This is a genomic window from Philodulcilactobacillus myokonensis, from assembly GCF_027923585.1.
GTDB classification, from domain to species: Bacteria; Bacillota; Bacilli; order Lactobacillales; family Lactobacillaceae; genus Philodulcilactobacillus; species Philodulcilactobacillus myokonensis.
Genome location: NZ_BRPL01000002.1, coordinates 403291 through 460961 on the forward strand (window position 1 = coordinate 403291; position 57671 = coordinate 460961).

General features: G+C 34.0%; 63 protein-coding genes (1 of these 63 running past the window's edge). 49 read left to right on the plus strand and 14 right to left on the minus strand.

The window, feature by feature from the left end; genetic code table 11:
• From WR164_RS02090 to WR164_RS02105, 4 genes are all read right to left on the minus strand, one after another.
• Positions 1-430, minus strand: the 5' portion of a protein-coding gene (locus WR164_RS02090) for an NAD(P)H-binding protein (RefSeq protein ID WP_286135903.1). The gene continues 212 nt to the left of window position 1, outside the view; only the first 430 of its 642 coding nucleotides appear in the window; it begins with the start codon at positions 428-430; its stop codon lies off the left edge, out of view.
• Positions 431-526: 96 nt separating this feature from the next.
• A complete protein-coding gene (locus WR164_RS02095) occupies positions 527-1279 on the minus strand; it encodes a hypothetical protein (protein ID WP_286135904.1) in 753 nt (250 codons plus the stop codon).
• Positions 1280-1328: 49 nt separating this feature from the next.
• On the minus strand, positions 1329-2093 hold the full coding sequence (locus tag WR164_RS02100; protein ID WP_286135905.1) for an ABC transporter permease: 765 nt from the start codon (positions 2091-2093) through the stop codon (positions 1329-1331).
• A gap of 1 nt (position 2094) precedes the next feature.
• A complete protein-coding gene (locus WR164_RS02105; RefSeq protein WP_286135906.1) occupies positions 2095-3003 on the minus strand; it encodes an ABC transporter ATP-binding protein in 909 nt (302 codons plus the stop codon).
• A 195-nt stretch (positions 3004-3198) separates the two neighbouring features.
• Here WR164_RS02105 and WR164_RS02110 point away from each other — a divergent pair, with 195 nt between their 5' ends.
• The 3 genes from WR164_RS02110 (at position 3199) to trhA (ending at position 6203) form a co-directional block, all read left to right on the plus strand.
• Positions 3199-3615, plus strand: coding sequence for an aggregation-promoting factor C-terminal-like domain-containing protein (locus WR164_RS02110; protein WP_286135907.1), 417 nt, complete (start codon positions 3199-3201; stop codon positions 3613-3615).
• A 175-nt stretch (positions 3616-3790) separates the two neighbouring features.
• Positions 3791-5464, plus strand: a complete 1674-nt coding sequence (locus WR164_RS02115; RefSeq protein ID WP_286135909.1) for a glycoside hydrolase family 13 protein — start codon at positions 3791-3793, stop codon at positions 5462-5464.
• A 103-nt stretch (positions 5465-5567) separates the two neighbouring features.
• Entirely contained in the window at positions 5568-6203 is a 636-nt protein-coding gene (trhA, locus tag WR164_RS02120) for a PAQR family membrane homeostasis protein TrhA (RefSeq protein WP_286135910.1), read from the plus strand.
• Positions 6204-6238: 35 nt separating this feature from the next.
• On the opposite strand, the gene WR164_RS02125 is transcribed toward trhA, so the two are convergent.
• Positions 6239-6484 carry a hypothetical protein gene (locus WR164_RS02125; RefSeq protein ID WP_286135911.1) on the minus strand — a complete coding sequence of 82 codons (246 nt, stop codon included), beginning with the start codon at positions 6482-6484 and terminating at the stop codon, positions 6239-6241.
• Positions 6485-6623: 139 nt separating this feature from the next.
• Between WR164_RS02125 and WR164_RS02130 the strand changes: the two genes are divergently transcribed.
• Both WR164_RS02130 and WR164_RS02135 read left to right on the plus strand, forming a co-directional pair.
• Positions 6624-7784 (plus strand): glycerate kinase family protein, encoded by a 1161-nt coding sequence (locus WR164_RS02130; RefSeq protein ID WP_286135912.1) that lies wholly within the window; start codon positions 6624-6626, stop codon positions 7782-7784.
• Between the two features lie 45 nt (positions 7785-7829).
• On the plus strand, positions 7830-8432 hold the full coding sequence (locus tag WR164_RS02135) for a nitroreductase family protein (protein WP_286135913.1): 603 nt from the start codon (positions 7830-7832) through the stop codon (positions 8430-8432).
• A gap of 61 nt (positions 8433-8493) precedes the next feature.
• On the opposite strand, the gene WR164_RS02140 is transcribed toward WR164_RS02135, so the two are convergent.
• Positions 8494-9747, minus strand: a complete 1254-nt coding sequence (locus tag WR164_RS02140; RefSeq protein ID WP_286135914.1) for a DUF3290 family protein — start codon at positions 9745-9747, stop codon at positions 8494-8496.
• Between the two features lie 215 nt (positions 9748-9962).
• Between WR164_RS02140 and WR164_RS02145 the strand changes: the two genes are divergently transcribed.
• A complete protein-coding gene (locus tag WR164_RS02145; protein ID WP_286135915.1) occupies positions 9963-10454 on the plus strand; it encodes a C40 family peptidase in 492 nt (163 codons plus the stop codon).
• Positions 10455-10553: 99 nt separating this feature from the next.
• Positions 10554-11072, plus strand: a complete 519-nt coding sequence (locus WR164_RS02150; protein ID WP_286135916.1) for a methylated-DNA--[protein]-cysteine S-methyltransferase — start codon at positions 10554-10556, stop codon at positions 11070-11072.
• Here the strand turns inward: WR164_RS02150 and WR164_RS02155 are convergent.
• The gene (locus WR164_RS02155; protein ID WP_286135917.1) at positions 11069-11374 is read right to left on the minus strand and encodes a hypothetical protein; all 306 of its coding nucleotides are present in this window, start codon (positions 11372-11374) and stop codon (positions 11069-11071) included. The genes WR164_RS02150 and WR164_RS02155 overlap by 4 nt on opposite strands.
• Positions 11375-11534: 160 nt before the next feature.
• On the opposite strand from WR164_RS02155, the gene WR164_RS02160 reads away from it, so the two are divergent.
• Positions 11535-12188: an SDR family oxidoreductase gene (locus tag WR164_RS02160; RefSeq protein ID WP_286135918.1), complete on the plus strand. Its 654-nt coding sequence runs from the start codon at positions 11535-11537 to the stop codon at positions 12186-12188.
• A 70-nt stretch (positions 12189-12258) separates the two neighbouring features.
• Here WR164_RS02160 and WR164_RS02165 read toward each other — a convergent pair whose 3' ends face one another.
• Positions 12259-13485 (minus strand): DUF2075 domain-containing protein, encoded by a 1227-nt coding sequence (locus WR164_RS02165; RefSeq protein WP_286135919.1) that lies wholly within the window; start codon positions 13483-13485, stop codon positions 12259-12261.
• Positions 13486-13569: 84 nt separating this feature from the next.
• The gene (locus WR164_RS02170) at positions 13570-15312 is read right to left on the minus strand and encodes a phospho-sugar mutase (RefSeq protein ID WP_286135920.1); all 1743 of its coding nucleotides are present in this window, start codon (positions 15310-15312) and stop codon (positions 13570-13572) included.
• A gap of 348 nt (positions 15313-15660) precedes the next feature.
• Here WR164_RS02170 and WR164_RS02175 point away from each other — a divergent pair, with 348 nt between their 5' ends.
• The 31 genes from WR164_RS02175 to WR164_RS02325 all read left to right on the plus strand — a co-directional run bounded on the left by WR164_RS02175 (position 15661) and on the right by WR164_RS02325 (position 44238).
• A complete protein-coding gene (locus WR164_RS02175) occupies positions 15661-16488 on the plus strand; it encodes an ABC transporter permease (protein ID WP_286135921.1) in 828 nt (275 codons plus the stop codon).
• Entirely contained in the window at positions 16475-17263 is a 789-nt protein-coding gene (locus WR164_RS02180) for an ABC transporter permease (protein WP_373876892.1), read from the plus strand. Before WR164_RS02175 ends, WR164_RS02180 begins: the two co-directional genes overlap by 14 nt.
• A gap of 26 nt (positions 17264-17289) precedes the next feature.
• Positions 17290-18333 carry an ABC transporter ATP-binding protein gene (locus WR164_RS02185; RefSeq protein WP_286135923.1) on the plus strand — a complete coding sequence of 348 codons (1044 nt, stop codon included), beginning with the start codon at positions 17290-17292 and terminating at the stop codon, positions 18331-18333.
• A 23-nt stretch (positions 18334-18356) separates the two neighbouring features.
• On the plus strand, positions 18357-19400 hold the full coding sequence (locus WR164_RS02190) for an ABC transporter substrate-binding protein (protein ID WP_286135924.1): 1044 nt from the start codon (positions 18357-18359) through the stop codon (positions 19398-19400).
• Positions 19401-19553: 153 nt separating this feature from the next.
• On the plus strand, positions 19554-20942 hold the full coding sequence (locus tag WR164_RS02195) for an aspartate ammonia-lyase (protein ID WP_286135926.1): 1389 nt from the start codon (positions 19554-19556) through the stop codon (positions 20940-20942).
• A gap of 76 nt (positions 20943-21018) precedes the next feature.
• Complete coding sequence (locus WR164_RS02200) at positions 21019-22056, plus strand: zinc-dependent alcohol dehydrogenase family protein (RefSeq protein WP_286135927.1); 1038 nt, start codon at positions 21019-21021, stop codon at positions 22054-22056.
• Positions 22057-22157: 101 nt separating this feature from the next.
• A complete protein-coding gene (locus WR164_RS02205; RefSeq protein ID WP_286135928.1) occupies positions 22158-22808 on the plus strand; it encodes a CPBP family intramembrane glutamic endopeptidase in 651 nt (216 codons plus the stop codon).
• Between the two features lie 117 nt (positions 22809-22925).
• Positions 22926-23813, plus strand: coding sequence for an ABC transporter ATP-binding protein (locus tag WR164_RS02210; protein ID WP_286135930.1), 888 nt, complete (start codon positions 22926-22928; stop codon positions 23811-23813).
• Entirely contained in the window at positions 23813-24676 is an 864-nt protein-coding gene (locus tag WR164_RS02215) for an ABC transporter permease (RefSeq protein ID WP_286135931.1), read from the plus strand. Before WR164_RS02210 ends, WR164_RS02215 begins: the two co-directional genes overlap by 1 nt.
• A 22-nt stretch (positions 24677-24698) precedes the next feature.
• Positions 24699-25151 (plus strand): LytTR family DNA-binding domain-containing protein, encoded by a 453-nt coding sequence (locus tag WR164_RS02220; RefSeq protein ID WP_286135932.1) that lies wholly within the window; start codon positions 24699-24701, stop codon positions 25149-25151.
• 10 nt (positions 25152-25161) lie between these two features.
• Positions 25162-25590 (plus strand): DUF3021 family protein, encoded by a 429-nt coding sequence (locus tag WR164_RS02225; RefSeq protein WP_286135933.1) that lies wholly within the window; start codon positions 25162-25164, stop codon positions 25588-25590.
• A gap of 228 nt (positions 25591-25818) precedes the next feature.
• A complete protein-coding gene (locus WR164_RS02230; RefSeq protein WP_286135934.1) occupies positions 25819-26793 on the plus strand; it encodes a beta-ketoacyl-ACP synthase III in 975 nt (324 codons plus the stop codon).
• A 20-nt stretch (positions 26794-26813) separates the two neighbouring features.
• Positions 26814-27062, plus strand: a complete 249-nt coding sequence (locus WR164_RS02235) for an acyl carrier protein (protein WP_286135935.1) — start codon at positions 26814-26816, stop codon at positions 27060-27062.
• A gap of 25 nt (positions 27063-27087) precedes the next feature.
• Positions 27088-28008, plus strand: a complete 921-nt coding sequence (locus tag WR164_RS02240; RefSeq protein WP_286135937.1) for an ACP S-malonyltransferase — start codon at positions 27088-27090, stop codon at positions 28006-28008.
• Positions 27995-28735: a 3-oxoacyl-ACP reductase FabG gene (fabG, locus tag WR164_RS02245; protein WP_286135940.1), complete on the plus strand. Its 741-nt coding sequence runs from the start codon at positions 27995-27997 to the stop codon at positions 28733-28735. The genes WR164_RS02240 and fabG overlap by 14 nt, the downstream gene beginning before the upstream one ends.
• A 38-nt stretch (positions 28736-28773) precedes the next feature.
• On the plus strand, positions 28774-29241 hold the full coding sequence (locus tag WR164_RS02250; RefSeq protein ID WP_286135941.1) for an acetyl-CoA carboxylase biotin carboxyl carrier protein: 468 nt from the start codon (positions 28774-28776) through the stop codon (positions 29239-29241).
• 2 nt (positions 29242-29243) lie between these two features.
• Complete coding sequence (locus WR164_RS02255; RefSeq protein ID WP_286135942.1) at positions 29244-29654, plus strand: 3-hydroxyacyl-ACP dehydratase FabZ family protein; 411 nt, start codon at positions 29244-29246, stop codon at positions 29652-29654.
• Positions 29655-29665: 11 nt separating this feature from the next.
• Positions 29666-31030, plus strand: a complete 1365-nt coding sequence (locus WR164_RS02260; RefSeq protein WP_286135943.1) for an acetyl-CoA carboxylase biotin carboxylase subunit — start codon at positions 29666-29668, stop codon at positions 31028-31030.
• Positions 31031-31067: 37 nt separating this feature from the next.
• A complete protein-coding gene (locus tag WR164_RS02265; RefSeq protein WP_286136883.1) occupies positions 31068-31838 on the plus strand; it encodes an acetyl-CoA carboxylase carboxyltransferase subunit beta in 771 nt (256 codons plus the stop codon).
• A gap of 13 nt (positions 31839-31851) precedes the next feature.
• On the plus strand, positions 31852-32628 hold the full coding sequence (gene accA, locus WR164_RS02270; protein WP_286135944.1) for an acetyl-CoA carboxylase carboxyltransferase subunit alpha: 777 nt from the start codon (positions 31852-31854) through the stop codon (positions 32626-32628).
• A 34-nt stretch (positions 32629-32662) separates the two neighbouring features.
• A complete protein-coding gene (gene fabI, locus WR164_RS02275) occupies positions 32663-33424 on the plus strand; it encodes an enoyl-ACP reductase FabI (protein ID WP_286135945.1) in 762 nt (253 codons plus the stop codon).
• Positions 33417-34007, plus strand: coding sequence for a 4'-phosphopantetheinyl transferase family protein (locus WR164_RS02280; RefSeq protein WP_286135947.1), 591 nt, complete (start codon positions 33417-33419; stop codon positions 34005-34007). Before fabI ends, WR164_RS02280 begins: the two co-directional genes overlap by 8 nt.
• Positions 34008-34787, plus strand: a complete 780-nt coding sequence (locus WR164_RS02285) for a biotin--[acetyl-CoA-carboxylase] ligase (RefSeq protein ID WP_286135948.1) — start codon at positions 34008-34010, stop codon at positions 34785-34787.
• A gap of 21 nt (positions 34788-34808) precedes the next feature.
• Positions 34809-35255, plus strand: a complete 447-nt coding sequence (gene fabZ / locus WR164_RS02290) for a 3-hydroxyacyl-ACP dehydratase FabZ (RefSeq protein WP_286135949.1) — start codon at positions 34809-34811, stop codon at positions 35253-35255.
• Positions 35256-35267: 12 nt separating this feature from the next.
• Complete coding sequence (gene fabF / locus WR164_RS02295; RefSeq protein ID WP_286135950.1) at positions 35268-36503, plus strand: beta-ketoacyl-ACP synthase II; 1236 nt, start codon at positions 35268-35270, stop codon at positions 36501-36503.
• Between the two features lie 178 nt (positions 36504-36681).
• Complete coding sequence (galE, locus tag WR164_RS02300) at positions 36682-37689, plus strand: UDP-glucose 4-epimerase GalE (protein WP_286135952.1); 1008 nt, start codon at positions 36682-36684, stop codon at positions 37687-37689.
• 73 nt (positions 37690-37762) lie between these two features.
• Entirely contained in the window at positions 37763-38668 is a 906-nt protein-coding gene (locus tag WR164_RS02305) for an aldo/keto reductase (RefSeq protein ID WP_286135955.1), read from the plus strand.
• A 129-nt stretch (positions 38669-38797) separates the two neighbouring features.
• Positions 38798-39694, plus strand: a complete 897-nt coding sequence (locus WR164_RS02310; protein ID WP_286135957.1) for a DMT family transporter — start codon at positions 38798-38800, stop codon at positions 39692-39694.
• A gap of 251 nt (positions 39695-39945) precedes the next feature.
• Complete coding sequence (locus tag WR164_RS02315) at positions 39946-41337, plus strand: APC family permease (RefSeq protein WP_286135958.1); 1392 nt, start codon at positions 39946-39948, stop codon at positions 41335-41337.
• Between the two features lie 181 nt (positions 41338-41518).
• Positions 41519-42442 carry a DMT family transporter gene (locus WR164_RS02320; protein WP_286136884.1) on the plus strand — a complete coding sequence of 308 codons (924 nt, stop codon included), beginning with the start codon at positions 41519-41521 and terminating at the stop codon, positions 42440-42442.
• Positions 42443-42483: 41 nt separating this feature from the next.
• Positions 42484-44238: a putative glycosyltransferase family protein gene (locus tag WR164_RS02325; protein ID WP_286135959.1), complete on the plus strand. Its 1755-nt coding sequence runs from the start codon at positions 42484-42486 to the stop codon at positions 44236-44238.
• Between the two features lie 21 nt (positions 44239-44259).
• Here WR164_RS02325 and WR164_RS02330 read toward each other — a convergent pair whose 3' ends face one another.
• Positions 44260-44952 carry a DUF6198 family protein gene (locus WR164_RS02330; protein WP_507763356.1) on the minus strand — a complete coding sequence of 231 codons (693 nt, stop codon included), beginning with the start codon at positions 44950-44952 and terminating at the stop codon, positions 44260-44262.
• Positions 44953-45010: 58 nt separating this feature from the next.
• Here WR164_RS02330 and WR164_RS02335 point away from each other — a divergent pair, with 58 nt between their 5' ends.
• Positions 45011-45334: a DUF7671 family protein gene (locus WR164_RS02335; protein ID WP_286135960.1), complete on the plus strand. Its 324-nt coding sequence runs from the start codon at positions 45011-45013 to the stop codon at positions 45332-45334.
• A gap of 29 nt (positions 45335-45363) precedes the next feature.
• Here WR164_RS02335 and WR164_RS02340 read toward each other — a convergent pair whose 3' ends face one another.
• The gene (locus WR164_RS02340) at positions 45364-45606 is read right to left on the minus strand and encodes a P8 family protein (RefSeq protein WP_286135961.1); all 243 of its coding nucleotides are present in this window, start codon (positions 45604-45606) and stop codon (positions 45364-45366) included.
• 176 nt (positions 45607-45782) lie between these two features.
• On the opposite strand from WR164_RS02340, the gene WR164_RS02345 reads away from it, so the two are divergent.
• Positions 45783-46307, plus strand: coding sequence for a TetR/AcrR family transcriptional regulator (locus WR164_RS02345; RefSeq protein ID WP_286135962.1), 525 nt, complete (start codon positions 45783-45785; stop codon positions 46305-46307).
• A 59-nt stretch (positions 46308-46366) separates the two neighbouring features.
• On the opposite strand, the gene WR164_RS02350 is transcribed toward WR164_RS02345, so the two are convergent.
• Positions 46367-46570, minus strand: coding sequence for a cold-shock protein (locus tag WR164_RS02350; RefSeq protein WP_286135963.1), 204 nt, complete (start codon positions 46568-46570; stop codon positions 46367-46369).
• A 350-nt stretch (positions 46571-46920) separates the two neighbouring features.
• Here WR164_RS02350 and WR164_RS02355 point away from each other — a divergent pair, with 350 nt between their 5' ends.
• The 8 genes from WR164_RS02355 (at position 46921) to WR164_RS02390 (ending at position 55739) form a co-directional block, all read left to right on the plus strand.
• Positions 46921-47934: an ABC transporter ATP-binding protein gene (locus tag WR164_RS02355; RefSeq protein ID WP_286135964.1), complete on the plus strand. Its 1014-nt coding sequence runs from the start codon at positions 46921-46923 to the stop codon at positions 47932-47934.
• Positions 47927-48907: an ABC transporter ATP-binding protein gene (locus WR164_RS02360; protein ID WP_286135965.1), complete on the plus strand. Its 981-nt coding sequence runs from the start codon at positions 47927-47929 to the stop codon at positions 48905-48907. The genes WR164_RS02355 and WR164_RS02360 overlap by 8 nt, the downstream gene beginning before the upstream one ends.
• Positions 48907-49866 carry an ABC transporter permease gene (locus tag WR164_RS02365; RefSeq protein WP_286135966.1) on the plus strand — a complete coding sequence of 320 codons (960 nt, stop codon included), beginning with the start codon at positions 48907-48909 and terminating at the stop codon, positions 49864-49866. The genes WR164_RS02360 and WR164_RS02365 overlap by 1 nt, the downstream gene beginning before the upstream one ends.
• 13 nt (positions 49867-49879) lie before the next feature.
• Positions 49880-50827 carry an ABC transporter permease gene (locus WR164_RS02370; RefSeq protein WP_286135967.1) on the plus strand — a complete coding sequence of 316 codons (948 nt, stop codon included), beginning with the start codon at positions 49880-49882 and terminating at the stop codon, positions 50825-50827.
• 99 nt (positions 50828-50926) lie between these two features.
• Entirely contained in the window at positions 50927-52720 is a 1794-nt protein-coding gene (locus WR164_RS02375) for an ABC transporter substrate-binding protein (protein WP_286135968.1), read from the plus strand.
• Between the two features lie 243 nt (positions 52721-52963).
• Positions 52964-54766 (plus strand): ABC transporter substrate-binding protein, encoded by a 1803-nt coding sequence (locus WR164_RS02380; protein WP_286135969.1) that lies wholly within the window; start codon positions 52964-52966, stop codon positions 54764-54766.
• Positions 54767-54851: 85 nt separating this feature from the next.
• Positions 54852-55556: an NAD(P)H-dependent oxidoreductase gene (locus WR164_RS02385; protein WP_286135970.1), complete on the plus strand. Its 705-nt coding sequence runs from the start codon at positions 54852-54854 to the stop codon at positions 55554-55556.
• Entirely contained in the window at positions 55557-55739 is a 183-nt protein-coding gene (locus WR164_RS02390; protein ID WP_286135971.1) for a hypothetical protein, read from the plus strand.
• Between the two features lie 47 nt (positions 55740-55786).
• On the opposite strand, the gene WR164_RS02395 is transcribed toward WR164_RS02390, so the two are convergent.
• Entirely contained in the window at positions 55787-56995 is a 1209-nt protein-coding gene (locus WR164_RS02395) for an MFS transporter (RefSeq protein WP_286135972.1), read from the minus strand.
• Positions 56970-57392, minus strand: coding sequence for a ThiF family adenylyltransferase (locus tag WR164_RS08415; RefSeq protein ID WP_373876917.1), 423 nt, complete (start codon positions 57390-57392; stop codon positions 56970-56972). Before WR164_RS08415 ends, WR164_RS02395 begins: the two co-directional genes overlap by 26 nt.
• Positions 57393-57671 lie beyond the last annotated feature (279 nt).

Consider the following 57671-nt stretch of genomic DNA (forward strand, 5'->3'; position numbering starts at 1 on the left):
TGGTGTAATTTAAATCAGAATTTTGAACAACCTTAGCAGTGCCAGCGTGTTTTTGAATCGAACCATCCAGCATCGCTTGATTCCATTGACCAAACTTGCCGGGAACTTCGTTACAAATTCCCAAAATATTTACACAGATAATTCTTTTAACACTGGATGCATCCATTGCTTTAACAATTGTTTGAGTAGCTGATTTAGAACTCATATTATCAACTAAAACATAATCAACGCCGCTCATGGCTTGTTTTAATGAATTAAAATCATTGAAATCACCGTCAAAAACAGTTTCTCTAGCATTATCACTAACGTTGATTCTTTGCTTCCCATTTCTTGCTAATAAATTCAATTGAACATCACTATGATTTAATAATTGGTCAGTGACCATGCCAGCAATTTGGCCAGCCGCACCTAAAATTAATACCTTTGTCATTTGAATTCACTTCTTTCGTCTTTTCATTCATTATAAAATGAAAAAATGCAAAATAAAAAGAAAGGCCTCAAATAATAAGGCCTTTCCTAATTAATATTAACGGTTAAATTTTCTCACTTTGAAAACGAACCAGTCAATCAAGAATATAATGATTGAATAGGTAATCGTTCCCTTAATCATACCTGGTAGATACGTTCTGGTCATCATATGGGTAACCGGATTGGTGAATACTTCTTGAATCATTAAGAAATTGAATGGGCTAAATCTTAAGAAACGGTAGAAGTAAAGGAGGAACATTAAAATTGCACATACCAAGTAAAAGAGGTACATAATAGCAATACTTCCGGAAATTGAAGACCATTTATTCTTAAATAAATTACTAATTAAAATAATAATTAATGAAGTGTAGAGGCAAAATAGAATGCTACCCACAACGGTTGCCATGATTTTTTCAACCGATGCACTATCAACATGCACCGAACGCATCAATAACTTATGGACAATAAATGTTGATACAAGTGCGGTTAAAAGTAAATAAATGTATAGAAGTGCTAATCCAAAAATCCGTGCAATGAAAACTTGGCTCTTGGAATGGTGCTCTAATGATTTAGTGATTAATGATCGATTCTCATTAGCACCAAACCAAATACTAGCGGCAATAAACATAATCATTGAAATGACATTGCCAGCACCACCCAGCGTTTGGACGAATTGGAGTGGCATTAAAATATGGGTTGCGTCACTAGCAATCCCAATAATAATAACGTATAGAGCTAAAAGCGGGATGATAATTTTAGTTGCCTTATATCCAGACACCGTTTTAAACTCTTGTTTTAATAATGAAAGCAATTTGAAATCTCCTTAGATGTTTTGATAATTAATCACATTATATCATAGATTAGATGTTTTTATGGTTAAAAATTAAAACGGATAGCCATAGAAAAATAATTCCGTAGACAACGGCAGCAATGGATAGTTCTAAGTTACTTAGTTGGGTTAAATTTGAAAAGTTGCCGGCACTAATTTGAAAGTTGATCATCAAAATATTGAATGGATTCCATTTAGCCCAATCCATCACGTTCCACTTAACAAATGCACCATCAGAAATCAATGCAATCAATTTTGAAAGATACATGGTGATGACACCGATGGTAACGGCTAAATTAGGCCCCTTGGCAATCATACTGATTAAAAGAACGGCTGGCAAAAGGATGATTAAGTATAAAATATTACTAAGCATTAAAGTGCCGATGGAATGCCACATAAATGATGTAATTTGAAAATTACCAAAGCCAATTAGGCAGATAATGGTGGTAACAATCCAGCTAACTAAGTTAAAAACAATATAAATGAAAATTAGATTAATTACTTTGCTAAAGAATACTTTAGTTCTTGAGAACTGTCTTGATAACAGTAATTTAATTGTGCCAGTAGAATATTCCTTTGTAATTGTCGATGCGGTGATAATTACCATAATCAAACTAATAATGTTAAATGGGGATTGGGTAAATCCTTCGTTAGCAATTAGGTCGGCACCAGTCAAGCCACTTTTTTTAGCAATTAGGGCACAAATGATCACCCAAACGATGATAAATAAATTCCAACCGATAAAACTTTTACGGTGACTCTCTTTAAAAATCTCTTGTCTTATTAGTGAAAACATTTTATTGCTCCTTTTGATTAGAATTTTTAGTGATTAAATTCAGCAATGATTCTTCAAGGTTTGCATGGGATTCCTGAACACTTAAAATTTTAATTTTGTTCTTAACAAGAATTGTCATGATTTGATTTAAAATATCATCATGATCCTTAATTTGAATCGTTTTATCTTCCATTTTAGCTTGAATATCATTCTTTTGGAGTGTATGGATAGCCATCAGATTGTTTTCAGTTTTAACATTGATGAAAGTTCCTTGTGATGACAAGAAATTATGGGCAGAGGCTTGTTCTTCAATCTGACCATGGTTAATCACAACGTAATAATCAGCAATTCGTTCTAATTCGTCTAGCAGGTGGCTAGAAATTAAAATACTAATTCCACGTTTAGCAAAGTTCAAAAGCAATTGCCGTAAATCACGGGTTGCTTCTGGATCTAATCCATTCATGGGTTCATCAAGAATTAAAAGTTTGGGATGATTTAAAAGGGTCAATGCAATTCCCATCCTTTGTTTCATTCCTAATGAGTATTTTTTAACCTTTTGATCAACAAAATTTTCAATTTGGGTATCATGAATAATTTCATGAATAGTTCGCTTGCTTGTTTTGGAATCCTTAAACAGTTGAAGGTGTTGTCTGCCCGTTAGATTAGGGTAAAAAGCAGGGGTTTCAATCATGCTACCAACATCTTTTAAACCATCACGGTGGTGGTTAGTTAATTGATAGTCATTAATTTTGATTAATCCTGATGAGTAGTTGATTAAACCAACAATTGATTTCATAATGGTTGATTTACCAGCACCATTGGGACCGATGAGTCCAACAATACTTCCCGGTTTAATATTAAAACTAATATTATGTAGGATTTGTTTTCTTCCATAATATTGATTTAAATTTTTAATTTCTAGTATATTCATGGTGGTTATTATAAATCTCCTTAATATATGATTTATTTATATCATAACTAAAACTAAAAAGCGTGGCAAATTTAGTTTTTATTTTGAAATCTTTTTTAACATTTTTGTAACATTCTGATAATCGCCATGTAAGATTTAAGGAGTAATATTAATAATATAATATGGATTGAAATTAATCGGAGGGTAATTATTTTTATGAAATTAAGAAAAGCATTTGTGATGACATTTGGAATTATATTGGCATTGGGGATTGGAATGATTGCTAATAACCATGTTCAAGCAAGTGCAAGCACTAAAAATATTACCATTAAACATTCTAGACATTTCGTTATTAATAAAAAGAATAAACACTTCTTACATAGTCATGATGCTGATGCTTCATTATCTAAGAATGATCGTTCAGCTAAGAAATGGATTGCATGGAACGAATCAAAAGATCACTATCGTGCCCATAATGGGATTTATTACGGTAAGTATCAATTAGGAATCAGTTTACTACATGGTGATTATTCTCCTGATAACCAAGAAGCATGTGCTAATAAATACGTTAAATCACGTTATGGCACTTGGAGTAATGCCAAACGTCATTGGTTAAGATATAATTGGTATTAAATTTTAAATTACAAAAAAGCCCTGGATTTTATGATCCAGGGCTTTTTGATTAAATCTTTGTAATCTGTTTATGGTTGTGCTAACTTAAAATTGATAAGTTGATTTATATGCCAATTGAGGCATTCTAATTGCTTCTTGATAAGCAATTAATTCAATCGTAAACGAGGCGTGTTTAATGAATAAACAATGGTTTAAAGACGTTGTTGTCTATCAAGTTTATCCCATGAGTTTTCAAGATAGTAATAATGATGGTATTGGTGATTTAAATGGAATTAAAGAACGCTTACCATACTTACAAAAATTAGGCGTTGATGTGATTTGGTTAAACCCAATCTATGAATCACCCAATCAAGATAATGGTTACGATATTTCTAATTATGAAAAAATCCAACCTGTTTTTGGAACCATGGATGATTTCAATGATTTATTGGATGCCATTCATAAGCATGGCATGAAACTTTTGATGGATTTAGTTGTCAATCATACTTCCGATCAACACCGTTGGTTTAAAGAAAGCAAAAAATCACGTCATAATAAATATGCTGATTTTTATATTTGGCGTGATCCAGTTGATGGACATGAACCTAATAATTGGGGTTCTAACTTTAGCGGATCGGCATGGACATACGTACCAGAAAGAAAGCAGTATTACCTTCATTCCTTTGCATCTGGTCAACCAGATTTAAACTGGGATAATCCTGAAGTCCGCAAAAATGTTTATCAAATGATGCGTTTTTGGTTAGATAAGGGTGTTGATGGTTTCCGAATGGATGTTATCAATTACATTTCTAAACCCAAGGATCTATCAAGTGCGCCTGCTCCAAACGGTTCTAAATATGCACCCATTGAACCGATTGTAACCAATGGTCCCCATTTGAATGATTATATTCATGAAATGAACCGTGAAGTTTTATCAAAGTATAATGTGATGACGGTTGGTGAAATGCCAAATACTAAGCCAGAAGATGCGGTTAAGTACGCTAATCTTGACGGAAAAGGATTGAACATGATTTTTCAATTTGAACATGTTAAGTTATCGGCTAATTCTAATAAACGTCTTGGTAAGTGGAGTGATAAAAAGATTCGCTTAACTGAATTGAAAAAGGCACTATCACGATGGCAAAATGGATTAGATGGCAGAAGTTGGAATAGTTTATACTGGAACAATCATGATCAACCAAGGGCCGTTTCAAGATTTGCGACCGATGATCCCAAGTACCGGATCCTAGCTGCTAAAATGTTGGGGACAACACTTCACATGATGCAAGGAACACCGTATGTTTATGAAGGTGAAGAACTTGGGATGACTAACAATCATTACCATGATATTCATCAGTATGAAGACGTTGAATCAATCAATGCTTACCATCAATTTAGCGATAAAGAAAAAATTGTTAAACCGAATACAATGCTTAACTATTTAGCAGACCGTTCAAGAGACAATTCTAGAACACCAATGCAATGGAATAATGATCAGAATGCTGGATTTTCTAAAGTCAAACCATGGTATCCAGTCAATCCTAATTATAAGTATATTAATGTGGATGTTGAAAAGGCTAATCCGTATTCAATTCTTCATTATTATCAACGATTGATCAGGATTAGACATCACTTGGATTTAATTCGGTATGGGAACTACGAAGAATTAGATCCGGATGACGACCAAGCATTTTCTTACAAACGTCATTATGGCAAACAGACTTTGCTAGTTATTAGTAACTTTACTGATAAAGTCATTGAACGTGACTATAAACAGGACCGTGCCAATGAATTATTAATCAGTAATTATCCTGATGATAAGGGTCGGACCATTCGTCCGTATGAAACTAAGGTATATCTCTTCATTTAATTTTTAAAATTAAAAGAAAAATAAAGCGGTGGCTAATCATTTAGTCATCGCTTTTTGGGTGTAAAATATTAATCATACATTAATATAATTTAGGAGAATTTTTATGATTTCCAAAAGAACTTATCAAATTTTAGATGAAATTTTTAGTGCCATCACGCATGGACTAGGTGCGTTTGCCGCCATTTTAGGCGCCATTTTTCTAATCGTTCATGGTGTTCATGAAGGTGGCTTTAGTCGAATTATCAGTTATTCAATCTATAGTGTAATTCTAGTGTTGTTTTATTTTGCTTCAACTTTATTTCACAGTCTATATTTCACGCCGGCTGAAAAAGTATTTCAAATTTTTGACCATTCATTTATTTATCTTTTGATTGCCGCAACTTATACCCCATACTGTTTAGTAACCATTAAAGGAACCCTTGGGATTACCATCCTATCGGTTATTTGGATCATGGCAATTTTAGGGGTGATTTATAAATGTCTTTGGATGGGTAAATTCAAGACATTATCAACCATTATTTACGTTGTCATGGGGTGGATGTGTGTATTAGGATTAAAGCCATTGATTGTAGGATTAACTTGGCATGGATTTCTTTTACTATTGATCGGTGGCATTATTTTTACCGTTGGAGCTGTGATTTATAGTTTTAAACAAATTTGGTTCGGTCACGTCATTTGGCACATCTTTGTTCTTGCTGGAACCATTTTAATGTACTTCTCAATCTATTTTTATGTATAAAAAAAGAATCTGTTTTTATTCAGATTCTTTTTAAGTTAATTTAATTTTAAATGATGATTGATTTTGTGGTTTATTTTTAATTTAGCTTGAATTTCTTTTAGAAAAGCATGGTTGAACCACCTGATTGGTAGATAAGTAAGCAAAAATAATAAAATAATCACGGCCAAACTACCTGCTTGACCCGGGATTAACTTAGAAATATACGCAAGTAACGTTGCCCCTAAACTAATCCAAACAATATACAATAGCCCCATTGAAAAATTCTTCATCATACTAATCATGTGGTTCATCTCCTGTAAAATTTAATCTGACTTCATTCTGGCACCCCCAAAATAAAAAGTCAATCTAAATTTGAAAATAATTATTAAATGTTCTATATAACATAATGAAATAATATATCAAGTGTGAAGGGATGATATAGTGAAAATTGTTTTAGCACCGGATTCATTTAAGCAGAGTATGACTTCTAAACAGGCAATTGATGCAATGGTTAGTGGAATTTCATCAATCCTGCCAAAAGCAAATATAATTGGTGTTCCAATGGCGGATGGTGGTGAAGGAACCGTTGATTCTTTAGTTCATGCTACCCATGGTTATTTTGTTTCAACCACGGTTTTGAATCCATTTAAGCAACCGGTGGACGCGCGTTATGGAATTTTGGGTGATTCAAATACCGCCGTGATCGAAATGTCAGCGGCAAGTGGAATTCAATATACCTCTAAACATCACATGGCGCCAATGACTGGGACATCGTATGGAACTGGTCAATTAGTAGTTGATGCCTTGAACCGCCATGTTAAACAAATTATGATCGGATTAGGCGGTAGTGCCACGACTGATGGTGGTGAAGGATTAGCAAGTGCTTTAGGCGTTCGGTTTTATGATTCAAATCATCATTTGATTAAAGCAGAGGGTGGTAAGGGGCTATCTCAAATTGAACAGATTGATTTGAGCCATCTTGATCAGCGTTTGAAAACAACTAAAATACTAATGGCTTCCGATGTTTCGAATCCATTGGTTGGTCCGAAGGGAGCTGCCCATGTTTTTGCACCTCAAAAGGGTGCTAATCATGAAATGGTGATCCAATTAGACCAGAATTTAAAACACTATGGACAGATAATTCAAAAGGATTTAGGCAAAAATATTCTTGATGTTCATGGAGCCGGAGCTGCTGGCGGATTAGGTGCAGGATTGCTGGCGTTTACCAATGCTAAAATACATCATGGAATTCAACTAGTAATCGCAACGACCCATTTAAAAGCAAAATTAAAAAATGCAGATATTGTGATTACCGGGGAAGGTAGTATTGATGACCAAACGCAATACGGAAAGACGCCAATCGGGGTTGCTAAAACAGCTAAAGAAGTCGCACCCAATGCACTGGTAATTGCACTTGGCGGAAGGGTTAAGCTAAGTGATGATCATTTATATCAACTAGGGATCGATGCCATTTTGCCAATTGTTCCAGGTGCCATTAATTTGTCGGATGCAATGAAATCTGGACCACAAAACATTAAACTGGTAGCCAATAATATTGCCAGAATCATAAAGCATAATCATTTACTATTTAATAGTAAGTAAGTATAATAAAATGTGTCGAATTAATTAAAAGAGGGATGATAGAATATGAAGAAAACATTATTAGATTTAGAAAAAAGGCGTCGTACTATTTATGGATTAGGCCGTCATCTTAATGTTGACCAAAACCAATTAGCACAATTTATTTTTGACAGCATTAAATGGACACCATCACCATTTAATAACCAAACTACCAGAGCAGTCGTTTTATTTAACAAACAACACGAAAAATTATGGGATATTGTTGCTGATGTTCTTAAGAATAAAATCGGTGATGAACGATTTGAAAAGGGCACGAAAGCCAAAATTGATTCATTTAGAAATGCTTATGGCAGTGTTCTATTCTTCACTGATACTAGTATCGTTGATGATTTCAAAAAGAAATTCCCATCATTTGCTGGTAACTTCAGAGACTGGTCAGAACAAGCTCAAGGAAATGCTCAGTATGCAGTTTGGACTGGCTTAGCTGAAAATGGAATTGGTGCTAACTTACAACATTATAATCCAATCATTGATGACAAAGTTGCTAAGGCTTTTGATATTCCAAGTAATTGGAATTTACGTGGTCAAATGAACTTTGGTTCCATTGAACAACCAGCTGGTGATAAATCATTTATGGATGATAGTAAACGCTTTAAAGTCCTAAAATAAATTATATTTTAAATCAAAAAGGTTCATGGAATTTAATTTCCATGAACCTTTTTGATTCGAATTATTTTTGATTCTGATGATTCTCTTTATTCTGTTGCCTTTGATTATGTCTTCGTCGTCTTCTGACGTTATTTCTGGCTTTGTATTTAAGGTATCGAGTCCTGATTTTAATGATTTCATTGTGATAACGTTCTGCCAGCCGCTTGGGTTTTTCAGGATAATTAATAATGTATAGTTTGCCATTAAGAAATTGCCCTAAATAAATTGATGCTAGTTCTGTATGATGCTGTTTAATCATATCTAGTAGCCATTCCTTGGGCTTTTTCATTCTAATTAATACGTCTGAATTGATATTACCATCAGTAATCACCGGATAACTAATTGATTCCGTATTGTACTTTGTAATCGTTAATTGACCATTCTGTTCTAAAACGGCATTTTTGATTTCTTGATAACTACCAACATGTGACATCCTTAGTTTGAATGTTAAATCACTGGCGGACAATCCGTTCCTTAATGCGGTACTGACGTTGATTCGACCGTTATTGATGATTTGCTGTGGACTTCCAGTTAGTATTCGTTTAAACAGCGGATACTGATGAACTAATACCCGACTGCCAAAGATAATTAATGACCAGATTAATAGTACGATGAAGAACATTAGGATTGTAATGTCCTGATTGTAAATCATTCCACCAATAATTCCACCAAGAACGTAGTTTTGAAGTTGATCAATGGCATTCGACGGCGCCAAGTTTCCCTTTCCGGAGAGATTGATTTGAAAAATCAACATAATAAAACCAATTAGTAATTTCAGACCAATTGCCCAGTATTCGTTCGATCCATTAAGAATGTTAAGGTCAAAACTATGTTGGTTGACATAATTTACATTCGGATTGACCGGATTAGTCTTGCTCAAAGAATAATTATTCAAAGTACTGCTTAGATTAACCCGGTAGTATGTGCTTTTAACTTTGATTGTCATTCCATCGGTCAGTGAAGTACTATCACTGTAAATTTGAGACGTTGGAACATGCCGATCCTTCGAAATTTGCTGAATAATTCTCGCCGTTTGAATGTTTTGACCATCGTTAGTCCGCTGACTCAGAATTTTATTGAATTGAACACTAATGATTAAAACTGCCAGCATTGTTAAAATAATAAAAATATCCCTGAATTTTAAATTATTTCGATCACGCATGTATTTGAAACCATAGACTAGAATGGTTACACCGATAATAATGCCAATTATTAAACCGGTGTAACTTAGAATTCCATTATTTCCTGTTAAGTATGAATAAGAGTATAAAGTCATTTCAAAACCACCATTATTTAGATTTAATATGTACATTTAATATTATAAATCATATTTGAAAATTAATATAACAAAAATAAGTGAAATTGTATTAGATTTTAACTGAATTGAAACATTCCTGTATTCGAATAGTAGCATTCTTTCGCTATAATTGTTTTTGTTCAATTGATTACGAAATAAAAAATTAAAAATAATAAAAACAAATCAAGGAGAGAATGCTTATTTTAATTTCAAAGAAAACAACTAAAAAGATGATTTTACTTATTGCAGTGGCGTTAATGGCATTCGTACCATTTATTGCTAACACCCATGCGGCTAAAGCAAGTCAAAACAATGACCAAAGTGAAAAATTAATCCAAGTTGGTAAAAAAGAATTAGGAAAGCCATACCGCTGGGGTGCAACTGGTCCCCATTCATTTGATTGCTCTGGTTTTACTAAATTTGTATATAAACATTCAATTTCTAAAAACTTACCAAGAACCGCTCAAGCTCAATACAATAATTCTAAAAAGGTATCTTCAAATGATTTACAAAAGGGTGATTTAGTTTACTTTGGATCAAGTAAACATAGTATTTCACACGTTGGAATGTATATTGGGCATGGAAAAATGATTGATGCTCAAAACCGTGGCGTTGTAACTGAAAAAGTTCATGCACCATGGTGGCATTTAGTTTCTTGCTCCCGTCCAGCTAATTTAAATCATTAATTTAAAATTAAAGCAAATTAAAGATCGACAACTTAAAAATGTCGATCTTTTTTTGTGTTAAAATTAAAATCATGAACTAATAATTGAGTGGGAAGATATATGATAAAAAAACTTTACTGGAATTTTGTTACTTATGATAATCAAAAAATCTTTTTTACCGTTTCAAACCATGGAATTAACTTTGTTGCTAGTCCCAAGGGACAAATTTCTGAAATTTATGATTTATATCCAAAGTGCAAATTCCAATTTGAATATAAAAAAGATCGCACCAATCAGTATGAAGAAGAATTAGAAGAATATCTTAATACGGAGCGGACTAATTTCAATTTATCCATGGATTTATCAGATGCGGGTGACTCATTTCAACACCTTGTCTGGCAAAAAATTATGCAAATCCCTTATGGCGAGGTCAGAACCTACCATGACCTTGAAATGCAATTGGGAATTAATGATCGAAAAAGATTGGTTAAAGCGATTAATGCTAATCCACTATTGATTGTCATTCCAGACCACCGGGTGATTGAAACAAAGGATCAACTTGGTGATTATCGTGGTGGGTTAGCGATGAAGAGCCAACTGCTGGAAATGGAAGCTATCAATGGAATCAATAATATCTAATAGCTGCTATTGTTCTTTTTAGGTTTAACCCAAATAAAAAGAAATAGTAGAACAACAATAATTAACCAGATCACAATGATCATCAATAGGAAATGAAATAAAGATGAGAAGTTAGTGATCATATTTTTAACGTATTTGATGGTACTAACTGCTTCTTTACGTTCATATGCCCATTGAAATGGTATTTCAGCCAAATTAAAAATGATGGCCACCGCCATCCAATAGGAAGCATCAAAGAAGGATAATTTAATATAATAAACTAGTCTTTTCCTGGTAAGTTTAATTCGTTTTTTGTTTGCCAAATTATCCCCCTCTTTAAAATAACAGTTTAATTTTATTTTAACACCTTATATTGCATGTTCGAAAATCCTCGGACCATTTTGTTTTCAAATCATGTTTTAAGTGTGTTAGTATTTTTAAATAGATTAGTGAAAAAATATGATTAGAAAAGGAGTTAAATCTATGAAAGTATTTGTCATTGGAGCTCATGGACACGTTGGCCAAATTTTAGTGAATAAATTAGTTTCAAATGGGGATGAAGTCGTTGCTGGCTTAAGAACCAAAGATGAATTTGCTCCATATAAAAAAATGGAGCATGTTCAACCAGCTTTATTTGACCTTAAAGAAGATAAAAGCAAAATGATGCAAACATTTAAAGACAGTGATGCCGATGCCATTATCTTCTCTGCTGGTTCTGGCGGTAAGACTGACGATGCACAAACTGTATATATCGATTTAGACGGTGCAATCAAGAGTATGGATGCTGCTAAAATTGCCAACGTTAATCGATACGTAATGGTTAGTGCCATTGGCAGTGATGACCGTAGCTTTTGGAATCAGATGTCACAATTAATGCACGTTTACTACATTGCAAAGCACTATGCTGATGTTTACTTAAAAGATTCCGGATTAGATTACACCATTATTCGACCAACTATTTTAACAAATGATAAGGGAACTGAAAAAATTGAATTAAATCCAACCAATGTTGGTAAAGCTAAAATTCCACGTGAAGATGTTGCTAATGTCTTGGTAAATGTATTACATGATGATCATACCATTTGCCGTGATTATAATATTAGCGGTGGCGATACTAAAATTAGTGATTTATTTTAATAATTAATTAAAAAGATAAAAGCACTGAAATTTTGAATTGATCAAAATTTTCAGTGCTTTTTTTAATCCGCTAATTAATTTCTTGATAATATTGTATGAGCTTATTCCTTAATTTTTTATCATGGGCAAAAAGATACAATCCTTTGACACCGCGTTTCATTAAAACATTGACTGAATTTAAAATTAATTGATCCTTGATGCGTTTAAATTGCTTTGGATCTTGAAGGTCTTTTCTTTTCTTGAGTGACTCTGTATCGGTATATTTACTTAAATCAATTTTAACTTGGTTGGTTTTGGAATCTAAGTAGATGGGTGGACCTAAAATGACGCCAACATAATTTAAATCAAAACCTTGGCATGTAAACATAGATCCAACTTCATTGATGGTTTCCGGCAATTCAGCCCATGGGGTAGCGGTGTAATTGTATTGATCCCATGGCATTTTAAAATTACCCTCGTGAATATAATGCTTGCCGCCATCTAAAGTAGAAGGGTAACCAGATGTAGAAACAATTCTGGAAGTGCCATATTTTTGATTCCTTTTTACGATCGCTTGTCGCATCTTTTCAGCATCATCGAATACCCTGAAGTCATATTTTGAGCCAACATTTTTTGGAAAATGAGTAAGGTGTTCGTCGGTGAAATGATTAATCCATTGAATTAAATCGTCACTGGCTGCCATTCTAAATTGATGGGTTAGATGATATTCACCATTAGTATATGGTTTGATGATTTGATGAAGCCGATCAGTATTCCAAAAACTTTTGGTTCTTAACGTTTGTCTTGGATCAAAGACTAAAATGGTGATTTGTGATAAGTTAATAATTTCTTGAAGTTGATTATGCTGATAAAAATTATTGTAGTGATCACCTTCAGAAAGGAGTAGGTGGGCTTCATCAATGACGGTAATATCAGAATGGGTATGGTTTTTATGCGACTGGTTAATAAAGGATGTTGGCCGGTTGAAATTTTTCTTTAAAACGTGTTGTTCACCGCCAGCAATTTTTTTGTAGACCTTTAAAATTTCCGGATGGTTAACTAAAAAATTATTTTGAGTTTTAAACAGGGGACTTTTAGAATCGGCGGCCATTTGCTGTAGATCGTAAAATAATTGACTTAGCACAACACTTTTACCGGTTCCAGCATCACCATAGATTGTGAAAACAGCGTGTTGATTATCTTGTAAGTGTTGAATTGCAAACTGCTTAATTTGCTTTAATAGTCGTTGCTGTGCTTTTGTTAATTGATGTACGGGAGCTAATTTTTCAAAGGTTGAATTGGAATCCAACTTAATCATCCTTTCAAATGATGCAAAATTTTCAATAAAAAAACTCCGGAATTGAGATTTTCAATTTGGGAGTTTTTCTGATTTTGATTTTAATTATTTAGTAACTTTTTGAATCAAGTTTTGAACTGCTTGTTCATATAACTTCAAGTGAAGGCTTGCTTCTTCGTTTGTTTTGGCGTTGATACCAATGTAGAACTTAACTTTAGGTTCAGTTCCTGATGGACGAACGGTTAACCACGTTCCATCTTCCAACCAGAATTTCATCACGTTTGATTTTGGTAAATCAATCTTACTAGTTGATCCGTCAGCGTTCGTTTTGGTTGAACTTAAGAAGTCTTCAACGGCGTTAATCTTATGACCGCCAAATTCAGTTAAATGATCATTTCTTAAATTATCCATGACGTGAGCCATTTCTTTGTGAGCGTTAATTCCATGGAACATTTTAGAAACGGTATTTTCTTTAAAGTAGCCATATTTTTTATAAATTGCCTGTAATCCATCATATAATGTCATGTTCTGTTGCTTATAGTAGGCGGCAACTTCTGCTAATAACATGGTTGATTGAATGGCATCTTTATCGCGAACAAATGGTTTGATTAAATATCCATAACTTTCTTCGAAACCAAATAAGAAGTGGTGGTCATGATTGGTTTCAAAATTCTTAATTTGCTGAGCAATGAATTTGAAGCCAGTCAAAACATTTTTAACGTGAATGCCATAGTTAGCAGCAATCTTGGTTGCCAATTCAGTTGAGACGATTGACTTAACAACGACGCCATCACTTGGTAAATCATTAGCATCCTGCTTGGCTTTTAAAATATAGTTTAAAAGAACACTTGCAATTTGGTTACCGGTCATTAATTGATAATCACCATTGGGTTGTCTAACGGCAGCGCCAAGACGATCAGCATCAGGATCAGTTGCAATTAAAACATCGGCGCCTACTTTTTTGCCTAGTTTTTTGGCTAGATCAAAAGTTTGTGGGTACTCAGGGTTAGGGAACGGTGTGGTTGGAAATTCTGGATCGGCAACCGCTTGTTCAGGAACGATGTCATAGTTCATAAAACCAGCATCTTCCAATGCTCTTCTTGCAAGAACCTTACCAGTCCCATGAAGTGGTGTGTAAACAAATTTAAGATCCTTGCCAACCTTTTTAATTAAGTCGTGATTAACATTTACTGATTTGGCATCTGCTAGGTAAGCTTCATCAACTTCTTCACCAATGATACTTAATAACTTCCTTTTTCTTAAGGTTTTGATTGGTGTCGTTGGAATTTCGAATAAGTGATCAGCTTTTCTAACGTATGAAGTAATTAAATCTGAAGCCTTTGGTGGCATTTGACCGCCATCTTGACCATAAATTTTATATCCATTATATTGCTTTGGATTATGACTAGCTGTAATCATAATTCCGGCGAAAGTATGAAGATGTCTAACGGTAAATGATAATTGTGGTGTGGGTCTGATGTCATCAAAAACGTAACTAGGAATTTTGTGACTACCTAATACCATGGCAGCTTGATATGCAAAATCCTTGGAGTTGTAACGGGAATCAAAACTAATGGCAACCCCGCGACCCTTATCCTTTGGATCTAAAGTATCCATATAGTTAGCTAAACCTTCAGTTGCTTGTCTGACGGTATAGATATTCATTCGATTGGTACCAGCACCCATGGTACCTCGCATTCCAGCAGTTCCAAATGATAGGAAACCGCCGAAAGCATCTTTAATTTCGTCTTCCCTGTTATACATTCCCGCTAATTCGCTTTTTAATGTTACGGGAAGGTCTTCTTGTTGGACCCAGTTTTGGTACTCTTTTTTTGCATCAATGCTCATTTGTATATCTAACCTCTCAAACTATGAATATTGTACCTATATTATAGGTACGCTTTTATTCAAATAAATTGGCAGTATGAAACTCGATTACTGTTGTTGTGCACTTTTACATGCTTTGATAATTCAACATCATTATATCATATTATGAAAATGAACCAAGATTCATTTAAAAAAACAATTGAATTAAATGAATGATTTTTTATTCGGAAATTAAGGTAAATATGATTAATACTACAAATATAAATTATAAATTTCATTAAATTAGGAACTATTTTTAAATCATTCCTTTAATTGTTCGCTTATTCATGATACAATTTATTCATATTCAAATATATGGGGGTGTGATTCATGAAAAAACGAATGATTCTTTTGACTTTTCCAGGAATATTAGCATTATTACTTTTTGTTGTCTTTCCGATGGTTCAAATTATTATACCAACTTTATCAGGTCAGGGTAGCTTTGGTTCACTTTATTTGAACTTCTTAAAAGATACATATAATCAACGCATCATTTTGAGAACATTATGGATATCATTATTAACAACTATCATTGTGTTAATTATTGGGGTTCCGTTATCGCTATGGATTGCCAGGATGCATCATCGAATTAAGAAAATCTTAATTTTAGTAATTCTTTTTCCAATGTTAACTAATCAAATTGTTTTAAATTTTGCTTGGATTATTTTACTTGGCAAGAATGGAATCATTAATCATGTTTTACTTTCAATTCATCTTATTTCTAGACCGTTATCGCTCCTTTACAATAATACATCGATTGTAATTGGTTCTGTTTACCTGTTTATCCCAATTATGGTTGTATCGCTGTTAGGAAGTTTGTCCCATTTAAACATTGAAGTTGAAGAAGCAGCGACTGTTCTTGGTGCCCATCCATCAACAACGTTTTTTAAAATTATTCTTCCACAGATTTCAACCGATATTTTAACTGGTGTAATCTGGGTATTTTCATGGACGATGACTTCATATACTACGCCACAATTGTTGGGTGGCAATGATGATTTGGTAATGTCGACTTTGATTTATCAACAAGCAATGACAGTTCAGAATTGGACGTTAGCTAGCGTAATTTCAATCGTTTTAATTATTATTTCAGTTGGTTGCATTCTAATTATAAGAAGTCTGATTAAATTATTAGATCGGAGGGTTGCCCATGCATAGCCACAAAGTTTTAAATGTGATTGGAACTGTAGCTATTCTATTCTTAGTTTTCCCATTAATTTTTATTATTATCACTTCATTCGGGACTGGTTCAACCATTGAATTTCCAATCAAGGGATTTACTTTTAATTGGTATTTACATATTTTAGATCAACCCGATATGATTAGTGGATTAGAAACTAGCCTATTAGTCTCATTCATTGCGAGTGCATTTGGACTATTAATTGGCATTCCTGCTGTTTATGCAATGTTTAGAGGAGGTATTCATCATACAGCATGGTTTCAAATGTTATTTTTAAGCCCAACGTTTTTACCTGAAGTTGTGATTGGTTTTTCACTTTATCAGGGACTGATTATCACATTACATTGGCCGATGATGATTAGTTTAATTGTCGGATATTTTTTACTTGGCTTCCCATTTGTAATTCGTTTGGTTGGTGCCGGCTTGAATATGATGGATCCACATATGGAAGAAGCTGCTTGGATATCAGGATGTTCCAGATTAAAAGGCTTTTTTAAAATCGTTTTACCAAATATTAAATCAAGCATTGCGGCAGCTTTTATTTTTTCATTTATTAATTCGTTTAACAGTATCCCAGTTACACTGTTTTTAAGTGGCCCTGGATTTAACATGTTGCCAACATCAATTTTAAATTACATGCAAGAAAATTATGATCCGACAATTTCCGCAATTTCAGTTATTTTAATGTTGATCACGACGTTAATTATGATGCTAATTAATCATTTTATGGGACTTAACCGTTTATTAAAATAATCAATATGAAAACGAGGTAATCTATATTGGCTGAAGTAACGATCAAAAATTTGGAATTATCGTATGATAAAAAACATGATGTATTATCTGATTTATCAATGAAAGTAAAAAATGGGGAGTTAGTCAGTATTTTAGGCCCTAGTGGTTGTGGTAAAACAACCACTTTGAGAATTATTGCAGGCTTATTGAAACCTGATCACGGGAATATTTTAGTTGATAATCACGATATCGGTAGAACACCAGTCTATAAACGTGATTTTGGGATGGTTTTTCAAAGCTATGCGTTATTTCCACATTTAACTGTTTTTAGCAACGTTGCATTTGGACTGAAAATGCGTCATTTAAGCCGCCATGAAATTCAAAATAAGGTTAAACAAGTTTTAGAAATAACCAACTTAACTAATTTGGCCAAAAGATTTCCAAGTGAATTGTCAGGTGGCCAGCAGCAGCGAGTTTCACTAGCACGTGCCATTGTTGTCAATCCACGGGTTCTCTTAATGGATGAACCATTAAGTAATCTTGATGCTAAATTAAGGGTTGAAATGCGTGAAGACATTCGTAGTATTCAACAAAAATTACATATTACAACGATTTTTGTTACCCATGATCAACAGGAATGTTTTGCAATTTCTGATCACGTTGCCGTAATGAATCATGGCAAATTTGAACAAATTGGCACGCCCCAAGATATTTATTATCATCCGCAAACTTTATTTGTTGCTCATTTTGTTGGTTATGAAAATTTCTTTAAAGTTGAAAAACAAATTGAAAATAATGAATATCAAGTTAATCATCAGGTCATCCATACTGATTTTGATCATTCATATGAACCTAAATATTTAACGATTCGTCCGAATGAAATTGATCTTCATCAGCATAAAAACAATCAAATGAATGAATTTAATGGAAAGGTGGTGAACTTTAGTTTCTTGGGAGGTTCTTATCGTTACATGATTCAAACTGATTTAGGTTTACTTCAGGTTGATCAAAATGATAAAGACAAATTTGATGTTAATGATTCAGTCTATGTGTCATTAAATTCTCAATTAGTAATACCATTATTAAAATAATTAGGATAGGAGTTTCAAACGCAATGAAAAAAATCAAAGGTTTAGTTATTGCTGGTGCTTCATTATTGTTAGCTGTCATTTTAGTTGGCTGTGGTTCACAGAGTGGTAAATCACTTGTTGTTTCTACTTTTGGTAGTAGTACTCCTCAAAGAACGAGTGATATTTTTAATCCGTTTCATCAAAAATCCGGGATTAAAATTAATCCACAATTCAGTAATGATCCCTCTCGATTTACTCAAATGGAAAAGAATCCTGACAGTAATGTTGACGTTGCAGAATTATCAGAAAGTAATTCTGTCATTGGAATGCAGCATAATGTTTTTAAGAAATTGAATTTATCAAAAATTAAAAACTTTAAAGAACTATCGCCTGCTGCTCAAAGCGTTGCTAAAAAGACAGATAGTGTTCCATTTTCAGTTAATAGCATTGGAATTATGTATAATCCTAAGAAAGTCGGCAAAATTACTTCATTTAAGCAATTATGGTCTAGTAAATTAAGAAAAAAGATTGCAATCCCAACCATGTCTGGAACAGAAGGTCCTGGGATTTTAGCAATTGCCGGTGATGTTGCTAATAAGCCGATTGAAAAAGATGGTGGTGTTGGCGCATTTCAGGAACTAAAGGCATTAAAACCCAACATTTATAAGACATATTCAGAAGGTCCAGACTTAGTTAATATGGTTAAAAGTGGTCAAGTTGACGTAGCAATTATTGGTGATTATAACGTTAACATGCTGAAACAGGCCGATAAGAATCTACAATATACCATTCCAAACGGTACATATGCTAACTATGACATGCTTTCAATTTTAAAGAATAGTAAAAATGAAAAGAATGCATATAAATATATTAATTACCGTTTAAGTAAAGAAAGCCAAACTAAAGTTGCTCAAATGAATACTTTAAATGATCCGCCAGTTAACTCAAATGTTAAATTGTCTGGTGCTTCCGCAACTGATAAAACTTATGGTATGCCTTACAAAGTATCCAAGACCCTTGATTATAAATTCGTCAATAGTCATTTATCATCATGGATTAATAAGTGGAATCAAATCATTAATCAGTAAATAATGTTATAATAAATAACATAAAAGATACCTTAATTTAATTAGGGTATCTTTTTTATATTTATATTGCAATTATATTGGTTTGTAGATATAATATTAATTAATTCATGTAACTATATATAACATGAAAAATGACTAAAGGGATGAATAATGATGAGAATTGAAGAAGATAGCGTTGGCAAAATGGAAGTTCCAGATAAGGCTTTATATGGTATTCATGCACTAAGGGCGTTTTATAACTTTCCAATTACGAATGAAAAGGTTCAACCAGTATTAATTAAAAGCTTAATTCAAATTAAAAAAGCCGCAGCAATTACTAATCGGGATGCTAAGACACTCGACACTAAAAAAGCTGCGGCTATTATTTTAGCCTGTGATCATTTATTAAATCATTATGATCGATCTGCCTTTATTGTTCCGGCCATCCAAGGTGGTGCTGGAACATCAACTAATATGAACGTGAACGAAGTCATCGCTAATTTAGCAATGCGCTTAAATCGTAATGATATTAAGATTCATCCAAATGATGATGTTAACCAGTGCCAATCAACGAATGATACATATCCAACGGCGGGCAAAATTGCGATGTTATCATTATTGCCATCGCTCATCGCTGCAATTAATAAATTAATTCATGCATTAAAATCGAAGGCAAAAGAATATCAAAATGCTTTAAAAGTTGGCAGAACCCAATTGCAAGATGCCGTACCAACTACTTTTGGTAATAGTTTTAACGCCTATGCTTCAATGTTTCATCGTGATCTTCACCGCTTAAATCAAGTTCAAGTTGACTTAAAATCAGTTAATTTGGGTGGTACTGCGATTGGAACGGGCATTAATACCAGTAGTTACTATACTTCTCATGTTGTTCCTAACCTTAGCCAATTAACAGGACTATCACTTTATCAAGCCGATAATTTGATTGACGCAACCCAAAATAGTGATAGTTTTGTTGAATTCTCCAGTGTAATGAAAGCACTTGCCGTTAATTTATCCAAGATGAGCAACGACCTAAGACTTATGACCAGTGGTCCACAGGATGGGTTGAATGAAATTAATTTACCTAAGCGTCAAGCAGGCTCATCAATCATGCCCGGTAAAATTAATCCGGTCATTCCAGAAGTAGTTAACCAGGTTGCTTTTGAAGTGATTGGAAAAGATACGACGATTACAATGGCAGCTGAAGCTGGTCAACTAGAATTAAATGCATTTGAACCGATTATGTTCAGAGATATTTTAATTAGTGAAACACATTTAACCAGGGCAATTGAAACATTAGTTGAACGCTGCATCAATGGAATCACCGTTAATAAGGAATTAGATCAAAATGAAGTTAGTAAATCTGCCATTACAGCAACGGTTTTATCACCATACTTGGGATATGAAACTACCACTAAATTAATTAAGACTGCTTTGAAACACCACTATTCAGTTAAACAATTAGTTAGCGATAAACATTTATTAAATGATAAATTGTTAGATCATTTATTTAGCCCAGCGGTTTTAACAAATGCCAAAATCAAGCAGATCATTAATAAATAAAACCTTATGTTTGATTTGCCTAATTAATATTTCTAAAATAAACTTGAATAGATGAGATGAATCGAGGTAATCATTCATGAGTACATTTGATATTCCAAAAACAATGAAAGCTTGGGAAGTTGAAAAGCAGGGACCCGTTAATGGAAAAGAATTTCCACTAAAATATGTTACGAAGCCAGTTCCAAAGCCACAACCAGGAGAAACGTTAGTTAAAATTTTAGATTGTGGAATCTGTCATACTGATCTTCATGTAACAGAAGGTGACTTGCCAGTTCATAAAGAACATTTAGTCCCAGGACATCAAATTGTTGGTAAGGTTGTTCAAAATGGTAAAAATGCTAACCGGTTTAAGATTGGTGATCGAATTGGAATCCCATGGTTAAGATGGACTTGTGGTGTCTGCCAATACTGCCGTTCAGGCCACGAAAATCTATGTCCTAATTCTAAATACACCGGCTGGGACCATGATGGTGGTTATGCAGAATATGCTACCGTTCCAGAAGGCTTTGCTTATCGCATTCCAGATCGTATTGATTCTGAACATGCCGCTCCGTTATTATGTGCTGGTATTATTGGATACCGGTCCCTCGAAAGAGCTAATATTCCAGAAGGCGGCCGTTTAGGCATTTATGGCTTTGGTGGCTCTGCTCATTTAACTGCTCAAATTGCAATTAAGCAGGGGATTGAAGTTCATGTCTTCACCCGTGGCAAGGATGCTCAAAAATTTGCTTTGAAATTAGGTGCAGCATCCGTTAATAATACCTATGATCCATCTCCGGTTCCACTCGATTCATCAATTATTTACGCACCAGTTGGTGAAGCAGTACCTGGAGCCTTGAAGAGTCTTAAGCCAGGTGGAACCCTAGCACTTGCTGGGATTCACATGACTGATCTTCCAAAAATGAATTATGAAGACCATATTTTTCATGAAAAAACATTAACTAGTGTTGAAAGTAATACTCGCCATGATGGTGAAACGTTCTTGACCCTGGTTGACCGTTTGAATATTAAACCACAGATTACAACTTACCCATTGAACAAAGCCGATGAAGCTTTAAAACGGGTTTCAAAAGGTGATATGAAAGGGACATGTGTTCTTCACATTAGCGATTAAAAATTGATTAAATATATTCCCAAAATAACACTGCTGCATAGCGGTGCTATTTTTTTGCTATAATGGGCATTAATTAAACTTTGAAAAGAAGGATTGAGCTAATGCAAATCGTAAGCAAAGCGTGGAAGGTAATTTTATCAATTCTGATCCTATGTGGGTTACTTATTTTGGAACAGATTGCAACTCTACCGTATGATCTTCCAAAATACTTTAAGAATCCACAGCAAGATTCATTAATTTTTGGAATCATTGGAACAATTCTTTCGGCAGGTGTAATTACACTATTAATTTTTATTTACCATAAGCAGCCCAAAATGATTACTTTCCTGCGGCCAATTAAAAATAAATGGTTAACTTTTGGAATTATAGTTTTAATTTTGTTTTTGATGATTTATTTATCAAATTTAATTCCAAATTCTGATAATCAAAAAATTATTAATCAGGAAATTCTAAAAACACCCTGGTTATCATTTATATCAACGGTAATTGTGGCACCGATTGCCGAAGAATTAATTTTTCGCGGTTTATTTTTCCGTTTTCTTTTCCCAAAATTAAATAATAAATGGACGATGGGAATTGGCATTCTTTGCTCATCATTTGTTTTTGCATGGCTACATGTAACATCATTTGGAATTGAATTATTGCCATATTTGTTAGGTGGTTTGATTTTATCAACAACTTACGTTTTATTTAATGATATCCGTTATGACATTGGATTACATATGCTGAACAATTTGATTGCATTACTTTAATTTCACTTTAACTTTGCTACCACTTAGATTTATATTTTTACCACTTGTCATCAAAATACTCACAAAAACAGCTTCTTATTATATATTGTTAATAATATATTTTAAGGAGCTGTTTTTATGTCACTTTTGGTTGCTAAAAATCTTACTAAGAAGTTTAAAAATAAAGTTGCCGTTAATCACATTGATTTTCAAATTAACGCTGGTGAATTAATTGCTTTTTTAGGTCCCAATGGTGCCGGAAAATCGACAACCATTGGGATGCTGGTTGGAATTTTAAAGCCAGATGACGGAAAGATTTCACTTCACGGGTTATCACCGAATCAAAAGAACTATCATCATCAAATTGGGATTGTTTTTCAAAATAGTGTCCTAGATGATAATTTATCCGTTCAAGATAATTTGAATATCAGGGCTCATTTGTATCAGAAAATTGATTCATCCTTCGTCAAAAAAATCATTAAATTATTTGGCATTGATCTCATTTTAAATCAAAAATATAAGACATTATCCGGTGGGCAGAAGCGAAGGGTCGATATTGCGAGGGCGTTATTACACCAACCGAAACTATTGTTTTTAGATGAACCATCATCTGGCTTGGATATTCAGACCAGGAATAAAATTTGGGAGACTTTAAATCGATTAAGAAAAGAATATGGCTTAACCATTTTATTGACCACCCACTATTTAGAAGAAGCTGAAAATGCTGATTATGTTTACATCATTGATCGTGGTGAGATTAAAGCTTCGGGTGATGTTCAAAAATTAAAATTAAAATATACCACAAGTCTTTTAACACTTTGGTCTGATCAAATGGATCAATTAAAACATCAAATTCATTATAAATATCAAGCTATTGATCAACATCAAATCAAAGTTAATATTGATGACGACTCGGATGCCATTAATTTAATTGCTAGTTTAAAACCGTTGATCAAACATTTTGAGTATCAACACGGAACCATGAATGATTTATTTGTTAAATTAACTGGAAAGGGGATTCGATGATGTTTATCCTAGTAAAAAGAAATTTAAAATTATTCTTTAGTAATCGAACCAGCGTGTTTTTTTCAATGCTATCTTCATTAATTTCATTTATTCTATATTTGATTTTTCTAAAAAGCCAAATGTTACAGATGTGGACCCAAATTCCATCAGCAACTAGATTATTAGATCCATGGTTAATTGGTGGGACGATATCCGCAACTGCCGTTTCCGCGGTTGCAATTGCACTCGGACAAATGGTTAAAGATAAAGAAAATCATACGATTGCTGATATTTATTTGACCGACACCTCATCATTTTCAATCCAGGTATCATATCTAATCAGTGCAATGGTGATTGGGACACTAATGCAAACGTTTGTTTATATTGTCATGACACTTGTTTTTAAAATATTTGATCAAGTTAATTTAAATTGGCAATATTTGCCCCTTGTGATTTTAATTTCGTTATTAAGTAGTCTGATATGGACGGCATTTGATATGATCTTCTTTAATTTGATTAAAAATGTTTCATCACTATCAGGAATCAATTCAATCATCGGGACACTGGCTGGATTCTTTGCTCTGGTTTACATGCCACTAGGGGTATTGCCAAGGCTAGGCCGGGATATAATTCAATTTACTCCCACACCATACGTTTCATCACTTTACCGTGGAATGTTAATGAATCATCAAATCAATCAATCTTTTAAAAATGTTCCAACCCATCTTTTGACCTCCTTTAAAAATAATATGGGGCTTAATTTGAACTATGCTTCTGATTGGCAGCATACATTAATCATCTTATCAGTGTTTTTAATCGGCTTTATCTTATTAAACGTGATAGGATTTAAATTGAATCTAAAGTTATCTTCGGTTAATTATTGATTATTTTAGGGTGGGGTTATAGTTGGAAATTAATTTTCATCAAAATAAAAATTTATCTGAACATGAAATTAAAGTTCAAGTTTCAGCTAAACATCTTTCCCCTGATGTTCTTTCATTCCTAAATCATCTTGAACATTTTGAAAATCATTTCAGCATTTTACCGATTAATGCTGATGATCGAACCGTTCTCTTATCACTCGATGATGTGATTACAATTGAAGTTTTAAAAAATAAGTTAACTATTTATGCGGTGAAACAAAATTATGAAACGCATGGTCAATTAAAACAAATGATTGCTAAAATTAATGATGATCGGTTTGTCCAAATTTCTAAGAACTCAATCATTAATATTGACCATTTGAATTACATGGAGGCCGCTTTTTCTGGAAATATGACCGCTTTTTTAGATCGTGGAGTTAAAACAAACGTTAGCAGAAAATATTTACCTAAATTAAAGGAAAAATTAAAAATTTAAGGTGGTAATGATGAATAAATTGATATATGGACTCATTAGATTTGGATTATTGGGGATGATGATTGGAGCGCTAGTCTATTTTGTGATGGCAATATTAAACAATCGGTTAGTAATAACTAAATCCTTTGCAATTCAATATCTAGCAATTTGTATGTTCATCGGATTAATTTCTAAAATTTTTACGATTGAACGATTGAAAATTTGGCAACGGCTTTTAATTCATTCAATTTTAACGTTTTTAACTTTTTTTATTTTTAACGTTGTTGTCTTCTCCTTTCCAGCCAATAATTTTAAACTTGATTTAATTTTTTTAGTTAATTTCATCGCAATTTACTTCATGATTGGAATCTGGATTTATTTCATTGACTTGAATAATATGAAACGGATTAATAAACAGATTGCTAAGCGTAAAAAAATTAAAGAAGAAAAAAATAAGTAAACTTACCTGAAATTGAATTTCAGGTAAGTTTTTTCTAGTTACAAATAATAAGAAGCGTAACTTTACCTTAGTTCCCAGAAAATCTTTACATCATGCCACATGATTAGGTATAATTAATTGTGATTATTTTTTTCATGCTTACATTAAGTTGAAAGCAAAATTATTTTCATGTAAAACAATCTTAAACAGAAAAATAAGACTGTTTTCTTTAATTACTAAGGAGATATTATGAATAACTTCTCAATCTTATCAACTGCGCATGCAGTTCCTGATAAAATAGTAACTAATGATGACTTGGCCCAGATTATGGATACATCTGACGCTTGGATTAGTAGAAGAACTGGTATTCATGAGCGACGAATTGCAACCCATGAAGATACAACCTCTCTTTGTGTAGAAGTTGCTAACAAGTTGCTATCAAATACTAATACTGATCCATCGGATATTGATTACATCATTGTTGGGACAATGTCATCTGATTATCAGACCCCTTCAACTGCAGCTGCAGTTCAAGGGGCAATTAATGCTGATAATGCTGTTGCTTTCGACATTAATGCTGCTTGTTCAGGCTTTGTTTATGGAATGAATGTTTTAAATTCACTCTTGAAAACTAATCACCATTCAAAGGGAATTTTGATTGGTGGAGAAGTCTTGAGCAAATTAGTCGATTGGAAGGACCGGAGTACCGCAGTACTATTCGGCGATGGTGCTGGTGGAATTTTGGCTACTAATGATTCTTATGATGGTAAAGTTTTAGCAACTAGTTTGAGGACATACGGTCAGTTAGGAAACTCATTAACCGCTGGGCATTTTGATGAAAATAATCGTTTTAATCAAAATGGAGATGACAAAACCCGTTTTTTCAAAATGGATGGTCATGCGATTTTTGATTTTGCAACTAGAAAAGTTCCAGAATCAATTTCTACGGCTTTAAATCAAGCTCATGTTAATGCTAGTGATGTGAAATATTTTGTTTTGCATCAAGCCAACAGTCGGATTATTCAAATTGTTGCTAGAAAATTGAAGTTATCATTGGATCAATTTCCAATTAACATTAATCATTATGGTAATACGGCAGCAGCAAGCGAACCTATTTTATTGGACGAATTAGTAAAAAAGGGTAAAATACGGAAGGGAGATATAATCGCTCTTTCAGGTTTCGGTGGTGGATTAACTGCCGGAACAATTATTTTAGAATTTTAATTTTTGGAGGAATATATATTATGGCAGACAAGAATGCAATTTTAGACAAAATTAAGGATATTGTTACTGATCAAACAGATGTAAAGGCTGATCAAATCAAGCCTGATACTAAATTTAAGGATGATTTAGACTTAGATAGTTTAGACATTTTTGAAATTTCTGATGCATTAGAAGATGCATATGATATCGAAATCGATGATGATGATAACATCGAAACTGTTCAAAACTTAATCGATTACGTTGCAAAATTAGTCGATGCTAAAAAATAATTTGATTTGCTAGGAGTGTTTAAATTTGAATCTTTGTTATTTATTTGCGGGCCAGGGCTCACAATTTGCGAATATGGGACAGGATTTGTATCGGAATGAACCCTTATACAAACAAATTGTAGATTCGGCTTCTGAGACTTTAGATTTAAACTTAGCAGATCATAATACTTTTGATAATCCTAAAAATACCCAAGTTGCGATTTTAACAATGAGTTATGCAATTTCTAAACTTTTAAGTAAGCAATTGCCAACTCCCAAAGCAATGATGGGGTTAAGTTTAGGCGAATATAGTGCTTTGGTTAGTTCTGAAGCACTATCTTTTGCATCTGGACTAAAATTAGTTCACGATCGCTCAATGTATATGGATGAAGCTGGGGAAGACCATCCCGGTTCCATGGCAGCTGTTTTAAAAGCTACTCCTGATGAAGTAACTTCAGTCTGCAATGAAATTGATGGTGTTTACCCAGCTAATTTTAATACTGCTAAGCAAACAGTCATTGGTGGTACCAAGGAAGGCGTTAAAGCTGCTAAAAAAGCTTTGAAAGCTCAAAAGAAAATTGTGATTCCATTGAAGGTTAGGGTGGCTTCACATACACCATTGATGCAATCAGCTAGTGATAAACTAGCAAAACGGCTTGAAAAGGTAACTTTTGATAACCCTGAAGTCCCAGTAATTAGTAATACAATCGTTAAACCATTCACAAAGGACAATTTAAAGGATACTTTAGTTGAACAATTAGTTAATCCCACCCATTTTATGGATGATATTAAAGCTGTTGACTCAAAAGATATCGATGCATTTATTGAAATCGGACCAGGACATACTTTAAGTAAATTAGCTAATAAGACTGCTAAGGGTGTTCCAACTTACCATGTTCAAGATGAAAAGTCGCTTCAAGAAGTTGTATCAAAATTAGGGGGAGAACTAAATTATGGCAGAAAATAATAAAAAAGTTATTTTTATTACCGGCTCTACTAAGGGGATTGGCTTAGCTGATGCTAAACGTTTAGCTAATGATCATAACAATTTAGTCATTATTAATTCACACCGTGATTTAAGTAATGATGAAATTAAAAATTTAAAGGACCAATTTCCAAATCCAATTGAAGTTTTAGTGGGTGATGTTTCCAGTGAAGATAGTGCTAAAAAAATGATTGATGGCATTATCAATCAATTTGGTAAAATTGATGTCTTAGTTAATAATGCTGGGATCACCCAAGATAAACTTTTAACTAGAATGAAATCTGATTCATTTAAAGCCGTACTTAACACTAACTTAGTTGGTGCTTTTAATATGACTAAGTATGCATTGAAAGCAATGCAAAAGAAACGTTCTGGTTGCATTATCAATATGTCTAGTATTGCTGGACTTCATGGTAATATGGGTCAAGCAAACTATTCCGCAAGTAAAGCTGGTATGGTTGGTTTGACTAAAACAACCGCTCAGGAAGGCAGTTTACGTGGCATTCGATGCAACGCCATTGCTCCTGGGATGATTAGAACTGCAATGACTGATAAATTAAGTGATCGTAACATCGCCAGATGGGAAAAACAAATCCCAATGAAACGTTTTGGTAAAGCAGATGAAATTGCTGAAACCGTTGAATTTTTAATTAATAATCACTATATTACCGGCCAAGTCATTACTGTTGATGGTGGATTAACAATTTAATTAAATTAAAATCTCATTTTAATGAGGGAGTATTTTTTATGCTTGAGAATGAAATTGAAAAATTATTAGATAAATTTGATCATTCCAGTCTAACTGAAATGAAAGTAAGCGATAGTGGCGCTAGCGTTTACTTTAGCAAACAGAAAAACGCTTCTTATCATGAAACACCTAGTGTTAATTCTAGTACACCAGATGTTCAAGTAAATCAGAAGCCAAGCTCAAAGCCAAAAGAACCCAAGCCAAGTGTTAAAATTAATTCAGCTCAAGGTAGCAAGGTTAAAGCTCCAATGGTTGGAATCGTTTACTTTGCACCAGATCCTCATAAACCTGAATTTAAGAAAATCGGGGACCACGTTGATAAAGGCGAAACCATTTGTGTGATTGAAGCAATGAAAATCAATAATGAAATTAAGAGTCCAGTTAGTGGAACAATTTCAAAACGCTTAGTTAAGAATGGTTCAATGGTTCAATACCACCAACCAATTTTTGATATCAAGGAGGATTAATGATGGATTTGAATATTCAACATTACATTCCCCAGCGTTACCCATTTCAAATGATTGACCAACTTGAGAGTGTTGAACCTGGTAAAGGCGCAACGGCTAAAAAGTTGATTAGTATTAATGAATGGTTTTTTGAAGGTCAAAAGAATCCAGAAATGCCCAGGCCATTTATTATTGAATCATTAGCTCAGACGGGTGTTTCAGCTTTACTTTCAATGCCTAAATATAAGGGTAAAAATGTCTTCTTTGGTGCAATTAAACATGCTGATTTTAAATCTAGTATTAAACCGGGAGACGAACTAACATTAAAGGTTAAAATGCTAAAAATTAGGCATAACATTGGTGTTGGTCATGGATCAGTTGTAAGGGATGGAAAAGAAATTGTTGCTGCTGATTTAATTTTTGCGATTGAATAAAGGATGATTTGATGTTTAAAAAAGTTTTGATTGCAAACCGTGGTGAAATTGCGGTTCAAATTATTAGATCACTTCACGAAATGAACATTAAAGCCGTTGCTGTATATTCAACTGCTGATCGAGATAGTATGTTCGTTAAAATGGCCGATGAAGCCTATTGCATCGGTGGCCCATTTCCAAGTGAATCCTATTTGAACATGGCTGCAATTATTGATACAGCTTGCTTAAGTGGATGTGATGCCATTCATCCTGGATATGGTTTCCTATCAGAAAACGCTGAATTTTCCCATTTATGTGCGGATTGTCATATTAAATTTATCGGCCCCGATTATCGAAGCATTGAATTAATGGGGAATAAAGCCAATGCAAAGGAAACAATGAAGAAGAATCACGTTCCGACGATTCCAGGAAGTGATGGTGTTCTTAAATCATTAGATGATGCTTTAAATCATGCCCATCGGATTGGTTATCCAGTTATGATCAAAGCTTCAGCCGGTGGTGGTGGTAAGGGAATTCGTCGTGCTAATAATGATGAAGAACTAAAGAATGCCTATAACACTAGTTACCAAGAAGCCAAACTTGATTTTGATGATGGCAGTTTATACATGGAAAAAGATCTAAGCCATGCTAAACACGTTGAAATGCAATTTATTGCTGATCAATTTGGACATGCCGTTTATTTTCCAGAACGTGATTGTTCGCTTCAAAGAAACCATCAAAAAGTTTTGGAGGAAAGTCCTTGCTCAGCAGTTAGTCCTGAACAAAGAAAACACATGGGTGAATTAATTAGTCATGCAGTTAAAGAAATTGGCTATGAAAACACAGGTACCTTCGAATTTTTGATGAAAAATAACCATTTCTATTTTATGGAAATGAACGCTAGACTTCAGGTTGAACATACCATCACAGAAGAAGTTGCTAACGTTGAATTGATTAAAGCACAGATTTTAGTTGCTGAAGGTGAACCATTACCATTTAAGCAATCGGATATTCAAGACAACAGTTATGCCGTTGAATGTCGAATCAATGCTGAAGATCCTGCTCATAATTTCATGCCTTCCCCTGGTAAAATTAAAAATGCTAATTTTGCCTTTGGAACTAAGGGTGTTCGAATTGATTCAGGGGTTAAAGATGGTAGTGTGATTTCACCATATTATGATTCAATGATTGCTAAAATCATTGTTCATATGCCAAATAAAAAATCAGCTGTTAATAAAATGAAACGGGTCATTAAAGAATTTAAGATTGATGGTGTTAAGACCAATCGTCAATTCTTGTATGATTTGTTAAACGATAAACAATTCAACAGTGGTAATTTTGATAATATGTACATTGAAACGAATTTTTTGAAAGAGTGGTTGAAGAAAGTTGAATAAGAATGAAAGTTCAAAAACAACTGATTTAGAAGCTCGCATGAGTCAAATTCCCGATCATATTTGGGTCAAGTGCCCAATTTGTAAAAAAACATTTTACCGTCGGGAATTAGGTCCTTACCGTGAATGTCCTTATTGTCATTTTGGTTTCCGGATTGGTGCTAAAAAGAGGATTCAAATGATCTGTGATGAATTTACATCCGTGGATGATGATTTGAAGGCACCTAAACGATTCGATGATCCTAAATACGTTCAAAAATTAGCTAAGGTTAGAAAAGTAACCGGGCTAAATGAAGGGGTTCTAACTGGAATCGGTGAAATTGATGGCCAAAAATGTGGAATTGGTGTTATGGACTGGCGTTTCATCATGGGAAGTCTTGGGACTGCTACTGGTGAACGAATTACCAGATTATTTGAAAAAAGTACTGAAAAACACCTTCCAGTAGTCCTATTTACCGCTTCCGGTGGTGCTAGAATGCAAGAAGGTATTTCTTCATTGATGCAAATGGCAAAGGTATCCCAAGCTGTTAATGACCATGCCCAACACGGATTATTATACATAAGTGTATTAACTGATCCGACAACTGGTGGAGTCACCGCTAGTTTTGCATCTCAAGGAGATATTTTATTAAGTGAACCCCATACTTTAATTGGATTTGCCGGACGTCGAGTAATCGAGAGGACCATTCAACAAATTCCACCAAAGAATTTCCAACGGGCTGAAACGCTTCTTAAGAACGGATTTTTAGACAAAATTGTTAACCGTTCTGAAATGAAATCAGTTTTGGCTAAGTTGTTAGCTTGGAATTAATGGAGGGATTTCGATGACTAAAAAAATATCTGCTTATGATCGAGTTTTAGCGGCTAGAAGTGCTAAGAAAATCAGTATTAAAAAATTAGTTGCTGGCATCTGTGATGATTTTATCGAATTACATGGTGATCGTGCTTATGGTGATGACCCCGCGGTCTACGCTGGAATTGGTTTGATTGGTAAACAACCGGTTACAATTGTCAGCATCCAAAAGGGACAAGACCAGAAGCAAAACATGGCTAGACACTTCGGATCTGCGGAACCAGATGGATACCGTAAGGCCTTGCGTTTAATGAAACAAGCTAATAAATTTAATCGGCCGATTATTGCTTTGATTAATACTCCTGGTGCTTATCCTGGGGTAGATGCCGAATATCACGGTCAAGGTTATATGATTGCACAAAGTTTAATTCAAGGAATTAAACTTAAGGTTCCATACATTAGTATCATTGTTGGTGAAGGTGGCAGTGGCGGTGCACTTGCACTTGCCGTTGGTGACAGTGTATGGGCATTTGAAAATAGTGTCTATTCCATTCTTTCACCCGAAGGCTATGCAACCATTCTTTGGAAGGATTCTAGCCGGGTAAAAGAAGCTGCTGCTGCAATGAAACTAACACCAAAAGATCTTTTATCTATGCATGTTATTGATAAAATTGTTCCAGAAGTGCACGATCAAAAGTCAATGACTCAATTTAAGGATGCATTGAGCCATAAGATTGACGAATTGAAACAGATGTCAGTTGAGGAACGTTTGAAAAAACGCTACCAACGTTACCGTAATTTTAATTAATTACGTGTCATTTTAAGAGTTGGAGGAAAAAATAATGTCAGGAATTTTAGACGGAAAGAAAATTGTTGTCATGGGTGCTGCTAACCGTAGGAGTATTGCTTGGGGTTGTGTTAAAGCAATTAAAAAGCAAGGTGCCCAAGTCATTTTAACTTATCAAAACGACCGTATTAAAAAAATGTTAAGTCGAATTGATGATGATGATCCTAAAATTGAATGTGATGTTGCTGAAGATGCTAATATTAAGAAGGCATTTGATGAAATTCACGATCAATTTGGTAATATTGATGGTGTCGTTCATGCCATTGCATATGCTGATAAAAAGACTTTAACTAGTGGTTTACACAGTGTTGAAAGAAAAGGATATAACCTAGCTCAAGATATCAGTGCTTACTCATTTATTGCCGTTTCACGTTATGCAAGTCAGATTATGAATCCTGGCGGCAGCATTGCTACTTTGACATACATGGGTTCAACCAGAGCCATCCCTAATTATAATATGATGGGAGTTGCTAAAGCTGCTTTAGAATCTAGTGTTAGATACTTAGCAGCTGAATTAGGCAAAGCTAAAGACATTCGTGTTAACGCCATTTCAGCTGGTGCTATCAGAACGTTATCAGTGACTGGAATTAAGCATCATAAACAATTATTAGATATGTCTAAGGCCAGAACTGTTGACGGTAAGAGCGTTACAATTGATGAAGTTGGTAATGCAATGTCATTTATTTTGAGTGACCTAGCTTCAGGTGTTACTGGTGATACCATTTTCGTTGATAAAGGTGTTCATCTAATTGCCTAATGTCCAGATTAAATTTGGTAATATTACTGATCATGAATATGATCAGTATTATCAAATGATGAAGATTGATCGTAATGATCATAAATATAATCATCTTCAACATGTTGTGGGGCGGGTTCTTCTTTCTCAGATGTTAGATGTTCCATTTCAAAATTTGATGAATTCTAAACTCTTGATGTTTGGCTCCCATCGAAAACCGTATTTAAAATCACACCAGGCATTTTTTAACATTGCCCATTCTTACGATTTAGTTGTGGTTGCAATGAGCCATCAAGATATTGGCATCGATTTAGAAAAGATTAGGCCGTTTGGTTTCACTAAAATTAGACGGGCGTTTTCTAAAAAAGAAATTGAGTACTTAAGTCAATTATCTAAAAAGGATCAATCCTACTACACGTTGAAATTGTGGACGATCAAGGAAGGTGTCTTGAAACTATTAGGACTTGGCCTTCCAGGACATCCCAAAACAGTTGAGGTTGATTTATCTGATTTTAAACATGCATACCGCAATGGATTAACGTATAAAATTAATGATTTAAAATTAGATCCTGCATATGTTGGAACGGTAGTTGAGGTGATGTGAATGGCAAATGATGATTTGGATGCGTCATCAATTAAACAAAATTTAAAAATTGCTAAAGATTTAAAAATTAAAATTTTTGATGCAATTGATTCAACTAACAATGAATGTAAAAGAAAACATTTAATTGAGCCCCATTTAGTGGTTGCTGATCATCAAACAAACGGGCGTGGCCAGTTTGCTCACCATTTCTATTCGCCAAAATCAACCGGTATTTATATGACAATTGTGGTTCCGGCTCAAAAACGATTTATCATTAATCCGGGTGAATTAACGGCTGGGGTCGGAAATTCAGTTGTTCAAGCAATCTTTAATTTAACTAACAAGAAGCTCCAGTTGAAATGGATCAATGATATTTACCAAAACCACAAAAAATGTGGGGGAATTTTGGTGGAAACCAATATGAATGATCATAATCAAATCCAAAGCTTTATTGTTGGCATTGGTTTAAATTTATATCCAAGCCAATTTCCTAGTCAAATTAAACAACGGGCTGGCGCCATTTTTGAACATCGAATTTATTCTAGGAACCGTTTGATTGCTTCAATCTGTGATTGTTTCTATCATATGTATCATCGACAAAGTCAAGATTTAATTTTAAAAACATATCAGTCCAACATGCTCTGGATGAACCAACATGTGACTTTAAATGATAATGGTTACCAATTAGTCGGAACCATTGTTGATATTAATTCTAATTTTCAATTGGTTTTAAAAGATTTAGATGGTCGTATTCATAATTTGAAATCGAATTTAACCCATCAAATGAAACCAACGAACTAATATTTTAAAGGGAGTTTTTGAATGAGCGTTTTAAATACAAGTGACATTATGAAATTAATTCCTAATCGTTACCCCATTTTATACATTGATAAAGTGGATTCAATCGAACCGGGAAAAGAAATTAAAGCTACTAAAAATGTAACGATTAATGAAAATTACTTCCAAGGCCATTTCCCTGGTAATCCGGTTATGCCTGGGGTTTTAATTATTGAATCCATGGCACAGGTTGCTTCAATTTTAATTTTGAAGACACCTGCATTTGAAGGTAAAACTGCATACATGGGATCAATTGATAATGCTAAATTTAGAAAGGTCGTTCGACCGGGCGATGTTTTGAAGTTTGATGTTGAAATTACTAAACAAAGAAAGAACATTGGAATCGTTCATTGTACAGCTAATGTTGGCGATAAAAAAGCCTGTGAAGCCGATTTAATGTTTATTGTTCCTAAACACCCGAAGGAAGTTTAAGGAGGACTTAATATGACAAAACGAGTTGCTGTTGTCGGAATTGGTGCCGTTTCACCATTAGGAAATACTGCTAAGTCATTTTTAGATGGTATTTTTAATTCTAAACTTGGGATTGCACCCATCACTCATTTTGATTCTACTGAAACTGGAATTACAAATGCAGCTGAAGTAAAGGATTTTGATGCTACCAAACGCATGGACAAAAGAACTGCTAAACGCATGGATCAATTTTCACGTTATGCAGTTTACAGTGCCATGGAAGCCATGGAACAGGCCGGTTTAAAAGATGGTAATTTTGACCCGGATCAATTAGGTGTCATTTATGGTTCTGGAATTGGTGGTTTAACAACCATCCAAAAGCAAGCTATTAAAATGTACCGCAAGGGCCCCCGTCGAGTTTCACCAATGTTCGTTCCTGATGCAATTGTTAATATGGCTGCTGGTAACATTTCGATTAATTTAAACGCTAGAAACACAAGTCAAGCAATCGTTACTGCTTGTGCAACTGGTTCTAATGCTATCGGTGATGCTTACGAACGGATTATGGATGGTCGTGCTACTTACATGATTGCTGGTGGTTCTGAAGCTTCCATTAATGAATTAGGAATTGCTGGATTTGCTGCCATTCATGCTTTGTCAGACGCTAAGGATCCTAAGAAAGCTTCAATGCCTTTTGATAAGGATCGTCGTGGTTTCGTCATGGGTGAAGGTGCTGGAACATTAGTATTAGAAGACTATGACCATGCTAAGGCCCGTGGTGCTAATATCTTAGCTGAGTTAGCTGGTTATGGTACCACTAGTGATGCCTATCATTTAACTGCTCCTGATCCAAATGGCCGTGGTGCAATTAATGCCATGAAGCAAGCTGTTGAAGATGCTGGATTAACAACTAATGACATTGATTATATTAATGCTCATGGAACCGCTACTTCTGATAATGATTCTGCTGAAGCAAAGGGGATTGCCAAGTTATTTAGTGATAACGACCATGTTTTGACAAGTAGTACTAAGGGTATGATTGGTCATGCATTAGGTGCTGCTGGTTCATTAGAGGCTGTTATTTCAGTTGGTGCACTTCAAAGAAATCAGATGCCAGTTAACGTCGGGGTTGAAAATCAAGATCCTGAATGCAAGATTAATTTAGTTAATGATGATAACAAAAAGTCACATGATGTTAATTCTGTCATCAGTAACTCATTCGGCTTTGGTGGCCATAATTCTGTTTTGGCATTTAAAAAGGCTAATTAAAAAATAAATCTAATTTAAAAATGACTTATGATTGCTAACGCGGTTATAAGTCATTTTTTGATTGAAGTATTAAGAACAATATTTTAAAATTGAAAGTTAGATACTAGCTTTTAAAGTTAGTTTAGCTGAAAAATAATTTTGAATTTCTAAATAAATCTATGATTAAGGGATGGAAATAATGGCTGAACAAAATAAAAATGTTTTAGTAGCTGGTGGGGCTGGATATATTGGTTCCCACATGGTTAAAAAATTACTTGATGAGGGATACCACGTTGTCGTTTTAGATAATTTATCAACTGGTCATAAAAAAGCAATTGATCAGCGAGCAAAATTTTATGAAGGTGATACCCGTGACAAAGCTTTCTTAGACCGTGTTTTTCAAAATGAAGACATTAATACTGTCATTCACATGGATGCTTTTTCAATTGTTCCAGAATCAATGAAGAATCCACTGAAATACTTTGATAATAACGTTATTGGGATGATTAAACTATTGGAATCAATGGTTGATAACCACGTTCCAAACATTGTCTTTTCATCAACGGCTGCTACTTTTGGTAATCCAAAGGGGAACCGCAAAATTACTGAAAAGGATCCGCAGAATCCAATTAATCCCTATGGTGAAAGTAAATTAATTATGGAAAAAATCATGAAATGGGTTTCAAAGGCTAATCATTTACACTACGTTGCATTAAGATACTTTAATGCCAGTGGTGCGGATGCATCCGGTAAGATCGGCGAAGATCACCATCCAGAAACTCATTTGATTCCTATTGTCATGCAGACCGCTTATGGGCAAAGAAAGAATTTACAAATTTTTGGTGATGATTACGATACTCCTGATGGGACTAATGTTCGTGATTATATTCACATCAATGACCTAGCAGATGCTCATATTTTAGCAATGAAATACTTAAATGAAGGTCACAAGAGTGATTCATTTAATTTAGGTTCTTCCAAGGGCTTTTCTGTCAAACAAATTGTTGATACGTCCAGGGATGTAACTGGCAAGCCGATTCAAGCTAACGACGCACCGAGAAGACCTGGGGATCCGGACACATTAGTTGCTGATAGTACGAAAGCTAAAAAAGTTTTACACTGGAAGCCTAAATACGGAATTCATGATATTGTTAAAACGGCTTGGAATTGGAAAGAAAAACATCCAGAAGGCTATCAAAAATATTAAACACATTGCTTGAATTAACCTTTAAAAATCGTTAATATTTATTTTGGAAAGTTAATTAAAGGGAGGTCGTATCATGAAAAGAGAACAAGGATTAGAATTAACCACAACTCTTAATAATGGTGTTAAGATGCCACGTTTAGGTTTAGGGGTTTGGAAGACTGATAATGCAAGTGCTGCACACTCTGTAAAAGTAGCCATTGAAAAAGGTTATCATTTGATTGATACTGCTAAACAATATGGTAATGAAACCGGTGTTGGTAAGGGTATTAAAGAAGCTCTTAAAGAAACTGGCATGAACCGTAATGATTTATTCGTTACCACTAAGTTATTTAATGGTGATCAAGGATATGACAGTACCCTCCACGCTTTTGAAAATACTTTAAAGCGCCTTGATTTAACTTATGTTGATTTATACCTAATGCACTGGCCAGTTGATGGTAAGTACATTGATAGTTGGAAAGCAATGGAAAAATTATACCGTGAAGGTAAAGTTCGTGCCATTGGTATTTCTAACTTTGATAATAAGCGTTTACAAAACTTATTAAATCACAGTGATATCGTTCCTGCTGTTAACCAAATGGAAACTAATCCAATTAACCAGGAAAAAGATATCGTTGAAACTAATAACCATGATGGAATTCAAATCGAAGCATGGTCTCCACTCGGTGGTGGTGAATCATTAAGTGATCCAGAAATTCAAAAGTTAGCTAAGAAGTACAATAAATCAGCTGCTCAAGTCATTTTACGTTGGGACTTACAACGTGGCTTCGTTACCATTCCAAAGTCATCTCATGACAAACGCATTATTGAAAACAGTGATGTTTTTGATTTTGAATTATCAGATGATGATGTTAAGACCATTAATGGTTTAGACAAAGGCAAACGTAGTCTTTGGTACAATGACTTTGCATGGCATGGTGGTAAAACCGTCGACGATGTTGATAAGTGGGATGATTCACCTGCTAACTACAAAGATTAATTTAATTGATTAAAAAATTTAAAATCTAAAAGGGACTTTAGAATTAATTTTAATTCTAAAGTCTTTTTTTGCCCCATCTAAACTGTGTTATAATTGGAATATTCGTTTTTTAGTTAGGGGCAAATAATTTTGGATCATCAAAGAAAATTAACGGGTGTTGTTATGGCAATCACTGGGGCTCTTTTATGGGGAATTCAAGGACCGGTTTCCCAATTTCTGTTTCAAGATGCTTACTTTTCTCCAGAATGGTTAATGGGAATTAAAATGCCAATTGCTGGCATTTTAATTTTACTCTTTAATAAATTTGTCAAACGGCAGCCGATTACTCAAATTTGGCATCATAAATCTGATTTACTAATTTTAATTTTATATTCAATCATTGGATTAGCAGCCGTCCAATATTTATACTTAGTTACCGTTAAATTTAGTGATGCTGGGGTTGCAACCATATTACAAAGCTTAGGAACTGTGATTATTGTGATCTTGTCTGCCATAATTTATCACCATCTACCTAATAAAGGGGAAATTGTTGCAGTTATTATGGCTTTGATTGGAACTTGGTTATTAGTTACTAAGGGTGACTTGAACCATCTATCAATTAGTGGAACGGCATTGATTTTAGGATTATTATTGGCTTTTGCTGGTGCCGCTCAAACGATGCTGCCAGTTCAAATTTTGAAACACTTTAATTCATTAGTCATTGTTGGCTGGGCAATGGTGATTGGTGGGATTATTTTTATGTTAATTCACCCGATCTGGCATAATTTTCCCCACTTTACAGTTGGGACGTTCCTAGGAGTGGCCTTCATTGTTTTGTTCGGTACGATGATGTCCTTTTTATGTTTTATTCAAAGCTTGAACTATGTATCACCAACCGTTGCTGGATTATTAGATACTTTTGAGCCGTTAGCGGCAACATTAGGATCCATTATATTTTTAGGAACTTCATTTAATGTATATGAGATTGTAGGTGGCGTCTTTGTGATTAGCACGGTCTTTATCCTGGCTGTTTCTAATTCAAAATAGATTTTAGGGTTGCATTTTAATTAAAAATTGATTAATATTATTAGTAATAATTAATAATACTTAATCAGAGGTGAATCATAATGAACAATAATAGTGTTGACTTTTTAATTAGTTAAATTAACTATTTTTAGTGATTTATGATTTGATTAAGCACTGGAAATTGTTTATAAATTGGAACTGCTAGTGCTTGAACTTGAGTGCTAGTTTATGAAACTAGCACTTTTTTGTTGGTGTTAAAGGAAGGATTTAGAATGCATAATTTATTATCGCGAGTATTGCAAAAGGCATCACTTGATGACTATATTTCAAAAGATAAAAAAATGGAACGCTCACTAACGTCTAAAGATTTAATCTTAATGGGAGTTGGCGCGGTCATCGGTGCCGGAATTTTTATTACACCCGGTGAGGTTGCCGCCCAATCGGCCGGTCCCGGAATTATGATTTCATTCTTAATTGCAACGTTAGTCTGTTCAACGAGTGCCATGTGTTATGCCGAATTTTCTTCTGCATTACCAATTGCCGGAAGTGCTTATTCATATGGCAGCATCATTTATGGTGAATTAATGGGTTGGATTTTAGGATGGGCCCTAATTTTAGAATATATGTTGGCAGTTGCATCGGTTGCTTCAGGCTTTTCTGCTTACTTACAATCTTTTCTATCAGGCTTTGGATTAAAAATTCCAACCGCTTTAAGTGGTTATTTTGATCCAGCTCATGGAACATACATAAATATCTTTTCAGTTTTGATTGTTCTTTTGATTGCTGCCATTTTATTCATTGGCGCTAAATCTTCAACCAGGATTAATGATATTATTGTTGTTATCAAATTACTAATTATTTTATTGTTCTTAGCCGTTGGATTCTTTTATATTAAACCTGCTAATTGGTCACCATTTTTACCATTTGGAATGAAAGGGGTTCTTCATGGGGCCTCGTTAGTATTCTTTGCATACCTTGGATTTGATACTGTTTCATCAGCCGCTGCTGAAGTTAAAAATCCTAAAAAATCAATGCCCGTTGGAATTATTGGAACTTTAATTATTTGTACGATTTTATATATTTTAGTCTCAGTTGTTTTAACCGGGATGGTTTCTTACAAGCATTTGAACGTCGCTGATCCAGTATCATTTGCATTACAGGTGGTTGGCCAGGGTAAATTAGCCGGAATCATCTCATTAGGTGCCATGGCCGGAATGTTCACAATGATGATGATGATGATTTACAGTATTTCACGTTTGATTTATTCCATTGGACGTGATGGACTACTACCTAAATTTTTAGGGAAAGTCAACGCTAAACACCGGGTTCCAACCAATAGTATTGTGATTGTAACAATTATTATTGCAATCATGAGTGGCTTTGTTTCACTTGATAAATTAATCAGTTTGGTTAACATTGGAACTTTAATTGCATTCACATTTATTTCACTTGGCATTATTCCATTGAGAAAACGGGATGATATTAAGGATCAAAACGGATTTAAAGTCCCATTCTATCCATATTTACCGATTATTTCAGCATTGCTGTGCTTGCTTTTGTTATCACAAATTTCAATTGATACATGGATTTTTGCTTTGATTTGGTACGCATTTGGTTTAGTTATTTACTTCACATACGGAGTTCCACATAGTCATCTTAATTAAAATCCAATCAATTATTAATTATTTTATCTTATAATACGTTTTAGATTAAAATAAAAAGGTTGTTTCTAAAACCAAATAATAATATGATGATATTATTGTATGTTTAAATTACACTTTAGCTTTAACGCTAAAGTGTTTTTTAAATTTAAATCAATTTTAATAAGGTGGAATAATTTTGAAAATGACAAGCCAGTCTTCAAATGATGTCATGAAGGGGATTATGTGGGCCATTTTAGCGTCGGCCTCATTTGGTGTTTCAGGAACGGTTTTACAATTTGCGTCTCAAAATGAAGCAATCCCTGCATCCTGGTTCTTATCAGCCCGGACATTGACCTGTGGAATTATTTTGTTAGTTTTAGGATTTTGTATGTATGGTAAACATATTTTTGATGTTTTTAAAGATAAAACTTCAATTATGTGGCTATTTGCATATGGTGTTTTTGGCTTAGGAGCCAATCTTTTAACTTTTTATAAAAGTATTCAAAGTGGTAATTCTGCGGCATCAACAATTTTACAATACTTAGCACCCATCTTTATTGTCATTGGCGGGGTAATATTTAAACATCATAAACCGGTAGCTAGTGATTTATTGGTATTTGGAATTGCATTGCTAGGTGTTTTCCTGTCAATTACCAAGGGGAATATTTACCAACTTGACATCCCCGTTAATTCTTTGATTTGGGGTATCTTTTCTGGAATCACAGCAGCTTTATATGTAACATTGCCAAGACCATTATTAAAACACCACCATCCAATTATTATTTTAGGATGGGGGACTTTTATTTGTGGGATCCTGTTTAATTTAAATCATCCAATTTTCTCCAATGCACCGACCTTAAAATCAGGGGTAATTCTTAGTGTGTTAGCAACGGTGATTCTAGGAACCATTTTCCCGTTCCTTTCAATTTTGCATGCTTCTAAATTTGCTTCTTCAGAAGTAGTTAGTTTGGTTGATGCAACCCAACCAGTGGTAACATTTATTTTGAGTATTATCTTTTTCCATATTCAAATTAATTTTGTTGAAATTTTGGGAACCGTTTTAGTAATTTTAGCAATTTATCTGCTACAATTTTTCCATCACCGGATGGCACTTGGCTCAAATTAATTTTTAATCATTAAACATAAATGTTGGAAGGAAAGTTAGCTGTGAAAGAAACAATCAAAAAGTGGACGCCATATTTATTAATTATTATTTTTGCGTTCATCATCGTTTTTCCTCAAATTAAATCAAATGCTTACATTATTGGCATTGATTCAATATTTCATATGAATCGCTTTTATGATGCTGCCATGCAATTAAAGACGGGGCATTTTAGCTATTTTCAATCATTCTTTGGTTTCCAACATTCTGGCCGGATTATCAATGCATTGTACGGTCCACTATTTGCGTATGTCAATGGTGCCATACTATTAGTTGTTGGTAGTTGGGTGAAATATCAAGTCATTAGTTCATTGGCAATTATGATCATTAGTGGCTGCTTAATGTATCACTTAGCAATTTATAACCATGCCAATCGATTTTCTGCAACCGTGGTTTCATTGATTTATATTTTATCTGATCCTATTTTTAGCTGGGTTTCCGGTCAACAATTTACGGGATGGGGAGCTGCTTTTCTACCGTGGTTGATGTTATCCGGTAGTCAGATGCTGCGTGAACACAAAGTCCATATTATTCAATTAGCGCTATCGATGACCATTTTGCTGCAAACCCATATTATGAGTAGCTTGGTTGGCACAATTGCATTAATTCCGTTTTTTATTGTTGGATGGATGCATGCTAACAATCGTTTTAAAATGTTTCGGGATGGCGTTTTAGCAACTTTACTAACTTTGGTCTTATCAGGCAACGTTTACGGTGGGATGTTCGATATCTATTCATCTAATCGATTAATATCGGTTGCTCCTCAAGCTGATTTAGATCAGGATGCATTGGCAATTTTTCAAAAACAGGATACGATTTTAAATCCGGTATATTTAATTCTATTTTTATTGACACTCGTCTTCTTGATCTGGGCTTTTAAAAGAATTAGTACCAGTTTGAAGACAATCACAATTGTTGGTTTAGTATTTTTATGGGTATCTTCATTTCTTTTCCCGTGGAATACACTTTCTTCATGGTTTCCAAGCATTACATATTTGATTCAAATGCCAAAAAGGTTTGATGTAATTGCGTATATTTTATTGCTGACATCCATTAGTGTGTTCTTTTCAAATCTTACTATTAAAATGGTTAGTCCAATCGTTAAAAACGGATTTTTATTAATTTCATTTGGCATCCTTTTCTTTCAAGCAACGTCGATTATTCATGAAGATATTAAGGATTGGAATTCAATCCAAGTGGTTAGTAATAATCATGATATGAAATTTCAGACGGCTGACCCGAAAGCTCTTCGTGAATCATTAACGAGTAATAATTTAAGTGATCCATTGTACTTGATGACGAAGGCAACGCCAGACTATTTGCCGATTAAGGAGCAGTTATTGCCAATTGGATCGATCGGCTACTATAATTTTCATCCATATGGCAATTACGACCGGCAGGTAATTTTAAGGCAATTACATTATCCATTGACCGAGAAAGTCTATCACAGTAACGAATTAGTGGTTAGCTGGATGAATCATCGTGATCACCACCATCAAAAGGGTTTACCAGTGATTAAATACGCCCATACCGTTGTAACGTTTAATGGAAAAACCTTACAACACCCAACTACATCCAATATTGGTTCGGTCATTGTGAATGCAAAACCAGGATGGAACCAGGTCACCTTAACCTATGAAGCCGGGTTATTCTTTAAATTAACTTCATATCTAACGTGGGTTGGCTGGCTATCATTATTGGCATTTGCCATTCAAGATTGGATCAAAAAAATAGCACTGCGATTTAAATTTAAATCGTAATGCTTTCTTAAATGTTTAATATTAATTTGAAATGTTTTCACTTGGTTTAAAATTATGAATTAGACTTTTCCAAACGTATTTGTCAGCGGTGGCAATCAACATTCCGTTGAAAATAATGGAATAAATGGTACCAACGTTAACGGAGTAAACTTTACCAGTAATAAAGAAACAAATGATGATGATCACAATTGGCGGTAACATATCCGTTAATTGAGAAAAGATGGCGCTCCCGTGCATGTATTTAAACCGAAGAATATTAGTCGTGTCATCGTTTGGGTGCATAAATAAATTAGCTCGTTGGTACAAAGAAATTGCGATGCAAAAGAGGGTAACTCCCATAATCGACATGGGAATTCTTAAGATTGGCGACCATTGGTTTAATTCCCAGCTAGTAAACAGGTTAGTAAACCAGTTTACCATGTAACTGAAGAATGAAATATAAACGATTTCTTCGATCAATCTAACGATATCTAGATGTTGAATTAAAAATTGATTGGTAATTGTGTTCAAAATTCCAAAGCAAAAGATTAGGATGCCAACTTGAAATCCAGTGATATTGTGGATGTTGACGGCAGCAGCGGTCCAAATACCTGAACCAAAGTTGGATACAATTGTGAATCCGTTCCCCATCGCATTGATAATTAGACCAATGATTAACGCGATGATCCTAGTTGACATTGAATTATTATGAATATTTTGACTAAATTTAAACATCTCCCGTGAAATTAGTTATTGAAATGGATGAAAATTTGATTTTAGATAGGAAATGAAAATGAAAGGTAAGTATAAAGTTAATCGTTATATCGGACTGCCGGTGGAAACTGACCGTTCCGGAAATTATGTCATTAAAAAAGACCAGAAGGGTAATTTTAAATTTCATCAATGGCGGACTGGCAAACATACTAAAGGGCATTTCAAAGGCGTCGGTCAAATTTTCTTAACTGAAAATAATTTGATGGTGGCGGTTATTGATTACGCGCCGGTGAGATTTAACCACCGCCATGAATACACACCACTGCAACGTTTTACATCCGCTTTTCTTACCCAAGATCAATATGACCGCACAAAAAAAGTTCTTAAATCCAAACGGAAATAAGAACTTTTTTCTATAAAGAGGTTGTTGGATTATTTCTTTAAAAGAGAAGTAACCTTAGCCTTTAAATCGTCGTCGCTCATATCTAAATATGGTTCGACTTCGTCGGCTGTTTTCATAGTATCATGATTGTCGGCTTCCATATAATGATTCCAAATAGCGTCTCTAACTGGGTTATCATCTTTACTCCAATCAAAAACGTCGCTCATTTTTTCATCAATTAATTGAGAATGTTCGAATTTCTTATCTAACTTCTCAGCTTCTGCTTTATCCATAACAACAATTCCTCCTTATGAAGTTCATGATACAATTATCATTATAATACATTTTTAAGAAATTGTTTATAAAAATCTACTATAAATTTTAGAATAATTCACTGTATATTTCTAGTAAAAAGTAAATAATTGCTTTATCATAATATTTATACCATCAAAAATAATTGAGGCAAACTATGCGAAATAAATATAAAACAAGGGATAAGATTATTAATGGCTTTTTAGAGCTTTTAAAGGATCATTCCTATCAAGAAATCACAATTAAAGATATTTGTAAAAAAGCAAGCGTATCACGAATGACTTATTACCGTAATTTCCACACCAAGGAAGATTTAATTAATTATCATTTTAATCAAATCTTTTTAGTGTTTATTAGAAGGCTGGCAACTAGCCACAATAAGTCAATTATTGATATTGCCACGATTTTCTTTACCCTAATTAAAGAAGATCAGTTCGTCATGAAGATGATTGTTAGAAACCATCTTTCAATGATTTTACTAAATCGACTTAAGTATTATATTGAAGGATTAATCGATGAAAACGTCTTAAAAACCCGTGAAGAATCATCGAAATTATTAGTTTCATTAATTGCGGGTGGACTAACTGAAATTATTATCACGTGGACAGAGGATGATATGAAGGAATCTATTTCATCGCTTGCTATTTTTGCTTCTAAATACATGCATTTTAAAATTAAGTAATAAAAAAAGGTTCATCAGAAAAATCTGATGAACCTTTTTACTATTAATAATTATTTTTATTAGTCATCAATAGGTGTAACGTTGGCAGCTTGGGGACCACGGTCTCCTTGTTCAACATCTAATGTAACTTTTTGACCATCGTCTAAAGTCTTGAAGCCATCCTTGTTGATTGCTGAATAGTGGACGAATACGTCACCATTGTCAGTGTTAATAAAACCGTAACCTTTGTCGGCGTTGAACCATTTAACTGTACCTTGTTCCATAATAATGAAACCTCCTAAAAAAATTTTAATGTATCTTAGTGAATCTCTGAAAATTAAAAGGAAGTTACTTCACAATTACATGAAACAAATTAACCTTAAAACATCGAAACCATTTAACACATTAGTTGTACTATATCAGTATATCGGAATATTGTCAATGATAACTACAAAAAAATTGATTTTTTTTAAATATTAATGGTAATTAACGGATTATAAGTGATTATGAGTGAAAAATTAAAATAATATTAAAAATACTATTGAAATTTAATTTAATGTTAACTATACTATTATTAATATCAAATTTAGGAAATTATCATTTAATTTTCATTTAAGAATTGAGGGTTGGATACATGGCAAAGCAATTTTTAGATATTAAGGATGTTAATACGTCTTTTGAAATGGATGGCAAGTACTATAATGCCATTTCAGATATTAATCTTCATGTCAATAGTAATGAATTTCTAGCTGTTGTTGGAGAATCTGGATGTGGTAAAAGTACCCTTGCTAAGACCATTATGGGATTACATGACCCTGCTTATACGAAAATAAGCGGCCAAGTTGATTTTGAAGGGCATGATCTTTTAAAGATGAGTGAGAAACAGTTAAATCATTATCGTGGAAGTAAGATGGGAATGATTTTTCAAGATCCATTATCATCTTTGAACCCTTTGAAGAAAGTTAAGGATCAGATTAGTGAATCATTAGACTACCATACTAAATTAAATAGTAAGCAGAAAAATGATCGTGTGATTAAATTATTAGGTGAAGTTGGAATTGATGATCCAAAGTTAATTGCCAATGAATTTCCTTACCAATTATCCGGTGGGATGAGGCAAAGAGTCTTAATTGCAATTGCAATTGCTTGTGAACCAGATTTAATTATTGCTGATGAACCAACAACTGCTTTGGATGTTACGATTCAAGCTCAAATTTTGGATGTTTTAAGAAAAATTAGAAAAGAAAATCATTCCAGTATCATTTTAATTACCCATGATTTAGGGGTCGTTGCTGATACAGCGGATCGAGTTGCTGTTATGTATGCTGGACAAATCGTTGAAGTTGGTACGGTTCAACAAATTTTTGAACATCCACTTCATCCGTACACCCGTTCATTATTAAGATCAATGCCTGAACTGAACACTACCAGTGATGATTTATACGTCATTGATGGACAAGTTCCTTCATTAAAGAAGATGCCAAAGACTGGTGATCGGTTTGCACCAAGAATTCCATGGATTAAGGCTTCAGAACACGAAAAGAATCCAGTGATGCACGATGTTGGTAACGAACACTTCGTAAGATGTTCTTGCTATAAGCACTTCTATTTCCCAGATCAAAAAAAGGTAAGTGAAAATAATGGATGATTTAATGCAAATTAAAGATTTAAAAGTGTACTATCCAGTTCGTGGTGGATTTTGGAACCGAATTGTTGATTGGGTTAAAGCTGTTGATGGGATCAGCTTCAATATCAAGGCCGGTGAAACTTATGGTCTAATTGGTGAATCCGGTTCTGGAAAATCGACCACTGGTAAATCAATTTTAGGATTACAAAAGGTAACAAGTGGTTCCATTAAATATAATGGCCACGATGTTACTAAAAAATCGGTTCGCAGATCATTGAAATATAATCATGATGTTCAAATGATTTTTCAAGATCCGCAATCATCTTTGAACCCTGAAAAAAGGGTGGAAGAAATCATTGCCGAACCACTTAGAAATTTTGAACATTTAAGTAAACATCAGGAAAAATTAAGGGTCTTACAATTATTAGATATCGTTGGTTTAGATCCAGATGCCTTATATAAGTATCCATTTCAATTCTCTGGTGGTCAAAGACAAAGAATTGGAATTGCTAGGGCAGTTGCCACAAATCCAAAGTTAATTGTTGCTGATGAACCCGTTTCAGCTTTAGATTTATCGGTTCAAGCTCAAGTATTGAACTTTATGAAAAAAATTCAGCGTGAATTTAATATTTCATACCTCTTCATTTCTCATGATTTAGGGGTCGTTAGACATATGTGTGACAACATCGCCATCATGAACCACGGCCGTTTGGTAGAAGTTGGCACGAAGGAAGATATTTATAAACACCCGGTTCATATTTATACCAAACGATTGTTAGCCGCCATTCCAAGCATTGACGTTGAACACCGTGAAGAACACCGTGCTGAACGAAAACGAATTGAAAAAATTTATCAAGATAAAAAGGATTTCTATTACGATCAAAATGGCAAGGCATTTCCACTAACTAAGATTTCACCAACTCATTTTGTCGCTTTACCAAAAGATAAATTAAGACAGCTAAATGTATCAACAGATGAGGAGGTCGAATCATAATGTGGAAGACAATTTTAAGAAGAGTATTGATTATGATCCCCGAATTAATCATTTTGAGTGTTTTAGTTTTCTTAATGGCCAAAGCAATGCCAGGGGATCCATTTACCGGCCAGATTAATCCGAAAGACTCATTAACCCAAATTCATCATTTAATGAGAATTAATGGATTATACGATCCATGGTACGAGCAATACTGGCACTGGGTTGTTCATCTATTCCATGGTGATTTAGGAACTAGTTATGAATATCAAGAACCAGTGACAAGAATTATTGCCCAAAGAGCTGGCAATACCTTATGGTTAGCTCTACTAACAATGATTTTAACCTATGTGATTGCATTACCATTAGGAATTTATGCTGGTCGTCATGAAGGTCACTTACAAGATACATTAGTTCGTATTTATACATACGCAACCATGTCAGTACCATTCTTCGTTGTTTTGGTACTAGGTAGTTGGATCTTCGGATATGGATTGAACTGGTTCCCAACCAGCGGCTCTGTATCACCGACTGCATCAGGATTCTTACCAGTATTACTATCTAGATTAGGGCATATGATTTTACCTGCTGTTCTAGGTGCTTTGTTTGCTACTTCTAGTATTACCCAGTACTTACGGTCAGGAATTATTGATGCAAAACATTCTGATTATGTCATGACCGCTCAATCTAAAGGGGTTCCAATGAAGGCAATTTATAAGCACCATATCTTCAGAAATGCTTTGCTTCCAATTGCTGCCTTTGCTGGTTACTCCATTACCGGATTACTTGGTGGATCAATCTTCGTTGAACAGATTTTCTCATATCCTGGGATGGGCCTACTATTCTTGAATGCCATTAACTATCGTGATTATACAGTTATTACCGCCTTAGTCCTTCTTTATGGATTTCTAAACTTAATGGGAACATTACTTTCAGATATTGCATTAAGTGCGATTGATCCAAGAGTAAGAGTAAAGTAAGGGGGTAAATAAAATGAGTACGAATGAATTTAATCAATCATCACATGTTTCTCAAGCTGAAATGGATAAATTAGAAAAGAGTGCTGAAAGAAATGCTGCTCCGTCAACGTTAAAATTGATTTGGCATGAATTCGTAGCTAATAAAATGGCATTAATTTCTTTGATTATCTTAGTTGGCTTCATCCTGTATGTCATTATTGCTTCAATGTTTATGAACACGTCGCAAGTCATGCAAACTTCCATCATGAATTACTTTGCAAAACCATTTACACCGGGATTCTTCCTCGGAGCTGATCAATCAGGGCGTTCAATCGTTGATCAATTGATCATTGGCTCTAGAAATTCAATTGGGATTGCGATTGGCTTGACCGTGATTTCATCAACATTTGGAATTTGCTACGGCCTGATTTCTGGATATGTCGGTGGAAAATCTGATTTAGTGATGCAAAGAGTATATGACTTCTTCATGATTATTCCAATCATGATGATGATCATTGTTATCGTTGATATTATTCCAAGCTATAATGCAATCACATTAACTTTGATTCTATCTTGCTTCTACTGGTTAGGAACTGAGCGTTTGATTCGTTCACAGACCCTTTCGGAAGTTAACAAAGAGTATGTATTAGCTTCAAAAGCATCTGGAAGTGGTCCATTAAGCATTATCTTTAAACAAATTATGCCAAACATCGCTTCATTAATTATTGTGGATACAACGTTATCATTTGCAGAAAATATTGGAGTTGAAACTGGACTTTCATTCTTAGGCTTTGGTCTTCCAGATGGTACGCCATCACTTGGAACTTTAATTGGAAATGCAAGTAGTGCTGATAACATTACTAATTACTGGTGGACATGGTTACCAGCAACAATCGAAATTATCATTCTATGTTTAGCAATTAGTTATATTGGTCAAGCATTAAGAAGTTCAGTCAACGTCATTCAAAGACATAATAGTTAATAATATATGCTTATTTAAAGGGGATGATTATTGGTTGTCAATTAAATTATTAGGTGGATCACAGAGTTGATTTTGATTTAAAAAGGGGAGTTAAAGACAATGAGTAAATATAAGAAATGGTTGGCTGCCGGTGCAGTCATGCTATCTGCTGGATTATTCGCAGCTTGTTCTAGTAGCCAATCACAAGTTAAGTCAGGATATAAACCGTCTGTTAAGTTATCTCAAACGTATGATAACCCAAATAAAACTTCGTCTACATACAATAATGGGACATTAAAAGTAGCAGAATTCAATAATTCACCATTTGCTGGGATTACCGATCCAGTATTACAATCTAATGCTGAAGATCAAGACATGTTTGATCCTGGTGGCAATGATCAATTATTCTTCGTTAATAGCAAGAATGAAATTGTTAACGGTGGTTTAGCTAACTTAAGTTTAGATAAGAAAGCTAAAACTGCAACTGTTACTGTTAGAAATAATGCTAAGTGGTCGAATGGGATGCCGGTTACTGCTAAGGATGTTGAATATGCTTATGAAGTCTTAGGCAATAAGAACAGTAATAGTCAGCAATTTAGTCCAGACATGCAAGATATTCAAGGAATGGCTGCCTACCATGCTGGTAAAGCTAGTTCTATTTCTGGAATTACCATGCCTAAAGGTCCTAAGGGTAAGGTAGCTGTTCTACACTTTACAACCTTTGCTCCTTCATTGAAGTATTCTGGTAATTCAGTCATGTGGGACTCAGTTGAACCATATGAATATGAAAAGAACGTTCCAATTGCTAAGTTGAGTTCATCTAATCAAGTTCGTAAGAACCCGATCTTCACTGGTCCTTATAAACTAAGTAAGATGGTTGATGGTGAATCAACTAGTTGGGTTCCAAACAAATATTACTTTGGTAAGAAACCACAAATTCAACACATTAACATCCAAGTTGTTTCTGAAGATGATTTTGCTGCTTCATTGAAGTCAAAGAAATTTGACTTTCCAATTACTAATGGTCAAAGTAGTGAATATCCAAATGTTAAGAATTTAAGTGACTATACTATTGTTGGCAAAGAAGGTACGGGTTATGATTACTTTGGCTTTAACCTTGGTCATCTAGACACTAAGACTCAAACGAGTGTTATGGATCCAAATGCTAAGATGGGCAACGTTAAGTTAAGACAAGCCATGATGTATGCATTAGATCAAGGTGCATTGGTTAAAAAGTTTGATTATGGTATGGGTTGGTTCCCGAATACCTTAATTTCTCCATACTTTAAACAGTACTATAATTCTAAGACCCCATATTATAAGTATAATATGAGTAAGGCTGAAAAATTATTAGACCAAGCTGGTTATAAGAAGCATGGTAAGTGGCGGACCCAACCAAATGGAAAACCATTAACAATTAATTTCGGTGCAATGCAAGCCACATCATCTCAAACTGCTGAATATAATTATTACTTACAACAATGGCATAAATTGGGCTTGAATGTTCAATATGCTGGTGGTAAACCAATGGAAATGAATAAATTCTATGATACCTTAGAAAAACCAAAGCAAAGTCAAATGGATATCTTTGCTGGTGCATTTGGTGTTAACGCTGAACCAACCCCAACTGGTATCTATGGTGCCGATGCTTCATTCAATATGGGTCACTTTGTTACTAAGAAAAATACCCAGTTGATGGATAACATGAATAATGATAAAGCCTGGAATAATAGTTATAGAGTAAAACAGTTTAAAGATTGGCAAACATACATGGCACAACAAGCTGCCTACGTTCCAACAAGTATGACTATGAATTGGACACCTGTTAACCACCGTGTTAAGGGTTACAGTGTTGCTAGTGATGATAACGAATTCTGGAGTAATCTAGCATTAACTGCTTCAAATCCAAAATAAGTTTAATCATTAACTAATAATAAAAATACCTTTAAGATTTGATATTATCAAACCTTAAAGGCGTTTTTTTGCTTTTTACACTAATCCTATTTTAATTTTGTAACGTCTGTGTTACACTATTTCTAATGAAACTTATTGAAATCTAATTTGATTGATCCTGAAGGGGGGTAAATTACTTATTGAGTCAATTAATTCAATGGTTTCTTTGAAAATTGACAATTAAATAGTTAGGAAGTAATTTGAATGAATAAATATCGAAAGTGGCTTACCGCAGGAGTTGTCATGCTATCGACAGGATTATTTGCTGCTTGTTCAAACAGTAATAGTTCTCAAGTGAAGTCAGGTTATAAACCGTCAGTGAAGTTGTCCCAAACATACCATAATCCGAACGAAACAAATTCTACATATAATAACGGGACATTAAAACTAGGTGAGTTCTATAATTCACCATTTGCTGGGATTACTGATCCGGCTTTGACTTCAATGGAAGAAGATACCGACATGTTTTCACCCGGTGGTGGCGACCAACTTTTCTTCGTTAACAATAAGGATGAAGTTGTTAACGGTGGTTTAGCTAATTTGAAATTAGATAAAAAAGCTAAGACAGCAACGGTTACAGTTAGAAACAATGCTAAGTGGTCAAATGGGATGCCAGTTACTGCGAAGGATGTTGAATATGCTTATGAAGTGTTAGCTAATAAGGACAGTAAAACTCAACAGTACGATTCAGACATGGAAAGTATTAAAGGCCTAGCTGCTTACCATACTGGTAAAGCTAAAACTATTTCTGGAATTACGATGCCAAATGGTCCAAAGGGTAAAGTCACCGTTTTGCACTTCAGCAATTTTGCACCGTCACTTAAATATGCTGGTAATTCAGTTATGTGGGATGCCGTTGAACCATATGAATATGAAAAGAACGTTCCAATTGGTCAGTTAAGTTCATCTAAACAGGTTCGTAAGGATCCTATTTTTACCGGTCCTTATAAGATGAGCAAGATGGTCGATGGTGAATCAACTAGTTGGGTTCCAAACCAGTATTACTTTGGTAAGAAAGCTCAAATCAAACATATTAATATCCAAGTTGTCTCCGGTGATAACTTCTATTCATCATTAAAAGCTAAAAAGTTTGATTTTCCAGTTAGTGATGTAACTAACCCAGCATCTGAATTTCCAAACGTTAAAAATTTAAGTGACTATAAAGTAGTTGGTAACTTAGGAACCAGTTATGATTACTTTGGCTTTAACCTTGGACACTTAAATCCGAAGAATCAAACGAATGTTATGGATCCACATATGAAGATGGGCAATGTTAAATTAAGACAAGCAATGATGTATGCCTTAGATATCGGAACCCTTCGTAAGAAATTTGATTATGGCTTAGGTTGGTTCCCGAATACCTTAATCTCTCCATATTATAAGCAGTATTATAATTCTAAGACACCGTATTACAATTACAATATGAAGAAGGCTAACCAATTGTTAGATCAAGCTGGTTATAATAAACATGGTAAGTGGCGAACTCAACCAAATGGCAAACCATTAACCATTAACTTTGCTGGGCCACAAGGAAATGCTTCAACTAATGCTCAATACGAATATTATCTTCAACAGTGGCGTAAGTTAGGTTTAAATGCTCAATTCACGAGTGGCAAACCGTTAGAATTTAATAAACAGTATTCAATCTTAGAAAAACCAAAACAGAATCAGATTGATGTTTGGCAAGGTGCATTTTCAGTATCAGCTGAACCAACACCAACTGGTGAATACGGCGCAAGTGCTACCTTTAACATGGGCCACTTTGCTACTAAACGGAATACTCAATTATTAAACAATATGAATAATAGTAAAGCTTGGAATAATAATTACAGAACCAAGCAGTTCAAAGATTGGCAAACTTATATGGCTAATCAAGCCGCTTACGTTCCAACTAGTATGGAAATGAACTGGAATCCAGTTAACCAACGTGTTAAAGGATACAGTTTAGCTACTGATAATAATGAATTCTGGAGTAATCTAGCATTGACGGCTTCGAATCCAAAATAAGAATAATTAAATTAAATAACATCATCAATTAATTTGATGGTGTTATTTTTTGTTTTAGATTAAAATGTTCCTTGAGGTGAATTTATTGAAAACACTTGTCATTATTTCGCATCCAGACATTAAAACTTCGACCACGCAAGCTTTTTTACGGGATGCCCAAAAGAACTTAAAACAGGTAACTTGGCATCCACTGGATGTTTTATACTCAAACTATCAAATTCAAATTGAAAAAGAACAACAACTATTAACCCAATTTGACCGCATTATTTTCCAATTCCCAATGTACTGGTACAGTTCGCCGGCATTATTGAAGAAGTGGGAAGATGATGTCCTTACCAGAAACTTCGTTTATTTAAGTGAACAAGCTAGTCTAAAGGGAAAAGAGTTAGGAATCGTGACTTCACTTGGAATGCCGCTTCGTGAATACCAGCGTGGGGGTGTTGAGAATTTTAGTATTTCTGAAATGCTGATCCCGTATCAAGCATTGGCTAAGCGTGCTGGGATGAAATTTCTAAAGCCGTTTGTGATTTCACAGTTTGCTTATATGACCAATCAAAAACGGGCCAAGTGCTTGATTGACTACCAAAATTACATTACTAATCCCAAATATGACCATTTTGCTAACTACGAGAAGTGGATGATCCAACAATTGAATGAATTTAAACAGACTTTACCAGATGACAAACAATTAATTTTTCAAACGGTAATTGACCAAATTCAAAATAATGCCGATCAATTAGCTGAATTGAATTGGGAAGTTAACATGATGAAGAAAAAAGAGGGGTATTAAATGGATTCGAACACTTTGAAATGGTTATTGGATGAATTGAATAAATACCAGGATAATGAGCAATTATTTGCTAAAAGAGCATTGCTAGAACAAACAAAATCATTAGTGAAGGAACAGTCTAAACGTATCAACGAACGCCAAGATGAATTGGATGGCCGGATGTGGAGTCCGGATAAATGGTAAAAAAGTAAGTCGAATCTCAAATTTTTGAGGTTCGACTTTTAGTCTTATTAATTATTACTAGGTTTTAACTTAATCATGATTAATAGTAATATTCCAAATAGGATTGTTATAATTCCTGTGATTTGCCATAAAATTAATGTATGAACGTGGATTAAAGCTGTAAAATAACTAGTGACAGAAAAAATTGCAAAAGTTGTTGTTGTTAATGCATGCATTGACGAAATATCCCCAACATTGTAAGAACGATACATTAATTTTTCAAAAACATTTCCAGACATTCCCATCACAATTCCTGCAATTAAAAGTAATCCAAGACGAATAATATTAGGAAGTGGAAATGTAATGAATAAAAAGCATGCTCCTGAAATTAAATAATCACATACGAAGAATACAGGTGCTTGCCATTTAACGAATGGTGCTAAAAATCCACCAATAAAATCACCAATTTTTTGAATTGAACTTACGAATGAAAAGAAAGCAACTGCTACGCCGATTTCTTTCATCGTTAATGGCAGTAATTCAAATAATAATCCACTGATACCACCAAGGATTGCTTCGAACAAAATGATTAAGAAAGCTGGCATTGTGTGAGTGAATTGATGAAGTTGCTTAAAAAATTGATGAAAATAAGTAAACTTTGAATTATTTTCGGATGGATTTTGAACATCTAAAGAATTATTATATTTAATCAATGCATAGCAAATAATTCCTATTGGTGGGGTAATAAAACTAATCATTAATAGCCAAGTACTTCCACCGATTAATAGTATGAAAGAACTAATGATGTCGACTAAGATTGTTAAACCTGAGCTCATAAAATATTGAAAATCAACTGAACGTTCAATTTCTTCTTCATTTTCGTTAAAAACAACTGGAATAAATCCAACTTCAACTGAAGTGGAAATAGTTGTGGAAATATTTAATAAAAAATATAAAACGGCAATTAATATAATTGATTTGTGCTCTAGTAATAAAAATCCTGATAAACAGATACAAAAAAAAGCAATTAGTTGTAGAATTATTAAAATTCTTTTGTTATTATGGATATTTCCGAGAATTGGCGCCCCAATGGCAATGAATGCTGGTGGAATAGCCGCAATAATTCCGAATAATCCAAGTAGTGAAGACGTTGCATTATACTGTTGAGCTAATATATATAATAATACAGTATTAAAAATACTATTGCCAATTAGTAATAAGCTTTGTCCTGACAATAATTGAATTAAATTTTTAAGATCGCTTTTTGGAAATATCATATTTTAACACCTTCCACCCATCCATATCAATTTGGATTGCTGTTGTAGGGGTACGTAAACTCGTTAATAACATTACAACATAATAAGAGACCATACTTGCAACCATGAAAGTAGCTGGTGCAATTACAGATGTTGGAATTTCACTATTTATCATTGATTTATTTGTTATAGCATTATCATCTAGAAAATCACTTATATTAATTGTTTTTCCTGGTATTTTTGCAACTGTGTTTATTGTTGTAGAAGCATATGATCCAAAAATAACTGGAATATTATATTTAGTTGATGCCTTATCAAAGAAAATATCTATGCCAAATGGTTTGTCTGCACAATTAATAACTAAATTTGGAGATTTTTTAAATATTTCATCCGGTTTCCGTAACGCCAGTAATTTAATTCTTCAACTGTCATAATTTTCACCTCATTATATTTATTGAATATAAGTATAATATTATTTAAGTTATTTGTAAATACTTTTTTAACCATTTTTTAATCATTTACTAATTATTATCATTTAAAGTTTATTTTATATTTATTGCTCTTAATTATAATAAAAAGAACCGATTTTTAGTAATTAAAACTAAATCTCAGTTCTTTTTTGTGTAAAAAAGGACTAGTTTAAACTAGTCCTAAAATTGAATTCTGTAAAAAAATAATTAATTAATATTACTGTTTC

What these genes read in the sequence shown, in the direction of transcription:
- WR164_RS02100 (WP_286135905.1), bottom strand. Translation starts at nt 2,093, where the DNA reads ATGTTTTCACTAATAAGACAAGAGATTTTTAAAGAGAGTCACCGTAAA.
- WR164_RS02105 (WP_286135906.1), bottom strand. Translation starts at nt 3,003, where the DNA reads ATGAATATACTAGAAATTAAAAATTTAAATCAATATTATGGAAGAAAA.
- WR164_RS02110 (WP_286135907.1), top strand. Translation starts at nt 3,199, where the DNA reads ATGAAATTAAGAAAAGCATTTGTGATGACATTTGGAATTATATTGGCA.
- WR164_RS02115 (WP_286135909.1), top strand. Translation starts at nt 3,791, where the DNA reads ATGAATAAACAATGGTTTAAAGACGTTGTTGTCTATCAAGTTTATCCC.
- trhA (WP_286135910.1), top strand. Translation starts at nt 5,568, where the DNA reads ATGATTTCCAAAAGAACTTATCAAATTTTAGATGAAATTTTTAGTGCC.
- WR164_RS02125 (WP_286135911.1), bottom strand. Translation starts at nt 6,484, where the DNA reads ATGATTAGTATGATGAAGAATTTTTCAATGGGGCTATTGTATATTGTT.
- WR164_RS02135 (WP_286135913.1), top strand. Translation starts at nt 7,830, where the DNA reads ATGAAGAAAACATTATTAGATTTAGAAAAAAGGCGTCGTACTATTTAT.
- WR164_RS02140 (WP_286135914.1), bottom strand. Translation starts at nt 9,747, where the DNA reads ATGACTTTATACTCTTATTCATACTTAACAGGAAATAATGGAATTCTA.
- WR164_RS02145 (WP_286135915.1), top strand. Translation starts at nt 9,963, where the DNA reads ATGCTTATTTTAATTTCAAAGAAAACAACTAAAAAGATGATTTTACTT.
- WR164_RS02150 (WP_286135916.1), top strand. Translation starts at nt 10,554, where the DNA reads ATGATAAAAAAACTTTACTGGAATTTTGTTACTTATGATAATCAAAAA.
- WR164_RS02160 (WP_286135918.1), top strand. Translation starts at nt 11,535, where the DNA reads ATGAAAGTATTTGTCATTGGAGCTCATGGACACGTTGGCCAAATTTTA.
- WR164_RS02165 (WP_286135919.1), bottom strand. Translation starts at nt 13,485, where the DNA reads ATGATTAAGTTGGATTCCAATTCAACCTTTGAAAAATTAGCTCCCGTA.
- WR164_RS02170 (WP_286135920.1), bottom strand. Translation starts at nt 15,312, where the DNA reads ATGAGCATTGATGCAAAAAAAGAGTACCAAAACTGGGTCCAACAAGAA.
- WR164_RS02175 (WP_286135921.1), top strand. Translation starts at nt 15,661, where the DNA reads ATGAAAAAACGAATGATTCTTTTGACTTTTCCAGGAATATTAGCATTA.
- WR164_RS02190 (WP_286135924.1), top strand. Translation starts at nt 18,357, where the DNA reads ATGAAAAAAATCAAAGGTTTAGTTATTGCTGGTGCTTCATTATTGTTA.
- WR164_RS02195 (WP_286135926.1), top strand. Translation starts at nt 19,554, where the DNA reads ATGAGAATTGAAGAAGATAGCGTTGGCAAAATGGAAGTTCCAGATAAG.
- WR164_RS02200 (WP_286135927.1), top strand. Translation starts at nt 21,019, where the DNA reads ATGAGTACATTTGATATTCCAAAAACAATGAAAGCTTGGGAAGTTGAA.
- WR164_RS02205 (WP_286135928.1), top strand. Translation starts at nt 22,158, where the DNA reads ATGCAAATCGTAAGCAAAGCGTGGAAGGTAATTTTATCAATTCTGATC.
- WR164_RS02210 (WP_286135930.1), top strand. Translation starts at nt 22,926, where the DNA reads ATGTCACTTTTGGTTGCTAAAAATCTTACTAAGAAGTTTAAAAATAAA.
- WR164_RS02215 (WP_286135931.1), top strand. Translation starts at nt 23,813, where the DNA reads ATGTTTATCCTAGTAAAAAGAAATTTAAAATTATTCTTTAGTAATCGA.
- WR164_RS02225 (WP_286135933.1), top strand. Translation starts at nt 25,162, where the DNA reads ATGAATAAATTGATATATGGACTCATTAGATTTGGATTATTGGGGATG.
- WR164_RS02230 (WP_286135934.1), top strand. Translation starts at nt 25,819, where the DNA reads ATGAATAACTTCTCAATCTTATCAACTGCGCATGCAGTTCCTGATAAA.
- WR164_RS02235 (WP_286135935.1), top strand. Translation starts at nt 26,814, where the DNA reads ATGGCAGACAAGAATGCAATTTTAGACAAAATTAAGGATATTGTTACT.
- fabG (WP_286135940.1), top strand. Translation starts at nt 27,995, where the DNA reads ATGGCAGAAAATAATAAAAAAGTTATTTTTATTACCGGCTCTACTAAG.
- WR164_RS02250 (WP_286135941.1), top strand. Translation starts at nt 28,774, where the DNA reads ATGCTTGAGAATGAAATTGAAAAATTATTAGATAAATTTGATCATTCC.
- WR164_RS02255 (WP_286135942.1), top strand. Translation starts at nt 29,244, where the DNA reads ATGGATTTGAATATTCAACATTACATTCCCCAGCGTTACCCATTTCAA.
- WR164_RS02260 (WP_286135943.1), top strand. Translation starts at nt 29,666, where the DNA reads ATGTTTAAAAAAGTTTTGATTGCAAACCGTGGTGAAATTGCGGTTCAA.
- WR164_RS02265 (WP_286136883.1), top strand. Translation starts at nt 31,068, where the DNA reads ATGAGTCAAATTCCCGATCATATTTGGGTCAAGTGCCCAATTTGTAAA.
- accA (WP_286135944.1), top strand. Translation starts at nt 31,852, where the DNA reads ATGACTAAAAAAATATCTGCTTATGATCGAGTTTTAGCGGCTAGAAGT.
- fabI (WP_286135945.1), top strand. Translation starts at nt 32,663, where the DNA reads ATGTCAGGAATTTTAGACGGAAAGAAAATTGTTGTCATGGGTGCTGCT.
- WR164_RS02285 (WP_286135948.1), top strand. Translation starts at nt 34,008, where the DNA reads ATGGCAAATGATGATTTGGATGCGTCATCAATTAAACAAAATTTAAAA.
- fabZ (WP_286135949.1), top strand. Translation starts at nt 34,809, where the DNA reads ATGAGCGTTTTAAATACAAGTGACATTATGAAATTAATTCCTAATCGT.
- fabF (WP_286135950.1), top strand. Translation starts at nt 35,268, where the DNA reads ATGACAAAACGAGTTGCTGTTGTCGGAATTGGTGCCGTTTCACCATTA.
- galE (WP_286135952.1), top strand. Translation starts at nt 36,682, where the DNA reads ATGGCTGAACAAAATAAAAATGTTTTAGTAGCTGGTGGGGCTGGATAT.
- WR164_RS02305 (WP_286135955.1), top strand. Translation starts at nt 37,763, where the DNA reads ATGAAAAGAGAACAAGGATTAGAATTAACCACAACTCTTAATAATGGT.
- WR164_RS02315 (WP_286135958.1), top strand. Translation starts at nt 39,946, where the DNA reads ATGCATAATTTATTATCGCGAGTATTGCAAAAGGCATCACTTGATGAC.
- WR164_RS02320 (WP_286136884.1), top strand. Translation starts at nt 41,519, where the DNA reads ATGACAAGCCAGTCTTCAAATGATGTCATGAAGGGGATTATGTGGGCC.
- WR164_RS02330 (WP_507763356.1), bottom strand. Translation starts at nt 44,952, where the DNA reads ATGTTTAAATTTAGTCAAAATATTCATAATAATTCAATGTCAACTAGG.
- WR164_RS02335 (WP_286135960.1), top strand. Translation starts at nt 45,011, where the DNA reads ATGAAAGGTAAGTATAAAGTTAATCGTTATATCGGACTGCCGGTGGAA.
- WR164_RS02340 (WP_286135961.1), bottom strand. Translation starts at nt 45,606, where the DNA reads ATGGATAAAGCAGAAGCTGAGAAGTTAGATAAGAAATTCGAACATTCT.
- WR164_RS02345 (WP_286135962.1), top strand. Translation starts at nt 45,783, where the DNA reads ATGCGAAATAAATATAAAACAAGGGATAAGATTATTAATGGCTTTTTA.
- WR164_RS02350 (WP_286135963.1), bottom strand. Translation starts at nt 46,570, where the DNA reads ATGGAACAAGGTACAGTTAAATGGTTCAACGCCGACAAAGGTTACGGT.
- WR164_RS02355 (WP_286135964.1), top strand. Translation starts at nt 46,921, where the DNA reads ATGGCAAAGCAATTTTTAGATATTAAGGATGTTAATACGTCTTTTGAA.
- WR164_RS02360 (WP_286135965.1), top strand. Translation starts at nt 47,927, where the DNA reads ATGGATGATTTAATGCAAATTAAAGATTTAAAAGTGTACTATCCAGTT.
- WR164_RS02365 (WP_286135966.1), top strand. Translation starts at nt 48,907, where the DNA reads ATGTGGAAGACAATTTTAAGAAGAGTATTGATTATGATCCCCGAATTA.
- WR164_RS02370 (WP_286135967.1), top strand. Translation starts at nt 49,880, where the DNA reads ATGAGTACGAATGAATTTAATCAATCATCACATGTTTCTCAAGCTGAA.
- WR164_RS02375 (WP_286135968.1), top strand. Translation starts at nt 50,927, where the DNA reads ATGAGTAAATATAAGAAATGGTTGGCTGCCGGTGCAGTCATGCTATCT.
- WR164_RS02380 (WP_286135969.1), top strand. Translation starts at nt 52,964, where the DNA reads ATGAATAAATATCGAAAGTGGCTTACCGCAGGAGTTGTCATGCTATCG.
- WR164_RS02390 (WP_286135971.1), top strand. Translation starts at nt 55,557, where the DNA reads ATGGATTCGAACACTTTGAAATGGTTATTGGATGAATTGAATAAATAC.
- WR164_RS02395 (WP_286135972.1), bottom strand. Translation starts at nt 56,995, where the DNA reads ATGATATTTCCAAAAAGCGATCTTAAAAATTTAATTCAATTATTGTCA.